55 protein-coding genes and 3 pseudogenes (2 of these 58 only partly in view) are annotated in these 56,432 nt (G+C 68.2%); 26 read left to right on the top strand and 32 right to left on the bottom strand.

Features of this window, described 5'->3' with window-relative positions; genetic code table 11:
- From DIZ27_RS12550 to DIZ27_RS12535, 4 genes are all read left to right on the top strand, one after another.
- Positions 1–592: the 3' portion of an acyl-CoA dehydrogenase family protein gene (locus DIZ27_RS12550; protein ID WP_219933611.1), read on the top strand. It extends 572 nt beyond the left edge of the window; the window shows 592 of its 1,164 coding nt (coding positions 573–1,164); its start codon lies beyond the left edge, outside the window; the stop codon is at positions 590–592.
- Positions 585–1,349 carry an enoyl-CoA hydratase/isomerase family protein gene (locus DIZ27_RS12545; protein ID WP_109378441.1) on the top strand — a complete coding sequence of 255 codons (765 nt, stop codon included), beginning with the start codon at positions 585–587 and terminating at the stop codon, positions 1,347–1,349. Before DIZ27_RS12550 ends, DIZ27_RS12545 begins: the two co-directional genes overlap by 8 nt.
- Positions 1,350–1,649: 300 nt before the next feature.
- Positions 1,650–2,402, top strand: coding sequence for an SDR family NAD(P)-dependent oxidoreductase (locus DIZ27_RS12540; RefSeq protein ID WP_109378440.1), 753 nt, complete (start codon positions 1,650–1,652; stop codon positions 2,400–2,402).
- Positions 2,403–2,429: 27 nt separating this feature from the next.
- On the top strand, positions 2,430–3,734 hold the full coding sequence (locus tag DIZ27_RS12535) for a cytochrome P450 (RefSeq protein WP_219933610.1): 1,305 nt from the start codon (positions 2,430–2,432) through the stop codon (positions 3,732–3,734).
- Positions 3,735–3,947: 213 nt separating this feature from the next.
- Here the strand turns inward: DIZ27_RS12535 and DIZ27_RS12530 are convergent, their stop codons facing one another.
- The 6 genes from DIZ27_RS12530 to DIZ27_RS12505 all read right to left on the bottom strand — a co-directional run bounded on the left by DIZ27_RS12530 (position 3,948) and on the right by DIZ27_RS12505 (position 7,878).
- A complete protein-coding gene (locus tag DIZ27_RS12530) occupies positions 3,948–4,418 on the bottom strand; it encodes a VOC family protein (protein ID WP_109378439.1) in 471 nt (156 codons plus the stop codon).
- Positions 4,419–4,454: 36 nt separating this feature from the next.
- Positions 4,455–5,087, bottom strand: coding sequence for a cytochrome P450 (locus DIZ27_RS12525; protein ID WP_109378438.1), 633 nt, complete (start codon positions 5,085–5,087; stop codon positions 4,455–4,457).
- A 28-nt stretch (positions 5,088–5,115) separates the two neighbouring features.
- Positions 5,116–5,628 carry a nuclear transport factor 2 family protein gene (locus DIZ27_RS12520; protein ID WP_109378467.1) on the bottom strand — a complete coding sequence of 171 codons (513 nt, stop codon included), beginning with the start codon at positions 5,626–5,628 and terminating at the stop codon, positions 5,116–5,118.
- A gap of 23 nt (positions 5,629–5,651) precedes the next feature.
- The gene (locus tag DIZ27_RS12515; RefSeq protein WP_109378437.1) at positions 5,652–6,191 is read right to left on the bottom strand and encodes an SDR family NAD(P)-dependent oxidoreductase; all 540 of its coding nucleotides are present in this window, start codon (positions 6,189–6,191) and stop codon (positions 5,652–5,654) included.
- Positions 6,192–6,316: 125 nt separating this feature from the next.
- Entirely contained in the window at positions 6,317–6,529 is a 213-nt protein-coding gene (locus tag DIZ27_RS12510) for a hypothetical protein (RefSeq protein WP_109378436.1), read from the bottom strand.
- A gap of 2 nt (positions 6,530–6,531) precedes the next feature.
- On the bottom strand, positions 6,532–7,878 hold the full coding sequence (locus DIZ27_RS12505; RefSeq protein ID WP_109378435.1) for an SRPBCC family protein: 1,347 nt from the start codon (positions 7,876–7,878) through the stop codon (positions 6,532–6,534).
- Positions 7,879–8,003: 125 nt separating this feature from the next.
- Between DIZ27_RS12505 and DIZ27_RS12500 the strand changes: the two genes are divergently transcribed.
- Entirely contained in the window at positions 8,004–8,783 is a 780-nt protein-coding gene (locus DIZ27_RS12500; RefSeq protein WP_109378434.1) for a tyrosine-protein phosphatase, read from the top strand.
- Between the two features lie 297 nt (positions 8,784–9,080).
- On the opposite strand, the gene DIZ27_RS45145 is transcribed toward DIZ27_RS12500, so the two are convergent.
- On the bottom strand, positions 9,081–9,293 hold the full coding sequence (locus tag DIZ27_RS45145; protein ID WP_146228939.1) for a hypothetical protein: 213 nt from the start codon (positions 9,291–9,293) through the stop codon (positions 9,081–9,083).
- A gap of 62 nt (positions 9,294–9,355) precedes the next feature.
- On the opposite strand from DIZ27_RS45145, the gene DIZ27_RS12495 reads away from it, so the two are divergent.
- From DIZ27_RS12495 to DIZ27_RS46995, 3 genes are all read left to right on the top strand, one after another.
- Positions 9,356–10,255, top strand: coding sequence for a TIGR03619 family F420-dependent LLM class oxidoreductase (locus DIZ27_RS12495; RefSeq protein WP_109378433.1), 900 nt, complete (start codon positions 9,356–9,358; stop codon positions 10,253–10,255).
- A gap of 139 nt (positions 10,256–10,394) precedes the next feature.
- Positions 10,395–10,700, top strand: a complete 306-nt coding sequence (locus DIZ27_RS12490) for a hypothetical protein (protein ID WP_109378432.1) — start codon at positions 10,395–10,397, stop codon at positions 10,698–10,700.
- Positions 10,701–11,025: 325 nt separating this feature from the next.
- Positions 11,026–11,403 carry a transposase gene (locus DIZ27_RS46995; RefSeq protein WP_375231961.1) on the top strand — a complete coding sequence of 126 codons (378 nt, stop codon included), beginning with the start codon at positions 11,026–11,028 and terminating at the stop codon, positions 11,401–11,403.
- 215 nt (positions 11,404–11,618) lie between these two features.
- On the opposite strand, the gene DIZ27_RS12475 is transcribed toward DIZ27_RS46995, so the two are convergent.
- Entirely contained in the window at positions 11,619–11,957 is a 339-nt protein-coding gene (locus DIZ27_RS12475; RefSeq protein ID WP_109378431.1) for a hypothetical protein, read from the bottom strand.
- Between the two features lie 336 nt (positions 11,958–12,293).
- Between DIZ27_RS12475 and DIZ27_RS12470 the strand changes: the two genes are divergently transcribed.
- Complete coding sequence (locus DIZ27_RS12470; RefSeq protein ID WP_109378430.1) at positions 12,294–13,487, top strand: serpin family protein; 1,194 nt, start codon at positions 12,294–12,296, stop codon at positions 13,485–13,487.
- A 61-nt stretch (positions 13,488–13,548) separates the two neighbouring features.
- On the opposite strand, the gene DIZ27_RS48720 is transcribed toward DIZ27_RS12470, so the two are convergent.
- The 3 genes from DIZ27_RS48720 to DIZ27_RS12455 form a co-directional block, all read right to left on the bottom strand.
- Positions 13,549–13,698, bottom strand: a complete 150-nt coding sequence (locus DIZ27_RS48720) for a hypothetical protein (protein WP_375231960.1) — start codon at positions 13,696–13,698, stop codon at positions 13,549–13,551.
- The gene (locus DIZ27_RS12465; RefSeq protein ID WP_375231959.1) at positions 13,692–14,069 is read right to left on the bottom strand and encodes a hypothetical protein; all 378 of its coding nucleotides are present in this window, start codon (positions 14,067–14,069) and stop codon (positions 13,692–13,694) included. The genes DIZ27_RS48720 and DIZ27_RS12465 overlap by 7 nt, the downstream gene beginning before the upstream one ends.
- A 630-nt stretch (positions 14,070–14,699) precedes the next feature.
- A complete protein-coding gene (locus DIZ27_RS12455) occupies positions 14,700–16,064 on the bottom strand; it encodes an FAD-dependent oxidoreductase (RefSeq protein WP_109378466.1) in 1,365 nt (454 codons plus the stop codon).
- Positions 16,065–16,264: 200 nt separating this feature from the next.
- On the opposite strand from DIZ27_RS12455, the gene DIZ27_RS46490 reads away from it, so the two are divergent.
- Positions 16,265–16,699 carry a DUF6214 family protein gene (locus tag DIZ27_RS46490; RefSeq protein WP_219933609.1) on the top strand — a complete coding sequence of 145 codons (435 nt, stop codon included), beginning with the start codon at positions 16,265–16,267 and terminating at the stop codon, positions 16,697–16,699.
- Between the two features lie 175 nt (positions 16,700–16,874).
- On the opposite strand, the gene DIZ27_RS12445 is transcribed toward DIZ27_RS46490, so the two are convergent.
- The 4 genes from DIZ27_RS12445 to DIZ27_RS12430 form a co-directional block, all read right to left on the bottom strand.
- Positions 16,875–18,164, bottom strand: a complete 1,290-nt coding sequence (locus tag DIZ27_RS12445; protein WP_109378429.1) for an IS256 family transposase — start codon at positions 18,162–18,164, stop codon at positions 16,875–16,877.
- Between the two features lie 76 nt (positions 18,165–18,240).
- Positions 18,241–19,782, bottom strand: coding sequence for an ISL3 family transposase (locus DIZ27_RS12440; protein WP_109378465.1), 1,542 nt, complete (start codon positions 19,780–19,782; stop codon positions 18,241–18,243).
- A 113-nt stretch (positions 19,783–19,895) separates the two neighbouring features.
- Positions 19,896–20,798, bottom strand: a complete 903-nt coding sequence (locus DIZ27_RS12435; protein ID WP_109378428.1) for a TIGR03619 family F420-dependent LLM class oxidoreductase — start codon at positions 20,796–20,798, stop codon at positions 19,896–19,898.
- 11 nt (positions 20,799–20,809) lie between these two features.
- The gene (locus DIZ27_RS12430; protein WP_146228938.1) at positions 20,810–21,271 is read right to left on the bottom strand and encodes a VOC family protein; all 462 of its coding nucleotides are present in this window, start codon (positions 21,269–21,271) and stop codon (positions 20,810–20,812) included.
- A 37-nt stretch (positions 21,272–21,308) separates the two neighbouring features.
- Between DIZ27_RS12430 and DIZ27_RS12425 the strand changes: the two genes are divergently transcribed.
- The 3 genes from DIZ27_RS12425 (at position 21,309) to DIZ27_RS12415 (ending at position 23,925) form a co-directional block, all read left to right on the top strand.
- Positions 21,309–22,073, top strand: coding sequence for an SDR family NAD(P)-dependent oxidoreductase (locus DIZ27_RS12425; protein ID WP_109378426.1), 765 nt, complete (start codon positions 21,309–21,311; stop codon positions 22,071–22,073).
- A gap of 216 nt (positions 22,074–22,289) precedes the next feature.
- Positions 22,290–23,084, top strand: coding sequence for a ThuA domain-containing protein (locus tag DIZ27_RS12420; protein ID WP_109378425.1), 795 nt, complete (start codon positions 22,290–22,292; stop codon positions 23,082–23,084).
- On the top strand, positions 23,077–23,925 hold the full coding sequence (locus DIZ27_RS12415) for an SDR family NAD(P)-dependent oxidoreductase (protein ID WP_181383500.1): 849 nt from the start codon (positions 23,077–23,079) through the stop codon (positions 23,923–23,925). The genes DIZ27_RS12420 and DIZ27_RS12415 overlap by 8 nt, the downstream gene beginning before the upstream one ends.
- Positions 23,926–24,060: 135 nt before the next feature.
- On the opposite strand, the gene DIZ27_RS48425 is transcribed toward DIZ27_RS12415, so the two are convergent.
- The 6 genes from DIZ27_RS48425 to DIZ27_RS12385 form a co-directional block, all read right to left on the bottom strand.
- Positions 24,061–25,797: a PEP-utilizing enzyme gene (locus tag DIZ27_RS48425; protein ID WP_109378424.1), complete on the bottom strand. Its 1,737-nt coding sequence runs from the start codon at positions 25,795–25,797 to the stop codon at positions 24,061–24,063.
- 433 nt (positions 25,798–26,230) lie between these two features.
- Positions 26,231–26,680, bottom strand: a complete 450-nt coding sequence (locus tag DIZ27_RS12405) for a nuclear transport factor 2 family protein (protein WP_109378423.1) — start codon at positions 26,678–26,680, stop codon at positions 26,231–26,233.
- Between the two features lie 112 nt (positions 26,681–26,792).
- Positions 26,793–27,356 carry a nuclear transport factor 2 family protein gene (locus tag DIZ27_RS12400; protein ID WP_109378422.1) on the bottom strand — a complete coding sequence of 188 codons (564 nt, stop codon included), beginning with the start codon at positions 27,354–27,356 and terminating at the stop codon, positions 26,793–26,795.
- A gap of 734 nt (positions 27,357–28,090) precedes the next feature.
- Positions 28,091–29,299, bottom strand: a complete 1,209-nt coding sequence (locus tag DIZ27_RS12395; protein WP_109378421.1) for an NAD(P)/FAD-dependent oxidoreductase — start codon at positions 29,297–29,299, stop codon at positions 28,091–28,093.
- Positions 29,292–29,480 carry a ferredoxin gene (locus tag DIZ27_RS12390; RefSeq protein ID WP_109378420.1) on the bottom strand — a complete coding sequence of 63 codons (189 nt, stop codon included), beginning with the start codon at positions 29,478–29,480 and terminating at the stop codon, positions 29,292–29,294. Before DIZ27_RS12390 ends, DIZ27_RS12395 begins: the two co-directional genes overlap by 8 nt.
- A 116-nt stretch (positions 29,481–29,596) precedes the next feature.
- Complete coding sequence (locus DIZ27_RS12385; RefSeq protein WP_181383499.1) at positions 29,597–30,469, bottom strand: TIGR03620 family F420-dependent LLM class oxidoreductase; 873 nt, start codon at positions 30,467–30,469, stop codon at positions 29,597–29,599.
- Positions 30,470–30,593: 124 nt separating this feature from the next.
- Between DIZ27_RS12385 and DIZ27_RS12380 the strand changes: the two genes are divergently transcribed.
- The 3 genes from DIZ27_RS12380 (at position 30,594) to DIZ27_RS12370 (ending at position 33,971) form a co-directional block, all read left to right on the top strand.
- Positions 30,594–32,330 (top strand): PEP-utilizing enzyme, encoded by a 1,737-nt coding sequence (locus DIZ27_RS12380; RefSeq protein ID WP_109378418.1) that lies wholly within the window; start codon positions 30,594–30,596, stop codon positions 32,328–32,330.
- A gap of 16 nt (positions 32,331–32,346) precedes the next feature.
- Positions 32,347–33,513, top strand: coding sequence for a hypothetical protein (locus DIZ27_RS12375; protein WP_109378417.1), 1,167 nt, complete (start codon positions 32,347–32,349; stop codon positions 33,511–33,513).
- A 158-nt stretch (positions 33,514–33,671) separates the two neighbouring features.
- Positions 33,672–33,971: a hypothetical protein gene (locus tag DIZ27_RS12370; RefSeq protein ID WP_181383498.1), complete on the top strand. Its 300-nt coding sequence runs from the start codon at positions 33,672–33,674 to the stop codon at positions 33,969–33,971.
- Here the strand turns inward: DIZ27_RS12370 and DIZ27_RS12365 are convergent.
- Positions 33,960–35,051, bottom strand: a complete 1,092-nt coding sequence (locus tag DIZ27_RS12365) for an IS630 family transposase (RefSeq protein WP_109378415.1) — start codon at positions 35,049–35,051, stop codon at positions 33,960–33,962. The genes DIZ27_RS12370 and DIZ27_RS12365 overlap by 12 nt on opposite strands.
- Positions 35,052–35,132: 81 nt before the next feature.
- Here DIZ27_RS12365 and DIZ27_RS12360 point away from each other — a divergent pair, with 81 nt between their 5' ends.
- Together DIZ27_RS12360 and DIZ27_RS12355 are read left to right on the top strand one after the other, a co-directional pair.
- On the top strand, positions 35,133–35,723 hold the full coding sequence (locus tag DIZ27_RS12360; protein WP_109378414.1) for an ATP-binding cassette domain-containing protein: 591 nt from the start codon (positions 35,133–35,135) through the stop codon (positions 35,721–35,723).
- 220 nt (positions 35,724–35,943) lie between these two features.
- On the top strand, positions 35,944–37,098 hold the full coding sequence (locus DIZ27_RS12355; RefSeq protein ID WP_109378413.1) for a DegT/DnrJ/EryC1/StrS aminotransferase family protein: 1,155 nt from the start codon (positions 35,944–35,946) through the stop codon (positions 37,096–37,098).
- Positions 37,099–37,932: 834 nt separating this feature from the next.
- Here DIZ27_RS12355 and DIZ27_RS12350 read toward each other — a convergent pair.
- A pseudogene (locus tag DIZ27_RS12350) lies at positions 37,933–38,169 on the bottom strand (transposase family protein); the annotation flags it as partial.
- A gap of 103 nt (positions 38,170–38,272) precedes the next feature.
- Positions 38,273–38,617 carry a helix-turn-helix transcriptional regulator gene (locus tag DIZ27_RS12345; RefSeq protein ID WP_109378412.1) on the bottom strand — a complete coding sequence of 115 codons (345 nt, stop codon included), beginning with the start codon at positions 38,615–38,617 and terminating at the stop codon, positions 38,273–38,275.
- A gap of 91 nt (positions 38,618–38,708) precedes the next feature.
- On the opposite strand from DIZ27_RS12345, the gene DIZ27_RS12340 reads away from it, so the two are divergent.
- The 5 genes from DIZ27_RS12340 (at position 38,709) to DIZ27_RS12320 (ending at position 43,600) form a co-directional block, all read left to right on the top strand.
- Entirely contained in the window at positions 38,709–39,686 is a 978-nt protein-coding gene (locus DIZ27_RS12340; RefSeq protein ID WP_109378411.1) for a zinc-binding dehydrogenase, read from the top strand.
- A gap of 387 nt (positions 39,687–40,073) precedes the next feature.
- Entirely contained in the window at positions 40,074–40,502 is a 429-nt protein-coding gene (locus DIZ27_RS12335; protein WP_109378410.1) for a VOC family protein, read from the top strand.
- 50 nt (positions 40,503–40,552) lie between these two features.
- Positions 40,553–41,317, top strand: coding sequence for a transposase family protein (locus DIZ27_RS12330; protein ID WP_109378409.1), 765 nt, complete (start codon positions 40,553–40,555; stop codon positions 41,315–41,317).
- Positions 41,318–41,410: 93 nt separating this feature from the next.
- Positions 41,411–41,704, top strand: a complete 294-nt coding sequence (locus tag DIZ27_RS12325) for a pyridoxamine 5'-phosphate oxidase family protein (RefSeq protein WP_146228936.1) — start codon at positions 41,411–41,413, stop codon at positions 41,702–41,704.
- Between the two features lie 189 nt (positions 41,705–41,893).
- Complete coding sequence (locus tag DIZ27_RS12320) at positions 41,894–43,600, top strand: IS1182 family transposase (protein ID WP_258308339.1); 1,707 nt, start codon at positions 41,894–41,896, stop codon at positions 43,598–43,600.
- 232 nt (positions 43,601–43,832) lie between these two features.
- Here DIZ27_RS12320 and DIZ27_RS12315 read toward each other — a convergent pair whose 3' ends face one another.
- The 6 genes and pseudogenes from DIZ27_RS12315 to DIZ27_RS12290 all read right to left on the bottom strand — a co-directional run bounded on the left by DIZ27_RS12315 (position 43,833) and on the right by DIZ27_RS12290 (position 51,632).
- On the bottom strand, positions 43,833–45,284 hold the full coding sequence (locus tag DIZ27_RS12315; RefSeq protein ID WP_109378407.1) for an FAD-dependent monooxygenase: 1,452 nt from the start codon (positions 45,282–45,284) through the stop codon (positions 43,833–43,835).
- A 241-nt stretch (positions 45,285–45,525) separates the two neighbouring features.
- A complete protein-coding gene (locus DIZ27_RS12310; protein ID WP_181383497.1) occupies positions 45,526–46,497 on the bottom strand; it encodes an alpha/beta fold hydrolase in 972 nt (323 codons plus the stop codon).
- A gap of 193 nt (positions 46,498–46,690) precedes the next feature.
- A complete protein-coding gene (locus DIZ27_RS12305; RefSeq protein ID WP_109378405.1) occupies positions 46,691–48,085 on the bottom strand; it encodes an NDP-hexose 2,3-dehydratase family protein in 1,395 nt (464 codons plus the stop codon).
- 465 nt (positions 48,086–48,550) lie between these two features.
- A pseudogene (locus DIZ27_RS12300) lies at positions 48,551–49,219 on the bottom strand (transposase family protein); the annotation flags it as partial.
- Positions 49,210–50,094: pseudogene (locus DIZ27_RS12295) on the bottom strand (IS3 family transposase); the annotation flags it as partial. The pseudogenes DIZ27_RS12295 and DIZ27_RS12300, both read right to left, overlap by 10 nt.
- A 296-nt stretch (positions 50,095–50,390) precedes the next feature.
- Positions 50,391–51,632, bottom strand: a complete 1,242-nt coding sequence (locus DIZ27_RS12290; RefSeq protein WP_109378404.1) for an IS256 family transposase — start codon at positions 51,630–51,632, stop codon at positions 50,391–50,393.
- Positions 51,633–51,713: 81 nt separating this feature from the next.
- On the opposite strand from DIZ27_RS12290, the gene DIZ27_RS12285 reads away from it, so the two are divergent.
- Positions 51,714–52,025 (top strand): carboxylesterase family protein, encoded by a 312-nt coding sequence (locus DIZ27_RS12285; protein ID WP_375231958.1) that lies wholly within the window; start codon positions 51,714–51,716, stop codon positions 52,023–52,025.
- Between the two features lie 467 nt (positions 52,026–52,492).
- Positions 52,493–52,837: a hypothetical protein gene (locus tag DIZ27_RS45140; protein ID WP_146228935.1), complete on the top strand. Its 345-nt coding sequence runs from the start codon at positions 52,493–52,495 to the stop codon at positions 52,835–52,837.
- Positions 52,838–53,173: 336 nt separating this feature from the next.
- On the opposite strand, the gene DIZ27_RS12280 is transcribed toward DIZ27_RS45140, so the two are convergent.
- Both DIZ27_RS12280 and DIZ27_RS12275 read right to left on the bottom strand, forming a co-directional pair.
- Positions 53,174–54,301, bottom strand: a complete 1,128-nt coding sequence (locus DIZ27_RS12280) for a helix-turn-helix transcriptional regulator (protein ID WP_109378403.1) — start codon at positions 54,299–54,301, stop codon at positions 53,174–53,176.
- A gap of 222 nt (positions 54,302–54,523) precedes the next feature.
- The gene (locus DIZ27_RS12275; protein ID WP_109378402.1) at positions 54,524–54,964 is read right to left on the bottom strand and encodes an MmpS family transport accessory protein; all 441 of its coding nucleotides are present in this window, start codon (positions 54,962–54,964) and stop codon (positions 54,524–54,526) included.
- 487 nt (positions 54,965–55,451) lie between these two features.
- Between DIZ27_RS12275 and DIZ27_RS12270 the strand changes: the two genes are divergently transcribed.
- Positions 55,452–56,432, top strand: partial view of a sel1 repeat family protein gene (locus tag DIZ27_RS12270; RefSeq protein ID WP_146228934.1) — the 5' portion only. Its footprint extends 114 nt past the window's final position; only the first 981 of its 1,095 coding nucleotides appear in the window; its start codon is at positions 55,452–55,454; its stop codon lies off the right edge, out of view.

Here is a 56,432-nt window from a genome sequence, read left to right as displayed (position 1 = left end):
TCAGCAGGATGCGTCGACGGTGCTGGACCTGACCCGCCGCCTCGGCACCGTCACCCTGAACGCGACGCCCGCCCGGCTCATCGGCTCCGACGAGGATGCCGGGACGAGCCTGCGGACCGCGCTGGACCTCGCCCTGGTGCTGCTCGCCGTCGAGCAGGTCGGCAGCGCCCAGCACTGCCTGGACAACGCGGTCGAGTACGCCAAGCAGCGGGTCCAGTTCGCCCGTCCGATCGGCAGTTTCCAGGCCATCAAGCACACTCTGGTGGATGTGCTGCTGAAAGTGGAGATGGCGCGCTCCGCCGCGTATGCCGCAGTCGCCGTCGCCGACGAGTACCTGGCCGGCCCGAACGCGGACACGGCCCACCGCCTGGCCACGGCCGCAAGTCTCGCCAAGGCCATGTGCGCGGACGCGTTCATGCATACGGCGGAGGAGACACTGCACGTCTACGGCGGTATCGGGTTCACCTGGGAGCACGACGCCCACCTGTACTACCGGCGGGCGAAGTCCTCGGAGTTGTTCCTCGGCACACCGGACCAGCACCGGGACCGGTTCGCCGCCTGCGCGGGACTTGGAAAGGGCCGCTGTGGCTGATGTGCTGGTGGACCGCGCCGACGCGGTGGTCACGATCACGCTCAACCGTCCGCACCGGCGCAACGCCATCACCGGGTCGTTGGTCGAGGAGCTGATCCGGGCCCTTGAGGACGTCGCCCGCACGCCCGACGACCGGGCGATCGTCCTCACCGGTGCCGAGGGCTCATTCTGTTCCGGCATGGACCTGTCCGAGCCGCTGCTGCCCGACGTCCTGACCTTCATGAACCGGGTGGGGCAGCTCTGCACGCTGCTGCACGACATCCCGCGGCCGACCATCGCCAAGGTGGCGGGGCCCGCGATGGGCTTCGGCTGCAACCTCGCGTTCTGCTGCGACCTGGTGGTGGCGGGGGAGGATGCCGTGTTCGGGGAGATCTTCGCGCAGCGCGGCATCGCCCTCGACGGCGGCGCGTCCTGGTCGCTGCCCCGGCTCGTGGGCATCGCCAAGGCCAAGGAGCTGGTGTTCTTCGGCGAGCAGGTGCCCGCTGTCGAGGCCGAGCGGATCGGCCTGGTCAACCGGGTGCTGCCCAACGCCGAGTTGGACGCCTTCGTCGCGCAGTGGGCGCAGCGGCTCGCGGACGGTCCCACGCTCGCACTGTCGATGATGAAGTCCGCGCTGAACGCGTCCTTCGAGACCGCGTTCCGACGGGCAGTCGACGCCGAGGCCCTCAACCAGACGGTCGCGTTCGGCACCGCAGAGGCGAAGGAGGCAGGCCGGGCGTTCCGGGAGCGCAGGCCACCCCGCTTCCGCGACGGATGAGGAAAGGGCCGGTGACGGGCTCCGGCACAGCCGGGCCCCGCCAGCGGCAGGAGGCGTGACGTCCCGAACAGCAGTACCGCATTCCCCACGACGCCGAGACCGACGCCGTGCTCCCGGCAACCGGGGCCGTCCCGTCACCGCCACAGGGCCGGCCGGAGGGATGCCGGCCCCGGCGACCGCCGGCCGCGCTCGTCGTTCCGTTCGGGAGGTCGCCGTCCAGGGAGCTGGACCGGCCAGCAGCGGATCCCGCACGACCACCCCGCGCCCATGCACGTCGGCGCCCGACGCAGAAGGACAAGGATGTCTGACTCACGCCCCACCGCCCTCATCACCGGAGCCGGCCGAGGCATCGGCCGCGCGATCGCGGTGCGGCTCGCCCGCGAGGGCTACACCGCAGTCGTGGTCGACCGGGATGGCGCGGCTGCCGAGCAAGTCGCTGCGGAGATCGGTGGTATCGCCGCTCAGTGCGACGTGACCGACGTTGAGGCTGTGCGCCGGTTGGCCGCCTCCCTTCCCGAACTGACCGCACTGGTCAACAACGCCGGCATCTTCCCGCCGTCGCCGATCGCCACCGTCGACCCCGAGGAGTTCCGCAGGGTCATGGACGTCAACGTGCTCGGACCCCTCCTTTTGACCCAGGCTTTCCTGCCCCAGCTCAGCGCGGCACGGGGAGCGGTGGTCAACATAGTGTCGATGGCCGCGAAGATTCCCGTCCCGGGTACGGCGGCCTATTCGCCGTCCAAGGCCGCCCTGCTGTCGCTCACCAAGCTGTGCGCGGTGGAGCTCGCCTCGAGCGGTGTCCGGTTCAACGCGATCGGTCCGGGCGGGGTGGAGACGGAAGGCACGGCGTCCGTCAGTGCGGACCCGCAGCGCGAGTCCCGCTTCAACGACCTCGTGCCGCTCGGCCGCCGCGCCCGGCCCGATGACATCGCGGACGTGGTGCCGTTCCTCATCGGTGACGCCGCACGCTACGTCACCGGTCAGGTCATCTACGTCGATGGCGGGCTCACCGAGGCCACCATCCCCTTCCTCCAGGCGGCCCAGCGGGGCTAGTACCCGCCGATACAGATGGGACTGAGTATGGACTCCGCGACACGTGACACCGTGATGCCGGACTTTCCGATCAATGCCGTCCTCCGTCGTGACGACGAGGCGATCCGCTGTCCGTTCGCCGCGTTCGCACACCTGCGACAAGACCACCCGGTGGTGTGGAGCGACGCACTCGGCGCCTGGATGGTCAGCCGGTACGACGACATCCGGGAGGTTCTCAAGGACCCCGTCACCTTCTCGAGCCGCTTTGCGAGCGGTCGCAGCTCGGTCACCGGGCTCGCGGAGAAGATCGCCGACGACCCGGACTTCCCGGAGGAGACTCGCCGGCAGGCGGCGCGACGGGTGGAACTCAGTAAGTCGAGCGTACTGCTCACCGCTGATCCTCCCCTGCACAAGAGGCAGCGGGGCCTGGTCGCCATGGCCTTCACCCCTCGACGGGTCAAGGAGATGGAACCGGAGTTCCAGGCCATCGTCGACTCCTTGATCGACGCCTTCCCCGAGGGCGGTCCCGTCGACATCATGCGGGACTTCGCCATGCCGCTGCCGATGACGGTCATCGCCCGCATCCTCGGGGTCCCGCATGAGCTGATGCCGACCTTCAAGAAGTGGACGATCGCCTTCACCAAGGGCGTCGGCGCGCTCGATCTTCCCCGGGAGGAGCTGATCGAGCTCTTCGCGGACGTGGACGAGTTCTACGACTACTTCACTGCCGAGCTCGGCAAGCGCCGCCGCGAGCCGCAGGACGACCTGCTCACCGATCTCCTCCAGGCCCGTATGAGTGGCGAGGAGTCGCTCAGCGAGCACGAGATCCTGCAGATGCTGGTTCAGTTCCTCGTCGCAGGAAACGAGACCACCACGAACCTGATCGGGAGCACGGTCAAGCGTCTCGTCGACTCCCCGGACCTGATGGCCTCGGTCCGGTCCGACCTGTCGCGGGTACCCGTCGTGGTGGAGGAGACGCTCCGGCTCGAGGCGCCCGCCCAGGGGCTCTTCCGGCTCGCGATGGCCGACGTGGAACTGGGGGGCCAGCAGATCCGGGACGGGGACATGCTGTATCTGATGTACTCCTCCGGCAACCGGGACGAAGCCGCCTTCCCCGAGCCGGAAGAGATCCGGCTGGACGGTTCCCGGAGCCACCACCTCGCCTTCGGGCGGGGGGAGCACGTCTGCCTCGGCTCGAACCTCGCCCGCCGGGAGTCCGCCATCGCGATCACCACGTTGCTCCAACGCGTCGAGGGACTGGCCCACGCGGGCCCGGGGCCCACGCCGTACATGCGGAGCTTCGCCCTGCGAGGGCCGCTTGCCCTGCCCGTGACCTTCACCCGGCGGAGCTGACGCCGGCCGGCACCGGGATCGTCACGGGCCCGAGGGACTCGGCTCCGCCGCTTGGACGCGGGATGCGCCCCGGCGGAGCCGTGCCACGCCGCCGGCCTTGGGCCCGCAGCAAGGTCTGTCGGATCCGGCCGGGACGTCACAACCCCCGGGCCGGCCGGGCGGTGGCCGGACACGGTGCCGGGTCCGGCGCCGGAACACAGCGCCGGACGGCAGCTACCGCGGCATGATCCCCGTGGCGAACCACTCTTCGAGTTGGGGGCGCCGGTCGTCGTTCACATACTCGATGCGGGTGCCGCCGAGACGTGGAGCGCTCGCGTAGAAGGCGGAGATCGTGCCGTCCGCTCTGCGGATGACGGCATCGACCTGTTCACCGTCTGCCTCCAGCTGCCTCAAGCGGGCTTCGGGATCGCTTTCCCAGACTCCCAGGTGGTGCAGCCCCGAAAGCCGGGCGGAGTAGACGCCCTCGCCCTGGCCCTGGATGACCTCGAGCCGGAAGGGTCCCTCCCGGGAGTAGGTGGCGACCAGTTCGACCGCACCGGTGGAGCCGGCGACACGGTCCTCGACCTTTGGTATCACGATCGTGGTCGGTGCGTTGAACGTGTACCCCAGCCTCGTGCTCAGGTCGTCGATGGCCCGGGAGATGTCGCGGACGATGATCCCGGCGTGGTACGGCTGCAGCAGCATGGGTGCCTTTCGTCGGTGCGTGGAGGGAGCGGCCGGTCAGTCGGTGACCGGTGTGATGGTGAAGTGGACCGGGAGGGAGCGCGGTCCGCGGAGAATGAAGCTCGAGTTGTAGTCCGGCTCCGTCCCCGGGGCAGCCGACGACAGGGTGTCCAGCCGCCGCAGCAGCGTCTCCACCGCGATCGTGGCCTCGCGCCGGGCGAGATGGGCGCCCAGGCAGACGTGTTCCCCGCGCCCGAACGCCAGATGGTGTGCCACCGGCTTGTCGGGCACGATGTCGTCGCTGTGCGTGAACACCTCTGCGTCACGGTTCGCGGATCCGTAGATCAGATAGATCATGGATCCGGCCGTGATGGCCTGGCCGCCGATCGTGCAGTCGCGGGTGGCCGTACGGAACATCCCCTGGGTCGGTGCCTCCAGACGCAGTACCTCTTCCACGAAGGTGGGAACCCGCGAGACGGCCCGGCGCAGTTCGGACAAGAGATCCGGCTCCTGGAGCAGCCGCAGGACGCTGCTGCCGATGAGGTTCGTCGTGGTCTCGTTCCCCGCGACCAGGAACTGCACGAGCATCTGGAGGATCTCGTCGTCGGTCAGGGGGTGCTCGCCTTCGAGGTCGGCCTCGACGAGATCCGTCAGAGGGTCGTCCGCGGGATGAACGCGCCGCTTCTCCATCTTGTCGGTGAAGCAGTCGTAGAACTCGTCACGGTTCGGCGAACTTTCGGCGGCCGTTCACCTGGGCCCCGTCGATCACGTTGCCGTCGACCGAGCGCCTGAGCCGGGTCAACCGCAGGCGCGCGATGCGCCATTGGCCGTCGACCTTGCGGTAGTCCTCGGTGTAGTGGCCGTAGCCGGTCAGTACCGGGTAGCCACTGCTCGGGGACGGCTCGACGACATCGAACATCGACCAGATCCCGTGGGCCGTCCCGGCGTCGACGATCTCGATCTCGGGCATGTGTCCGTGGTGCACACTCATCGCCTCACCGAGGTGGCGGCCGACCGATGTGACGAACTCCTCCGTCGTCCTCGGGGCCGAGGACGACTCGCCGATCTCGAACACGGCGTCGTCGGTGAACAGGCTCCGCAGCTCGGGCCACCAGTGCAGGTCGACGTACCGGAAGTAGCGTGCCTTGAGTCGCTTGATCTCCTCGACGTCCTTCAACCACTGCACGTCGCGGCGCAGGGCGTCCAGGGACGTCTCGTGGGCAGTGTCCATCGCCTTCATTCCTTCTCCTGGGGTCAGTCCCGGTAGCGGCAGGCCGCCGTCGGCGACGAACTCGCCACCGGCGCAGCGGCCTTGGTCAGCCCGGTGACCGCGAACTTCGAGGCCACATACGTGATCGCGTGCGGGAAGGCGGTGAGGCCGGCGTTCGACGAGATGTCGACGATGGATCCGCGTCCCGCTTCCCGCATGGTGCCGGACACCGCCCGGATCCCGTGGAACACACCGGTCTGGTTGACGGAGACAACCGCGTCCCAGTCCTCATCGGTGGTCTCCCAGACCATGCCGCGCCGCGCGATACCGGCTACGTCGACCAGACCGTCGACACGGCTGTGACGGTCGAGCGCAGCACCCACCGCCCGGGACCATGAGCCGGGACTTGTCACGTCGTGTGCCAGGCACACCGTCGACCCGTGCGCACGGTCGGGTGCTTCCAAGTCCGTCGCCACCACCAGCCAGCCGTTCGGTTCGAGGACGGTACACACGGCTGAGCCGATTCCGCCGGCCGCACCGGTCACGAGGGCGACCGGTGGTTGTTCTTCGGTTTCGAGAGCCACGTACTCCGTCCTCCTGCAGGGCCAGGCGGAGCCTTCGTCACCGCCGGTGGTGCGTCACCTCGGTGTGCGCCGGATCTTTGGTGGCACTTGGGCGGGTGTGAGGTGCGCGCTCACCCGCCCGAGTGTCAGCGGGACGCGGCACTGATGCGGTGCTGTTTGCGCGGCGCGCTCACCCAGCCGCACAAGTGCGGGTCGGCGTCGAACTTGTCGCCCGCCAGCCACCGGCCGTCGGACGAGAAGTAGCCCAGGTGGTCGCCGTCCGTGCTGGTGACTCGAACCCGACCCTGGTCATCGAGCTCGTAGAGGTCCTTGGTGTAGGGATGTCTGACGCCGTGCATGGTCACTCAGCCTCCACGTAACGACGCAGCAGCTGCTGCATCCATTTGAGGTTGTCCTCCTGGTAGGAGGCGAAGGTCACCGTCTTCTTGCTCGTCGTCTCGAGGCCGAACTGCACTTTCTCCATGTTGAAGCAGTCCTGATCGAGGATGTTCCCGACGATGCCGAGCGCGGGGACACTGTTGAACGGGTCGTCGAAACCGAGCCTCACCTCCTCGGCCGGCGCCGGACGTTCGCCGGTGAACGGGGAGATGTAGAAGACGTCCATGATGCAGGTGCGGTGGTCGTCACCGTTGGGCCGGAAGCGGTAGCAGATCTTGTGCACCCCGCCCCACGGCATGAGGTTGGGGAAGACGGTGTAGGTGAAGTTGTCGACGAGCTCGCAGTCCGCCCACTCGTCGATCTTGTCCCCGAGGAAGGCACGCCACTTCTCGCGGGTGTTCCGGATGATGAACGAGCGTGCGCTCTCTCCCGGTTCCAGGGTGACCGGGAGTTGCTCGCCCTCGCGGACGTCCAGGGTCGCCCGCAGCATCTCTTCGGCGCTGGGCTCCCAGGGCGTCATCGGACCCGCCACCTCGGACGGGGTGATGAAGCGGGCGAAATTGTCGTAGCAGTCCACCTGGCACACGCCGAAGGCGGCGTACGGAACCGTCTGGGGGTGGGTGGCCGCAGCGTGCCAGCACTCCATGAAGGCCTCCTGCGCCACCTTCCAGTTACAGCGCAGGAGCTTGGAGACGTGGACCTCGAGGTAACGGTTCTCGAGGTCCCATTGGGCGAAGTGCTGCGGCAGGTCACCGAGGAAGGACTCGAGCGGCTCGGCGTCCGGATCGGGGTTGATGAAGACGAAACCGGCCCAGGTCCCGACCTTCACGGCGGGAAGCTTGAACTGCTCGGGATCGATGTGCTCGAACTCCCAGGGGGCCGGGATCCGCTTGAGATCGCCGTTGAGGTCCCAGGTCATGGCGTGGAAAGAGCAGCGGATCTCCGCACAGCGTCCGGCGTAGTCCTTCAGCTGCCGACCGCGGTGCAGGCAGGCGTTGGGGTAGGCGCGGATCTCGTCCGGAGCGCTGCGGATGACGAGGTAGGAGAGGCCGGCGATCTCGTAGACGATGTGGTCACCGACCTCGGGGATCTGCTCCTCTCGGCAGGCGACTTGCCAGACTTTCTTCCAGAGCTTCTCCCTCTCGCGTTCGTGCCACTCCCGCGAGATGTAGATGTCGATCGGAGCCTCGTCGAAGTCGAAGTTCCCGCGTGATTCCTGGCTGATGTGCGCGGGTACCTCCTTGGTGTCCAGGCTCAGCACGTCCTGGTAGGAGATCCGGCGCCCTCCCACATCGTGGCTCTCGCCCATTACGCCCCTCCACTTGCTCACCCTGTACCGGATCCGGCACAGATACTCTATGCCTAGAGTTACTGCACCGGAAGCGTGTTCGTCGCAGACTAGACTATTTGCTCTGAGATCAATAGCCTCTGAGGGTGGACGACACCCCGACACTGACGACCGCCCGAGGGCGCGCTGAGCGCGCGATCCCTTTCGCGCAGATGTTCAATGTGCGCGACCTCGGGGGATTGCGTACTTCTGGCGGCCAGCGACTCCGCCCCGGTCGGATTTACCGGTCCGACGACCCGTACTTCGCCACTGACGCGGACGCGGCCGCGCTCGGCACCCTCGGCATCAAGACAGTCATCGACCTGCGCACATCGGCTGAGATCGAGCAGCGCGGGACGCGGCGCTGGGACGAGCTCGGCGCACGACGGCTCTCCCGGCCGCTGTGGAGGAAAGTGCCGTCGATCGAGCATGCCCACCGCTACCTCGACCCGAAGAACACCGCTGAGCTGTACGGCGAGATGCACGAGGAGAACCTCGCCACACACGCGGAGTTGTGGCGCTCCGTCGCGGACGCCGCAACGGAGCGCACGGTCGTCCACTGCGCCTCGGGCCGGGACCGGACCGGCATCGTGGTGGCACTTCTGCTGAGCCTTCTCGGGGTGCGGCGCGAGGAAATCCTGGAAGACTACGCGATGAGTGCCGAGGGCATGCGGCGGATGCTCGCCCACCTGGAAGACACGTACCCTCCCGAAACCCTGAAGGACTGGCACTTGGACAAGGAGACCATTGTGCTCACCCCGCCCGAGGCGATCGGCCACTACCTCGACTGGGTGCAGCACAGGCACGGCGGCATCGAGGGCTACGCGGAGCAGGTCCAGATCACCGACGTGGTCCCGGTGCTACGGCAGAACCTGCTGGAAGACTGAGTCCGGCTGAGCGCCGCCTGCCCCGTACGGGCGGGGGAACGGTCAGATCTGAAGTTTCGCCGTCACGCGGCGGTACCGGCGCTGGTCGGTGGGGCGTAGTGGAACAGGGCGGGGCGAGGCTGAGCTGCGGTGGCAGCGGTAATCCGGGCCCGCCGGAACGCGGTGATCATGTATTCGAGGGAGACGTGCTGCTTGTGCCGGTGCCGAGCAGGCCATGCGTCCTTGACACTTGTTCGATAGACCATTGGCTAGCGTGGCGCTCGGCGATCTCTTGCGGGGACGCGGTGGTGCCGGTGCTCACCAGCGCCCAGTCCACCGCCCGGGACGAGCCGGCGAAGCGCGGCAGGACGACCCGCACCGGGGGTGGTTGAGGCTGCCCAACCACAGGCACTTCAGGTCGAAGATCTGCACGGTCTTGATCTCGCTGTAGACGGCGATGGCGGTGGTGCACCAGGCCGCGGCCGGTCCCGTCCCGCCTACGCGCGGAGCCGTGGTGCTGCCACGCGGCATCGTGCACCTTCTTCAGCGATGCAGAAGTCAACTGTTTGGAGTGTTCCGGAAGGAATGTGCCCATGCTGATCACAGTCGAGTACCCCGTCGACGGCGCTGCTCCCGAACTGCTCACGCCTGAGGGGATCTCGCGAGTTGCGCGCCGCGCCGACGACCTGGGGTATGACGCGATCGCGTTCACCGAGCACCCGGCGCCTACCAAGGAGTGGCTGGAAAGCCGGGCGGGGCACGAGACACTCGACGTCACCACCGCGCTCGCATTCTGTGCCGCGGTGACCCAGCGCATCCGGCTGATGACCTACCTGCTGGTGCTGCCTTACCACAATGCGTTCTTGGCCGCCAAGGCGCTTGGCACGGTCGACCGGCTTTCCGGCGGGAGGCTGACAGTCGTGGCGGGCACAGGTTACCTGCCGGAGGAGTTCGAGGCTCTCGGTGTCGACTTCGACACCCGTAACGAGCGGTTCGACGAGGCGCTGGAAGTATTGCGCGGTGCCTGGTCCGGATCACCCGTCGACCATGCCGGAGTCCATTTCCGCGGGCATGGCATCGTGCAGCGTCCCGCTCCGGTGCAGGCCGGTGGTATTCCGATCCTGATCGGCGGCAACAGTGCGCTCGCGCGTCGCCGTGCCGCTCGCAACGCGGGCTGGAGCCCCATCCTGGTGACCGAACAAGAGGTCGCCAGGCAGATCCGGATGCCGGTCATGACCGTAGAGGGCCTGAGTGAGATGATCGCGGAGATCCGCGACCAGGCCGCCGGTTCTGGCACGTCCCTACTCGTGCAGGTGCAGTCCGCGCACGCCTACGTGCTCAGGCGCCGGCTCCCAACTGCGGATCACCGCGAGCACCTTGCGCAGTTGCGCGGCGCGGGCGTCGACTCGTTCGTGCTCAAGCTCCCCGCTGAAAGTCTCGATGCCGCCGTCCAGGGGCTGGAGGAGTACGCCGCCACGTATCGGCGTTACTGATTTCGGCGTTTTGGCCTCAGCCCAGGTCCTGCGCCGGGCCTGGTGTCGAGCAGTACCACCGCGACGGCAAGGAGGCGCGCCGACTGTCCTCGCTCTACTACCCGGGCGCCCGCCACGGCCTCAAGCGCGGCTCGGGCTGGTGCGGTTACAAGACCACCTGAGCGAGACTTGGGAGCCCGACGCCCCGCACCTGAGCACCCACGTCGTCACCACGGACGCGACCGTCGCCGGCACGGAGGTGATCGAGACAGTCCACCAGGGCCTGACCGCACGGGAGTTACTTCCCGACGAGCACGACGTGGACGCTGGTTACATCACCGCCGCGCACATCGTCACGGTCCGGGACGATTACGGCGTCGAACTGGTGGGGCCAGGCGGGCTGGACACCTGCCACGAGAACCACAAGGGCGAGCACTTCACACAGAGCGCGTTCACGATCGACTGACAGACCCGCAAGGTCACCTGTCCCCAGCACAAGATCAACGCCAGCTGGTCCGACCAGCGCAAGATCAGCGGCACCCCCGTCACGTGGGTGCACTTCACTGCCCAGGACCGCGGAAGCTGCCCCATGTGCGAGAAGCGCACCAGGGCGGCGAACGGCAAGTGAGGCCGCAGCCTGACCCCGCTTCCCCAGGACCAGCAGGAAGCTCTGGGAGGAGATCATCCCGCTCGGCTACCAGGGCAGTCACGGCATTGTCAGCGCCTACATCAGGAAGAAGCGCACGTCCCCCCCCCGTCCGGTCACCGCACAGCCGTCGGCACCGCGGGTGGTGACCAGGTGGATCCTCAGCCGCCCGGAATCCCTCACCGAGAGCGAACAACTCCGGCTCAAAGCTGTCCTGGCCGACTGCCCCGAACTCGACGCCCTCACCGGACAGGTCCGGTCCTTCGCCCGGATGCTCGCCGAACGCCGGGGCGAACGGTTGCCCGAGTGGCTCGATGCCGTCCGCAAAGACGACCTGCCCAGCCTCCACACGCTCGCCGCGGGCATCGACCGCGACCGTGACGCCGTCATCGCCGGCCTCACCCTGCCCTGGAACTCCGGCATCGTCGAAGGACACGTGAACCGCATCAAAATGATCAAGTGGCAGATGTACGGACGTGCTGGCTTCAGGCTCCTCCGCAAGCGAGTACTGCTTGCCTCCTGACCTCGCTGTCGGTGGCCAGTTCATGGGGGTCAAGTACTGGTACCGGTAGTGGCATAGCTGGACGCACGAAGGCGCCCGCCTCCGGAGGAGATCCGGAGGCGGGCGCCTTCGCGTTGCGGTGAGCCCGTCTCGCGGAGGTGATCAGAAATCATCCGCAAAATCGGAGGCGGTCCTTGGTGCTGATTCTCTCGACGCCATTCGAGCGACAGCGCCCATCAGGGGTAGATCTTGAGGCACACCGGGGGCTCGTTCGGGGCCTTTTCTTCTGCGGCAGCCCGCGCGCAGATGTCCGTGTACGGGACCATCCTCTTGTTCAGCACGAACTCGACGGACGTCGAGAGGTTGTTACAGGTGGCGTTCCGTCCGTTCCGACTCCACGGGTTCTGGCCCTCCTCGTTCCCCCATGCCTCTGCCTTGACGTCGCAGACAGTCGCTGGCCACGGCGGGAACCACTTCCATGACCGGACATAGACCACCACTTTCTCGACGTACAACCCGCTGCCATAAACGTTGATGCAGGCGTAGTTGGAGTCCCCCGAGTCAGCGGTCTTCACACAGTTGACTCCGGATGCCGCTGCTGGTGAGGCCTGCAAACCGAGGAGTGCTACACAGGCCGCGGTCATCACCACGGCTGCACGGCTGCCCGGCCGCTTCATGGCGGCGAGGGAAAAGCTCCGCTTCCTTGTGGTTTTGTCGTCTGGCGGTTTCGTTGAGCTGCCGCGCACCGCATGTTTCACATCATCCCCCGATCTTCGATGTATACCGTGTGCAGGCAATGACGCTAGGGACTGTCAGTGAGGTTTTCTCAGTGACCGCGACGTTCAATTCGCTCGCCGGTCGGCACTTCCGGCTCTACTCTCCCGAGGAGCGGGAGCAACGGAAGGGCAGGCATGGCCAGTCACGGCACAGTCAAAGCCATCAACGAACTGGCCACGCGTTGGGCCGCGGCCCTGCCCCACGACGGCACGGTCCTCGCCGCAGCCGGGGTGTGGCCGCTACTCGGCCTTCTCGCCGACGGTGCTGCAGGTCCCGCCCGGCAGGAACTCTCGGACGCGCTCGGCATCCCGGCGGACGGTGCCGCAACGGCAGCACGAGACCTGTTCTCCACGCTCGGGGCGACGCCTGGCCTGGGCACAGCCCTGGGACTGTGGACTCGCGGCACCCTGCCCGTCGAACCGGCCTGGCTGGACCAACTGCCCGCCGGCGTGCACGGGCAGCTCACCGGCGACCCCGTCAGCGACCGGTTGCGCCTCGACACATGGGCAGCCAAGTGCACCCAAGGACAGATCGACGCGATGCCGGTCACCGTGAACGACGAGACTCTGCTGGTGCTGGCCGGCGCCCTGACCCTCCGCACCGACTGGATCCGGCCCTTCACCCCAGGCGGAATGGAAGCCGAAACAGGGCCCTGGCGCGGCATGAACCTGGCCGGCCTGCACCGAACCACCAGTCTCCTGAACCGGGTGGGCGTCGCGGACACGGCAGCCGGCCCCCTCACCGAACTTCAGATCATCGGCACCCATGGCATCGACGTCCACCTGTACCTCGGAACACCTGAAGCAACCGCGGGCCAGGTGCTGACTGCCGCCCTGGGCGCACTCCACAACCGCCGGGCAATGGTGCCCGGCGGTCATCTCCCTTACGGCACTCCAGGCCCCGGGCTGTCCGTGACTCGCGTCCCCAGTGTCGACGGCGAACCCACGCTCCACGTATCCACCGTGCCGTTCACTGTCAAAGCCCACCACGACCTGCTCGACCACCCGGACCTGTTCGGCCTGCGCACGGCGACGGACGCCTCGCAAGGCCACTTTCCCGGCATCAGTGCCAAGCCACTTGCCGTCCAGGCCGCCGCACAGGCAATGACGGCGACGTTCGGCGCCCGCGGCTTCCGCTCCGCGGCCGTCACCGCCTTCGCCATGATGGCCGGCGGCATCCCGCGCCACCCCTTCCGAGCCCGCGAGATCAGCGCCCGCTTCGACCGTCCCTTCGGGTTTCTCGCTCTGCACCGCACCTCCCGACTCGTCCTCAACGCAGGCTGGGTCGCCAACCCCGACACCTTCGAGGAAGCCTCCTGGGACTGGTGAGCGCCCGATGAGGCGCAGGGCCGCAGGGAACTCGGCAGGCACTGAGGTTTTTCAGCAAAGATCATTTCCAGTGGCCGTTGAGGACGAGGGCGGCGCGGGCGATGTCGCTGATCCGGCTCGGGCCGAGCGTGCCGTGCTTGAGCGCGCGCCGGCGTTCCTTCAGTTCGGCGGTGGTCCGCTCGCCGAGTGCGCGCAGGTCTCTGATCAGCATGTTCGTGGTGCGGGTGTCGGCGTGCAGGGCCTGCTCGCACTGGCCTTTCGGGCGGCGGGCACGTGCGCCATGCCCTGCGCCTGACAGCCCTTCAGGAACTCGTGCAGGTCGGGGGCCTGCTCGGCGAGGACGTCGATGCCTTCGTGCAGGTAGCGGTAGCCGGTGGCCTGGGAGACGCCGGCATCACAAGCCAGGCAGTGCACGCAGCCACGCTCGCGGAACCAGCGCAGCACCGGCACCGCCTGGCGGAACGGACCCAGCGCCCGCGAGCCGCGCGGCGTGCGCAGTTGCCGCCGGTGGGTGGCGAGCAGGCGGGCAAGAAACTCAACGATGTGGCGCGGGACGTCGAGCGTGGCAGCATAGGTGACCAACGCGAAGCCTCTGGTTGTCGCGGACGATCTTGTGGTGAGAACCGTCCTACCAAGGGCTTCACGTCTGTCCGCCACCGGGCACTGCCCGCCCGATGCATCCGGAATCACCCGGATCACACCGCTTCGCAAAAATTATTTCGCTGAGAAAACCTCAGTGGCCTATGGCGACCTCGCCGTAGATGCCTCAAAACGGTTATGTGGGCTACCTGTTGCCAATTAGGCGCAACTGGAAGGTAGGGCTTCAACTGGATCTTGCGTCGGGGGCGTGGCGGACAGTCCGGGGGACGCGGGTTAGTACTCAGCCGTAGATCGTGATCTTCATGGCTGGTAGACGGCTTGGCGCTGGTAGTGGCAGGTGCGGGACCGGGCCTGATGACGGCGTCGCCAGTCGGACCAGCGGAGTCGGTGTGCAGCTGTGTGGGTGGGCTGGATGACGAGTGTGGTGAACAGGTGCTGGATCTCGTTGCAGGTCAGTGGGATCAGGTCGTCGGCGGCGGATGCGTGAGTGCGTTCGTGGGCGGTACCTGAGACGGCGGCTTGTCGCTGTCCCGGACAATCGGGATGTTCCGCGGGGGCCGCGAGCCCTGGCCGTCGTTGGGGGTCGGCCAGGGGGCGGCGCCCGCCGAGCCGCTACGCTCCCGTCCTCCGCGCCGCATCGAGCAGCGAGGCCCAGTCGGGCAGCTTGACCACGTTCCGGCCCAGCGAGACGCCGAGTTCCGCCTCGGCCCGTTCGATCGCCCGCCACCCGGCCCACTCGACCGGCTCGATCCCCTCGGTACGCAGCGCCACCAGCGGATCCCCGGGCACGTCACGGCGGACCAGCGCGGCCGTGTCCGCCAGCAGGGAGGCCACCGTCTCCTTGGCGCACGGCCGGTTCGTACCGATGACACCCGTCGGGCCCCGCTTGATCCAGCCCGCCACGTACTCGCCCGGCGCCACGGCACCCTCCCGCAGCACCCGCCCGGCCAGATGAGGCACGGTGCCGCCCGAGGCGTCGAACGGCAGACCCTCCAGCGCCACTCCGCGGTACCCCACCGAACGCAGCACCAGTTGCGCCTTGATGTCCTCGTACGCACCCGTGCCCGTCACGCCACCGTGCCCGTCCGGCACCGTCCGCTCGAAGCGCACCGCGCCCACGCGGCCGTCCCGGGCGAGCAGTTCGACCGGGCGGAGGAAGAAACGCAGCCGGATCCGCCGCCGGGCACTCGGTGCGGGGGTCTCGGCCCAGCCACGCAGCACCTCCACGTTGCGGCGCTGCGGGGCGGGCAGCCCGGAGGAATCGGCGTAGGCCGGATCCTGCGCCAACTCGGCCCGGTCCACGGCGATCCCGGTGTCCGGCAGGGTGCCCAGCTCGCGCAGTTCCTTGGTGGTGAAGCGGGCCTGGGACGGACCGCGCCGGCCCACCATGGCGATGTCCGTCACCCGGCTCGCCCCGAGCGCGGTCAGGGCGGCGTGCGGCACATCGGTCGGGCTCAGCTCCGGCACCCCCCGGGCCAGCATCCGTGTGACGTCCACGGCGACGTTCCCCACACCGATGACCACGGCCGACCCGACCCCGCGCAGGAACCCGTCGTCGGTGGGGGTGCCTCCCTGCCCGGGGGAGTCCGGGTGGGCGCTGTACCAGGACACGAACTCGGTCGCCGACCAGCTCCCCGGCAGGTCCTCACCGGGGATGCCCAGCCGCCGGTCGGTGGCGGCGCCCACGCAGTACACCACCGCGTGGTACAACTCCCGCAGCCGGGCGACCGACACCCCTGAGGGGCCGACCGCCACCCCGCCGAGGAAGCGCACCCGCTCGTGCTCCAGGACCGCGCGGAGGTTGTTCTGCAGCGACTTGATCTTCTCGTGGTCCGGTGCCACGCCGTAGCGGACCAGCCCGTACGGGCACGGCAGCCGGTCCAGGACGTCGACGCGCACCTGGGCGTCCTGCTGGACCAGACTCTGTGCGGTGTAGCACCCGCTCGGTCCGGAACCTACGACGGCGACACGCAGCACGGCGGAACTCCTCACCCCACGGACCGACAGGAGATCGCTGATGTCTCCAGCATCGCACCACCGGTGCTCCGCTGACAGGGTGCCGTCCGCCACGAGGGGTGCGTGTTCGCTCGCCTGGAAAGTGACCACACGCTTACGTTGCGTGTGCGCTTGAGGCATCCTTCCTTCATCTTTCCGATCGTTCTCCGGCGGACGGCGCGGTGTCCGTGTGGCCCGCGTGGGAGATGCGGGAGGGCGAGCGCGTGACGCGCTGGTTGCATGTGCGGCTGGCCTTCGCCGACGGGGCGTCGGTCGAGGCGCTCGCGACGGTGTCCGAGCAGTGCGTCTGTGTCGAGGACGTGCGGGCCCGCCCCGCGCTGTCCCTGGACGACCTGGCGCTGTTCGCCGACTGGATCGAGGGACCGCTGGCGCGGGCGTGCGGTGCCGGCGCCGAGCCCGGCCCCGAGGACCGGGCCACGGCGGCGGGGCGCGGTCGACGGGCGGCTCGCCCTCGCCCGCATACGGGTCGGGCATCCGGTACAGAGGCCGCGGGCCGGTCTCACGCACCGCACGCCACCAGCCCAGCTCGGGTCTGTCAAACGAGCGGACCTGCCTCACATGCGGTGGTGACGGTAAGTAGTTGCCGTGGCTGGTAGTGACACTCCCAGCCCAGCACGGGTGACGCGACCGTCAGCGCCGTGCTCGCCCTGCTCGATGGCACGTCTGCGGCTGCTCTCCATGAAGCTCGGACCAGGCACATCAGTGATGACACGCTGTCACCACCGAATGTGAGACAGGGCCAAACGAGCGGTGTAACCAGGGTGGTCGGGGTTACCGACGGGCTGCGGAGAGGCGGCCGTCGAAGGTGATGTCGAAGGCGTTCAGCGCGGTCTTCCAGCGCATGGTCCAGCGGGCCTGGCCCTTGCCGGTGGGGTCCAGGCTCATGATGGCCATGTAGACGCACTGCAAGGCGGCGGTCTCGTTCGGGAAGTGCCCGCGTGCCTCGACCGCCCGCCGGATCCTGGCGTTCACCGACCCGATCGCGTTGATGGTGCCGACGATGCGGCGGATCTCGGTGTCGAAGCGGAGGAACGGGGTGAACTCTTCCCCCGCGTTCTCCCAGAGCCGGACGATCGCCGGGTACTTCTGGCCCCAGGTGCCGGCGAACTCGGCGAACCGCTCCAGGGCGGCCTCTTCGGTCGGCGCGGTGCAGACGGGCTGGAGGACACGAGCGATCTTGTCCCAGTCCTGGCGGGCGGCACAGCGGAAGGAGTTCCGCAGCAGGTGGACCACACAGCTCTGCACGATCGTCCTGGGCCAGAGGGTCTCGACCGCGTCGGGCAGACCCTGGAGACCGTCGCAGACGAGCATGAGGACGTCGTTCACGCCGCGGTTCTTGATCTCGGTGAGGATGTGCATCCCGTGCTTGGCGCCCTCGCCGCCGTCGCCGGCCCACAGGCCCAGGATGTCCCGTCGGCCCTCCGCGGTGACGGCCAGGGCCACGTGGATTGGCCGGTTGGCCACCGCACCGTGGATCTTCACGTGGATCGCGTCGATGAAGACGACCGGGCAGACGACGTCGAGGGGCCGGTTCTGCCACTCGGCCATGGCGTCCATGACCTTGTCGGTGATGGTGGAGATGGCCTGCCGGGAGACGTCGGCCCCGTGGACCTCGGCGAGGCGGGCCCGGACCTCGCCGGTCGTCGGCCCCTTCGCGGCGAGCGAGATGACCATCTCGTCGACGCCGGCCAGGCGTTTTTGCCGCTTGCGCACGGTCTTCGGCCCGAAGGTTCCGTCCCGGTCGCGGGGCGCGGATATCTCGACCGGTCCGACCTCGGTGAGCGCGGTCTTGCCGCGGGTGCCGTTGCGGGAGTTGCCGCCGTTCTTGCCGGCCGGGTCGTGCCTGGCATGGCCGAGGTGGTCGGTGATCTCGCCCTCGAGGGCGGACTCCAGTAATCGCTTGGTCGGCTGCTGCAACGGCCCGCCTTCTCCGGTCAGCTGCAGGCCCTCGGCCTGGGGCCGGCCCGCCAGTTCGTCGATGAGCTGGTCGTCCACCGCCTTCGACGGCTGCGGCTCAGGCATCTCGACGGACTGGGTCGCGGACGCGTTCTCACTGGTCATCGGGGCATCTTCCTTGATCAGGAGTTACACCGAACGATTGGCCCTGTCTCACTTTCGGTGGTGACGGAGCGTGTCGTTATCCGAGGAGGATGCGGTGGCGAAGAAGGGTGAAGCCTGCTCGTCCGTGCATCTGGCGCGCGATCCGCTTGGTCTTGGTGTTGACGCCCTCGGTGGGGCCGTTGCTGTACGGAAGCGTGAGTGCGGCGATCACGGCGTCGCGGTCCCGTTCCAGGCCCCGGGTGAAGGCGTGCAGGTGGGGCAGATCGACTGCGCGGGCCTGTGCGATCCAGTCCGAGAGCCTGTCGGCATTTTCTGGGCAGGGCGTCAGGAGTTCGGCGAAGTCCCTGATGCTGGTGGTCAGTTGGGTCATCTCGGGGCAGGCGCCAGTGAGCCGGTCCAGGAGGTCGTGATGTTCGTTTTTGAGGTTGCTGGGCCGGGTGAGCAGCATCCGGGCGAGCCGACGTGGGGAGATGTGGCTGCGGTCGGCGTCTGCGCGGCCTTGGTTGATGTACTTGTGCAGGAGGTTCAAGCAGCCCGTGAAGCCGAGGGCCTTGATCTCTTCGAAGAGGTGCTGGACGGGGACGGCGGGGTGCTCCGCCCGTCGTTTACGCAGGTGCTCACGGTAGGGGTCGACAAGGCTGGCGCGGTACTTGGGGACGCGAAGCATCCGTTCGGGCCGGTCGGCTCGGGCGTAGCGTTTGACGGTGTTCAGGGCCAGTTGAAGCCGGCGGGCGCACTCGAGCAGGCCCACGCCCTGGTCGAGTAGGTCGTGGACCTGGTGCCAGCGCTCGAGGGTGGTTCGCGCGCGGGGCCCGTCGTACAGGGGCGCGTCCAGCACGGCGGCCCAGCAGGTGCTGTGTGCCTTCACCTCGCTGAGGGCGGCTTCGCACAGGTTGTGCCATACATGCCAGCGGTCAGCGACCTGGACCGCGTGGGGCAGGGCACGGCGGATGGCCTCGGCGTAGGTCGCCGAGCCGTCACGGCACACGACCTCGATGCCCGGATGCTCGCGCAGCCACGCTTCCAGCGTGCCGGCGGTACGGTCGGGCAGCACGTCGATCCGCTCGTGCGTTTCGGCGTCGATCACCACGGTGGCATAACGGTGCCGCCGGCGCAGAGCGAAGTCATCGACGCCGATCACGCGGGGCACCCGCCCGGTGGGCAACGGGATGCGCAACAGGGCGCGCAGAGCCGTGTGACGCGACAGGCCCACCTGGAGTATCGCCAGCAGACGTGCCCCGGCCCGGCCCGCTAACTCCTTGACCACGGCCTTGACCTGCCCGGTCAGGCGGGCCGTGCGTCGCTGGTAGCGCTCCAGCACCCCGGGCACCTGCTCGCGGAAGGTGTGCCGGCAGCCGGGCGTGGGACACACCAGACGCCGCACCCGCACACGGACCACCACCCGGCGGTCATCAACCGGCACGTCGGCCACCGTCCGCAGCTGATAGCCGTGGACCCGTCCCGACAGCGCCCCGCACGCCGGGCAGAACGCGGCGTCCTGCGCAGTCCGTGCCCGCACCGCGATCCGCTCGCCCTCGTCGGTCACATCCTCGATGACCAGCGGGGACAGACCCGAAAATACCGTCTGCACAAGCTCGTTGACATTCTTCACACGAATGTCAACGACCCTCACGACTCTCCGTCACCACCGAAAGTGAGACAGGGCCGAACGATTTACAGTCCCCCTAGAGATCACCAACAGCATCCAGAAATTGAGCCAGAACCCATGTCTCAGGCGTGGGCTGCGTCCAGCACGGGCTGCAGGTCGGCGACCTTGTCGAGCCAGTCCTGCCGCGAGGTGATGTCGGAGCAGAAGTTCGTCTCGATGATGACCGCCTCGAAGCCTTGCTCGGCCGCCTCCACCGTGCGCTCGGCGACTTGCTCCACGGTCAGTGTCTTGCCCGCGGTGGACTGCAGGGCCGCGCGGTAGATCACGTTCAGGGGCTCGAGGCCGTCGGGACGCATGTCGTTCATCCCGGCCAGGGTCTCCGCGGCCTGAGCGATGGGCATCGAGCCCGGGTTCCAGAGGTCGTAGTGGAGCGCCGTGCGGCGCAGGCCCTTCTCCGACCACATGCCCGACATCAGTCTTGGGCGCGGCTTCTGGTAGGGCTTCGGCCGGATGACCGACCGCGGAACGTCGAAGAACTCGCCGTGGTGCTTGACCGGATCCTCCGCCCAGCACTTCTTGAGCACCTCGACGAACTCGTCGATCCGGCGGCCCCGTGTCCTGGGGTCGACCCCGACCGCCCGGTGTTCCTCGTGGGACCAGCCGACACCGAGGCCGACCGCTGTGAGCCGGCCTCCACTGAGCTGGTCGATGGTGGCCAATTCGTTGGCGAACTGCACCGGCCAGTGGTTGCCGGCGACCAGGATGCTGCTGCCGATGCCGATCCTCTCGGTCCAGGCGGCGACCGCCGCCAAGACCTCGAGCGGGGCATAGACGGACTTGTACACCTCGGGCTGTGCCGAGGCGCTGCCGCCGTACTCGCCCTCCTGATCCAGGGCGTACATGAAGTGGTCCTGCACCCACAGGTGCGCGAATCCCATGTCCTCCGCGGCCTGAGCGACGTCCTTGATCACGTGTCGATCGGTGACCGGGCCGAGTTGGGGGAGGACGAGTCCGACGTCTGTCATGGGAGTTCCGTTCAGGAGGCGGGCCGGTTGACGAACTCGAGGAGGTTGCCGTCGGGGTCGGCCACCAAGGAGATGCTCACGCCGGGCCGGACCTCGGTGGGCCCGTCGACGACCCTGTGGCCGGCGGCTCGGACCGCGCTGAGGACCTCCTCCAGGTTCGAGACCGACACCGTCCAGTAGCGCAATCCGGTGGAGTCTCCAAGGCCTCCCGCCACGGCGCGGCCGGTGGGCTCCTTGTCGAACTCCACGATCTTGAGCACGCAGTCGCCCACTTGGAAGCGCTTGACGAGGAAGCCGTCCATTGGGACGTCGGACAGAGCCGGGAACCCGAGAACGTTTCCGTAGAAGTCCACCATCGCCTTCTGGTTCGTGGTCACGATGCCGATGTCGATGGTGGACTTCACCAGCAGGGCGGGCATGGCGGCTCCCAGGGGTTGTCCGGCGTCCGGTTCGCTGCCACCATAGTCGCTCAATCAATCATTGTGAATAAGACTTTTAGGGGGTGGGCACATGGACTTGGGGCTCAAGGGGCGACGAGCGCTCATCACGGGTGCCAGCCGGGGAATCGGGCGCGTGATCGCCGACGTGCTCGCCGACGAGGGGTGCGCGTTGGCGTTGTGCGCCCGGAACGAGGGAGCCTTGTCCGCAGCGCGTGACGAGCTCGAGGAACGGGGTGTCCAGGTGTTCGCCGACGTCGTCGACGTCGCCGACCCCGACGCGCTGCGCGGCTTCGTCGCCTCGAGCGCGGCAGCCCTGGGAGGTCTGGACGTCGTCGTGTCGAACGCCTCGCCCGGCAGCCTGAAGGGGGACGACTCCTGGGTCGAGAGCGCACGGGGGGACCTGCAGGCGTTCGCCATCCTCGCGGAGGCCGCCAAGCCGCACCTCGTGGCGTCGGGCCAGGGAGCCGTTGTGGCCATCAGTTCCACCAGCGCCCTGGATGTCGACATGCCGTCAGGGCCTGCCTCCTTCGGCGCGATCAAAGCGGCCGTACTTCATCACGCCTCCGCCTTGGCGCGGGCCTATGCGCCCGCCGGTGTCCGGGTCAACACGGTTTCTCCCGGGCCGATCGAGTTCGAGGGCGGAGCCTGGGACCAGGTGCGTCGGGGGCGCCCGGAGGCCTATGACATGGTCAAGGCCAAGCTCCCTCTCGGGCGGTACGGCGATCCCGTCGACATCGCGAACGCGGTGGCCTTCCTCGCCAGTCCCCGGGCGTCGTTCATCACCGGGGCCAATCTCGTGGCCGACGGCGGCTTGCTCAGCCGCGTTCAGCACTGACTTCGGCGTGCCTTCCCCGGCTGCTGCTGCCTGGCGTGAGCTTCCACGGACCGCATGGCCGCAGAAGCGGCCGGATCCAGGGAGACCGGCCCGACCGCCTGTGCGCCCGTCCGGCAGCGGCGAGGCGGAACGGACGCCGCTGTCTGGAAGCCCGGTGCTGCGTCAGATGCATTCGCATGATCAATAATTGATAACTAGACTTAGTAAGGGGAAGCGATGGGGAGCCCACGCCAGATCCTGGCCGTGACCAAGGGCCATGGCTATGACCGCAACTCCTTCTCGGAACTGCTGGACGTGCTTCCCGGCATCGCCTGCACACAGGTCGAGCAACCAGCGGCTCAGCTCCACTTCTCGGGTGCGGAGCCCGACCGCTGGGATGCCTATTTGCTGTACGACATGCCCGGCTTCGCGTTCAAGCCCGATCGCTCGCACCCGGATCTCTTCGATCCGCCGCGGGCCTTTCGCGACGACTTCACCTCCCTGATCGAGCGGGGACATGGGTTCGTGTTCGTACACCACGCCCTCGCGGCCTGGCCGACGTGGGAGGAGTACGCCTCGATCATGGGGGGCCGCTTCAGGTTCGTCCGCGACGACCGGCATCCGGACTCCGGTTACCGTCACGCTGTGGAGCAGCGGATCACGCCCGCCGGCGGGGCAGTCGGGCATCCGGTGCTCGACGGGCTCCAAGACGGGTTCACCATCACCGACGAGCTCTACCTCAGCGAGATCCATCACGCCGACATCACGCCGTTGCTGGTCACCGACGCCGAGCTCACCGACCGCACGCTGTGGTCGACCTGGAACGCGGTCATCGGGCGACGCGACACCAACGACGGCTGGGAACACCCCCGCGGATCGGGCGTGGTGGCCTGGGTGCGGAACCACCCGCGGAGCCGGATCGTGTACCTGCAGTTCGGTGATGGAGCTGCCGCGTTCGGTAACCCGGCGTTCCGTCGTCTCCTCGCCAACGCCTTGCACTGGGTATCAGACAGAAGGAGCGAGAATGAGTGAGCGCAGCATCCGGGACCCCTTCCGTCTCGACGGCGAGGTGGCCGTGGTGACCGGGGGCTCTCGCGGAATCGGTCGGGCGATCGCGGAGGTGTACGCCGCCCGGGGCGCCCGCGTGGTCATCTGCGGGCGTGACGAGAAGGCCGGAGTACGGGCCGCGGAGGAGATCGGGGGGTCGGTGCGGTTCGTCCGCGCCGATGTCACCGACGAGAGCGAGGTGCGCGCACTGGTACGCACCGTGGTGGACGGCTTCGGTGCTCCCTCCATCCTGGTCAACAACGCCGGTCCGACAGACCTCCTGCACACCCGCGACACCGACGGGCCGATCGGCCACATCTCGTTGGAGAACTGGCGCAAGCTGCTGGATCGGACGTTGACCAGTGCTTTCCTGCCCTCCCGGTACATGCTGCCGGTGATGATGGACCGGCGGCACGGCGCGATCATCAACATCTCGTCGCTCGCGGCCGCTCAGGCGATGCCCGGTTTCGACGCGTACTCCGCCGGCAAGGGCGGCCTCGAGGCGCTGACCCGGTCCATCGCGAGCGGGTACGGGCACCTGGGCATCCGCTGCAACGCGATCCGGGTCGGGAGCATCGCGGTGGACCATGGCGACGGCAGCCGGCGCCGCTATGCGGCCGAGGACGACGCCCCTGACGCCTGGCGTCGCGCCGTGCCGCCCGAGGAGGGGGAGCCGGAGGACATTGCCCACGCCGCGCTGTTCCTGGCAGCGCCGGCATCCTCCTACATCACGGGCACGGTCCTGCCCGTCGACGGTGGGCTGGGATCCCGTTCACTGATGCCCTGGCAGACGCCGCGTCCGGAGATGCTCGCGGACGGCGCGTGACGGGTCGTCGCGGCCGGAAACAGCAACGTGCGAGGGGACGTTCCGGTCATGCCCGGAGCGCGGCGTGCGAAGGGGCGGCGTGCGGAACGAACGAGGACCACACCCGGACGGGGTGTGGTCCTCGTTCGCGTCGGCTCAGTGAATGGTGACCGTGCCTGCCGCTCCATCGACAGTGAGCACGGTGCCGTTCTTGATCTTCTTGGTGGCACCGCGAACCCCGAGTACACACGGGATGCCGAGCTCGCGGCTCACGATCGCGGCGTGGCTCATCGGTGACCCGACGTTGACGACGACGGCTTCGGCAGAGGTGAAGATCGGTGTCCAGCCGGGGTCGGTGATCGGGGCGACGAGGATCTCTCCGGGCTCGAGATCGGGAGCGTCCTCCGGATCGGTGATGATCCGCGCGATTCCGGTCGCGGTTCCGGCGCAGGCGCCCAGGCCCTGGAGCACCGTTCCGGGGCCGGCGGGCTCGAGGTCGGGGTCCTTCTTCTTCGGCCACGTGGTGACCGGGGGGATCTCGCCGTTGATGAAGAACGGTGGCTCCAGCTCGGAGAGGGATTCGTACCACTCCCACCGCTCCGCGATCACCGGCACGAACGACTGCGGGTCCTTGATGAACTTCTCCAGCTCGTCCTCCAGCAGCATGGTGATGTCCTCGGGTCGGCCGAAGACACCCTTGGCCACATAGCGGCTACCGAGTTCCCACATCGGCAGCCGGGCTTCGTGGAGGCAGCGGATGGTGTTCGTCTTGCTCTGCTCGCGGGAGCGGGAGTAGAGCTCGGCCGACCGCAGCACGGCCTCGAGCTGACCCAGCGCGGCAGCGTCGTCCTTCAACTGCTCGCGGACGTGGGCCGTCAGTTCCTCGCGCTGCCTGCGGAGGCGGGCGGCTTGCGCCGACGGAGACTTGCTCTCGTCCTGCAGGCGCATCCGGTCGATCATTCCCAACGGGATCTGGCGATGGGTCTCCCACGTCTTCGGAGCGGCGGACCACTCCTCGGTCGACCGCGATCCGTAGTCCCGGGTGAACTGGTCGAACTCGGCGATGAACTGCCGTGCCGCCGGACTCGTGCTCGCCCGGAGCCGCTCCTCGAGGCCGCCGACGCCCTTGTCGAACTCGGCGGTGAGCTCGGGGACGCCCTTGACGCGGCGGCTGAGGCCCCACATGGCCTGGTTGGGAGCGGCCGAGGCGATGTCGCCGAGACCACCCATCAGCTTGATGGCCAGGCTCGGGTCGCCGAGCGCGGCCACCGCCTGGTCGAGCGCGCCCGTGACGACGGATCCCTCGTAGACCATGCGCAGGTGGGTGCGGAGCATCGGTGCGTACGGACCCGCCATGATCTGCCGCTGCCGGGCGACGAGCTCGGCGTCGGTCATCGTGCTGAGGTCGGGACGCTCTGCCCGCAGCTTGGCGGCGACTTGCTTGTGCTCCTCGACGTCGGGTCGCGAGGTCTCGCTCAGCACACGCTGCACGGTGGCGAGGATGCGCTCGGTGTACTCCGGTTTGTCGTCGTCAGGGTGGGGAGTGTAGGGCGGAGCCTCGATCTCCCCGAGGTAGGTGCGGTCCATCAGCTCTGGGCTGGCTCCCGGCATCCTGGCGCCGAAGGTCCGCGCGTTGGAGAGGTTCAGATAGATGTAGCCGTGGACCATCCCCTGGATGTCGATGAGGTCCTCACGGAACTCGTTGATGTCGAACGCCCCGAACTCGACGAGGGCCTGCTTCCACTCACGCTCGGCGGGCGGGCCGCCGATCATGCTCCACATCAATGGGGTGGTCGCGGAATGGGACACCTCTCCCACGTTCGCCCGCGTGTAGACCGGCCACCGCCCGCTCAGCGGCGAGTCAACGATCCATGGACGCGTGATGTCTGCCATCGCTCCTCCTCGGGGTGTGATGCACGTCTCACATTAAAGTCCATTAACCAATTATTTGGCAATGGACCATTTCGGGTTTTCCGCTTTGTGATCCAGCTCTTGAGCGGGTGGTGCTGTGGAGGTGAGGAAGTCGCGCCATGGGACGGAGCCGGCAGGGGCGGCGGGTCGGCGTCGGCACGTGTCAGTGGCTCGTTCCTCGGAGCCCGCGAGAGCGCCGGCGCGGCCGCATCCCGGGCAAGCGCGCGGACGTGTTCGCTGCCCGGTGTCTCACCGACCCGCGAGGGGCCGCGGATCGAAGCGTGTTCTGCGAAGGCCTACGAGTTCGCCCGGGCCGTCGGCCGGGGCCCGCTCCGGCTCCCGGCAGGCCGGGAGCCGGTCGATGCCCGATTGTTCTCAGCGGACTCGGGGCAGCCGTTCCTGGCCCAGCCGTCGCTCAGTCGTCGAGGACGACTCGCTTGAGGCGGGTGAGCCTGGTGCGGCAGCACAGCCAGTGACCGCCTTCCTTGCGGTACTCCTCGGTGTAGTGGCCCCACCCGGTGTGCGAGACGTACTCGCTGTCTTCGGAGGTCTTCTCGACAAGGTCGTACATCGGCCAGATCGCATGCGCGCGGGTGTCGTCCACGATCTCGACCTCGCCCAGATGCACCTGGTGGATCGAAAGGTTCTTGGCGAAGTGCCGTGCTGCCGAGGCGACGAACTCGTCGCGGGTCTGCGGGTTGGATGTGGACTCGCCGAAGTCGATGACGAGGTCTTCGGTGAAGAGACTGGCGAACCCCTCCCAGTCCTTGGTGTCCACGTAGCGGCAGTAGCGTGCCTTGACCTGTTTGATCTCCTCGATCGCCTCGAGGCGGGCGATGCGCTGCTCCAGCGTGAGCTCCGGCATGGTGATCCTTCCGTGGATGGCCCGGTGGGTGCGGTCAGGGGAAGACAGGCCTTACCTCGCAGGTGGCCGGTCGGCGGAGGGTCGCCGCCGAGCCGCCGCGGCGCCTTCCCCCTCACGCCGGTTCCTGGCTTCGGCGGCCGAGCTCAGGACGCTCACCGGCGTTGAGGACGCGCACGACTCGGTGCCGTTCACCGGCGTAGATGTGCTCTCCCTCGATGAGTCCCCCAGCACTGATGGGCCAGAGGACGACGGCTCGGTGCACCACGAGATACCGTCCGTCGGGAGTGATCACCTCTCCCCGTTCGGTGTGCCCGTCGGCCCCCAGTTCGTCGCCCTGGAAGGCGTAGTGGAAGTCCCCCTCGGTGACCACCGTGTTCTCGTCGACGACGACACGGTGGAGGACGTAGTCGAGGCGGTTTCGGCCGCTTCCCACCAGGGCTTGGTACCAGGCGAGCACCTCGTCATGGCCATGGGGGCCCACGCTGTCGGACGCACCCCACACGGAGTAGACGGGCTCCGCAACCAGGGTCTCCATCAGCTTCGGCAGATTGCCCGCGACCTCCTCCACCACGTGCCGGCCGACCACGTCGAGATTGCGGCGCCGGACGGGATCCGTCTCCGAGGCCATCCGGTCGAGCAGGAGCTGCCATCCTGGAGCGGTCATCTTGTGCTGCATGAGTGGGACATCCATTCCTGGTGGGCCGTCAGCCTCGTCGGGACCGTGCCGCCGGACGGGCCGGTCTTGTCCTTGCGCCCCTGCATGCGGCAGTGAGGCGTTCTTTGGTCCAGGTCCCGCAGGGTGGCATGGTGCTCGTCATCGGGGTGGGGTGGTGAAGCGAGCCTGATCTGGTGGATCCGGCCCGAGCCGGTGCCTCGGCCCGACTCTCGAAGCCGGACGTGCACAAGCCGTGCGGCAGTGGCGAGTTTGTGCTCGCCCTTCGTGTGTACACCGGACCGGAGTGCGGCGGATGGCCGTTCGCCGGCACCCGATGGAGCAGCGCCCGGTTCTCCGCGTCCGGTGGCCGATGGTCTTGCCGGGGTACCCGCGGAATCCGGAAGGGGCGGGGTCCGGTAGGCGAGGGCAGGGGCGCCCGCGTTCGGCGCCGAACGCGGAGACCCGGCCGCCGCCTGTTCCGGCCGACGGGATTCGGCCAGGACGACGCTCCGATTGCACCGGGATCCGTCAGTATTGTCAATACTCCGGTTATTGGTAATGCGACTATCCGGCACTGGTGTTCGCCTTCGGGAAACGGGCCTGACCGTGCCCGCTCCCGATGCCTGGCCGGAGGGATCGCAGGAGCGCTTCCCGGAGCGGCGATGCCAAGCCCCTGTCGGCGCCTCGAGGACAGGGCCGCACCAGAGGGAGGTGGCCCCCGGGCTCCCTGAGTGTTCGCCCTGCGCAGCCGCTCCTCAGGGGCGGCTGCGCGAGAACTCCACCGCCTCGCGCCAGGAGGCCCGTGCGTTGAGCAGACGTCGCAGCTTGTTGGTGTCGCCGGGGCGGCCCACGGTCAGCGCCCCCCACAGCTCGTCGCCGTTGCGGTAGAGCGCGATGAACCGTCCGTCCTCGGGCGTGCCGATGACGAGGGCCTCGTCGCCATCGGTGCGGCCCACCAGCTGGACCTTGATCCCGTACCACTCCGACCAGAAATACGGTGTCGAGGAATAGGGGGATGAGCCTGCCGGGTCGAGTACGGTGCGTGCCGCGTGCGCACCCTGCTCGGAGGCGTTCGTCCAGTGCTCCAGGCGCGAGCGGCGTCCCCAGCGGGGATCCACCCAGCTGCACACGTCGCCGGCCGCCGCGACGCCCGCGAGCCCGACCCCCAGGTCGGGCTCGCAGACGATTCCGTCTCCCAGGACGAGTCCCGACCCCGCGAGCCATGCGACGTTCGGGTGCACACCGATACCGGCCACAACGACGTCGGCAGTCACGGTACTTCCGTTGTCCAGGGTGAGGACGGTGCTCGTGCCGTCGGACGCTACGTGTGTCACCCCCACACCGGTGCGCAAGTCCGTGCCGTGGAGCCGGTGCACGTGGCCGAGGAGAGGCGCGACGTCGGCCCCGACGGAGCGGAGCAGTGGCGTGGGGGCGGCCTCCACGAGCGTTGTCGTGAGCCCCCGGGCGCGTGCGGCGGAGGCCACCTCGGAGCCGATGAATCCCGCGCCGACGACAGCGACCGAGGAGGCTCCGTCGAGAGCCTTGCGCAAGGCGAGCGCGTCACGGTCGGTGCGCAGGACGTGCAGGACCGAGTCGTCCGAGGCGCAGGGGAGATGACGTACCCGGCTGCCGGTCGCGATGACGAGGGCTTCGTACCCGATGTCGCCGGCGGTGGTCGCCAGGGTGCGGCTGCCGGTGTCCAGTCCGGTGGCGCGTACTCCCAGGCGCAGGTCGACACCCTGTTCGCTCGCCAGCGAGGACGCGGACCGGAACGGGGGCACTTCGACGGGGCCGTCAGTGGCCAGAACCGCCTTGGACAGCGGAGGGCGGTCATACGGCAACCGGCTCTCCTCGCCGACCAGCACGATCTCACCGGTGAACCCGGCGCGACGGGCGCCTTCGACTGCCCGCAGTCCCGCGAGTGAGGCGCCCACCACCACCAGGCGCCGGATGTCCTCACTCACTGATCTCGATGGCCTCGGTCGGGCACTCGTGTGCCGCGTTCCGCACCGCTTGTTCGAGTTCCAGCGGCACCACCTGCACCAGCACCTTCACCGATCCGTCGTCCTGGATCTCGAATACCTCGGGCGCTGTGGCCTCGCAGACGCCGCACCCCTGGCAGCCGTCGTTCACGGTGACTCGCACCTCAGACCTCTTTCGATGTGAGGGTCGTCCATCAGGACTGATGAAGTCGTGCCCTAAATAATTTGCGTCACGATTATCATCGATCGCGGCGAAGGAGTCCAGGGTGAGGGCTCCCGTCATTGCGCCTCCGGTCCCCGTGCGCACACGGCCGGGGCGAGGCGGCGCCACTGGTCCAGGGGGAGCGTGCCGCCCGTGCTGAGGACTTGCAGGCAGACGTGGTCGGCCCCGGCGTCGCGATGCTCGGCGATGCGCCGCGCCACGTCCTCGATGCCGGGGCCGACGACCAGGGTGTCGACGAGCCGGTCGCTGCCGCCGTCGGCGAAGTCCTCGGCGGTGAAGCCCATGCGCTCGAGATTGCCGAGGTAGTTGGGCAGGGTGAGGTAGACGGCGAGGTGCTCTCGCGCGAGCTCTCGCGCGCCCCGGCGGTCGGCGGCGAGGGCCACCTTCACCTCGGGAGCGAGCAGGCTGCCGGGCCCGAGCTCCCTGCGCTGGGCGGCGGTGCGCTCGGGGGTGACCAGATAGGTCAGCGCCCCGGCGGTGCGCTCCCCGGCGAGCTGCAGCATTTTCGGCCCGTTGGCGCCGATCAGCCGCTGGTTGTGTGGAATTCCGGTGCCCATGGCGTCGAGCTCGTCGAGGTAGCCGCGCAGCCGGGTGAGCGGCTTGTCGTAGACGTGGTGCGCGCGCTCGGCGATCGCCGCGTGACTCACCCCGATGCCGGCGAAGGCACGTCCGGGGCCGGCCGCGTCCACCGCCGCCCAGGCCGCCGCCGCGGCGGACGGCTCGAGGTCCCACATGCTGAGGATGGCGCTGCCCGCCCGGATGCGCTCCGTCGCGGCGAGCAGCTCACCGAGGACCGTGAGGTCGCCGCGCACGTCGGCGACCCAGACGGCGTCGTAGCCGAGTTCCTCGGCGATGCGCCCGACCTCCTCGGCCCGGCCTTTGATCTTGCGGGCGCTGGTGAACACTCCGACACCGCTGAGCACGGTCACTGCGACTCCTGAGGGTTGGTGGATCGTCGCCGCTCAATCCAAGAACCACGACACTCGACTACCCAATAGTATAGTTATAGAGTGACGCGGGACTCGTCATCGGAGCCTTCCTGGAGGGAATGCAGTGGTCGACATCTCCCGCCCCTGGGTCGTGGACTCGCCCCTGAGCACACGGTTCCCCGTCTACACCCGGGCCAACGTCGGCGAGGTGTCGCCGGAAGTCGCCACACCGCTGTTCTGGAGCATGATCGGCGGCCCGCCGACCGAGCGGCAGTGGAAGCGAGCGCTGGCCGACTTCGGCGCCTTCGATCTCGAGGAGTTCCGCGAGGACGAGATCGACATCCAGGGGATGATCCACGGATACGTCTATCTCAACCTCTCCAACCTGCGGGTCTTCGGCGTCCGTATGCCCAGCGCCAGTGCCGAACTGATGGACCGCACCTACCTCGGCGAGCGTGAGGCCCCGACTTACGTTCCCCATCCGGACGACGCCAGGGCACAGTTCCAGGAGCGGATCCTCGCCACGGTGGCCCGAGTGTTCGCGGACGAGAACCGCGACGACTTCCAGGAGGACGCCAGGAAGGCGGCGGCGCTCCGGGCCGCGCGCCCCGACCTCGGCGAGTTGTCGGACGCAGATCTCCTCGCCCGTCAGCGCAGGATCATGGCTGAGGACTATGCGCCGATACTGCGCAAGCACCTGACGATGGTGTATGAGTCCTCCCTGGTCACCGGTGCACTCGCGGAGGTGCTGGCGCCGTTCGGTGACGCGACCATGGCGGTCAGGCTGATGGGGGGCTTCGGTGAGGTCGCTTCGGCGGCGCCGAGCCAGGCCACCTGGGAACTCGGCCGTCAGGTCGTCGCGTCCACCACGCTGACCGAGATGTTCGAGCAGGGGCTGCACGGGCTGGAAGAACGTCTGCGGTCGAGTGACGAGCCCTCCGTGGTGACGTTCGTCGAGGGGTTCGACGCGTTTCTCTACGAGTACGGTTCCCGTTCCGCCAACGAGTGGGAGGCCGCTCCCAAGACGTGGGAGACCCACCCGGGCCTGCCGCTCGGAATGATCGACCGGATGCGGCTGCAAGCACCGGAGCGCGAGCCCCGGCTGCAGACGCTTCGGCTTCGGGAAGAGCGCGAAGAGCTCACGGAGCAGCTTCGGACCAAGCTGGCCGGGGACGGCGGGGCCCAGGCGAAGTTCGACTCGACCCTGCGGTCGATCGCGGTCTACATGCCTGCCCGGGAGCTCAGCAAGACGAACGCCATCCGGGTGCTCCACGAGGCGCGACTGCCGATGTGGGAACTGGGCATGCGCTACACCCTCCGTGGCTTCTTCGGCCGCCCCGAGGACATCACCATGCTGCGCGAGGGTGAGCTCGACGCCCTCATCGAGGACCCGGCTGCCATGCGTCCGGTGATCCAGGAACGCTGGGAGTGGTACGAAGCGCTCTCGGATCTCGAGCCCCCCTTCATCATCGACGGCGAGATCCCCGACGTACGGACCTGGCCCCGGAAGACGGAGCCCGACGTGACGCCCGCCGAGCCCGGTGAGGTCCTCCAGGGCATCGGCGCCTGCTTCGGAGTGGTCACCGGCAGGGCCCGCATCATCGAGGACCCGGAGGACGCCCCGGACCTCGAGCCCGGTGAGATCCTGGTGGCTCCCCTCACCGACCCCGGGTGGACGCCGCTGTTCAGCTCAGCCGGTGCCGTGGTGGTCAATGTGGGCTCCACCTTGTCCCATGCCGCGATCGTCGCCCGCGAACTCGGGATCCCGGCAGTACTCGGCGTCAGGCACGCCACGAAGAAGATCACCGACGGGACCATCCTGACCGTCGACGGCGCCCACGGCACCGTCCTGGTCCACTGACGAGAGGAACGCGGACGTGCTGAGCCCCTACGACGAGCTTCCGGTGCATCAGACGCCGTACCCGTTGAGCATGGTCGCCACGACGGACAACGGCTTCGACGACGGCTACTTCTTCGGGGCGTTCAGCGCCGAGGACCGGATGTTCTGCTTCTCCGGCCTGAGGATCAACCCCAACACCGACATGATCGGGGGCTACCTCGGGGTCATGCGGGACGGGATCCAGCGCACCGTGCGCTTCAGCCGGACCTGGCGCGAGCTCTGCGAGACCACGGTCGGGCCGTTCCGGTTCGAGGTGGTCGAGCCCTACCGGCACCTGCGCCTGACTCTTGCCGAGAACGACTCGAACATGACCTGTGAGCTCAACTGGCGTGGTCTGGCACCCGCGTTCCTCGAGGCACACCACCTCGCCACCCATCGCGGCCGCGCGACGACCGACCAGTCGCGCTACGCACAGCCCGGAGTGGTGGACGGCTGGATCGACATCGACGGCGAGCGTACCGTGGTCGACCCGTCGCACTGGTACGGCAGCCGTGACCACTCCTGGGGGGTCTACTTCGACCGTCCACCCCTCGCGGCGGCCCCGAAGTGGCTGCCGCCGAGTGATCCCGGTGGCATTCCCCGCGCGCTCCGCTTCTGGACCCTGTTCGGGGCCGGTGACCTCGGCGGTTTCTACGCCATCCACGAGGACCCGCAGGGACGGCAGGTCCCCATGAACGACACCTTCGGCACACCCTTCGAAGGACAGTTCCACGTCGGTTGGGACAAGGAGGTTTACCCGCTCGTCGCAGGCCGGCACGAACTGCGGCTGGTGCCGGGGACCCGGCTGCTCGCCGGGGCGACGATCACCCTCACCGATCGTGACGGCGGCACGTGGACCCAGGAGGTCGAGCCGGTCGGGCCGCCGTGGGTGACCTCCACCATCGGTTACCAGGGCGGCAGCTGGAAGGACGGTGGCTCGATGCGCACCTATCACGGGCCGGGCGTCACGGTGGAGTGGGACCAGTTCGACTTCAGCGTCCAGCCGTTCGACCACACGCGGTACGACGGCGCTCTCCAGGCCGGGTTGCACGGCAAGGAGTACCTCTCCCGGGTCACCACCACCGCCCCGGATGGCCGACAGTGGGTCGGGGCAGGTCACACCGAGCTGTTCCTCGACGGTCCGTACGAGCCGTTGGGGCTGTGATGGCGGGCGCTCTTGCTGACCCGGGCTTCGTCGAGTCGTGGTTCCGCGCCCGCATCGAGAAGCTGCTTCCCGGGCCCTGCCGCGGATCGGGCGGGGTCCGTGTGATCGAAGTGGATCGCATGTCGCGGGGAGTTTCGCGGCAGACGTGGACCGTGGACGTGGAGACCGACGATCGGTCGAGACGCCGGTTCGCCGTCCGTCGTGATCACCAGGCCGGCAGCATCATCGCGTCCTCCCTGCGCGACGAGTACGAGGTGTACCGCCGCCTGGACGGCAGCGATGTGCCGATCGCCCGGGTGCTGTGGTTCGAGGAGGACCCGGAGTGGATGCCCGACGGGCGGCCGGCGTATGTGCGGGAACTCGTCGACGGTGACTGGCGGTTGCCGGCGCTCGACGACCACTCGCTTGACGGCGACGCCAAGCGGATCCGGTTGTCGAAGGAGCACCTAGTGTCTTGAGTCTTTGATTCGCTGAAGATATCCGGCGAGGCGTTCGAGGATCTCGTCCGCGGTCTTCACCCAGGCGAACGGCCGCGGATCTTCGTTCCACAGTTTGATCCAGGCGCGGATGTCGCGTTCCAGAGCCTGGACGTTCTTGTGGACGCCGCGGCGTATCTGCCGCTCGGTCAGCAGTCCGAACCACCGCTCGACCTGGTTGAGCCAGGAGGAGTAGGTGGGGGTGAAGTGCATGTGGAAGCGCGGGTGCTCCGCGAGCCAACGCTGTATCGCCGGTGTCTTGTGCGTAGCGTAGTTATCGCAGATCAGGTGYACCTCCAGCCCCTCGGGCACCTCCTTGTCGATGCGGGCGAGGAACTTCTTGAACTCCGTGGCCCGGTGGCGGCGGTGCAGCTGGCCGATCACCTCCCCGGTGGCCACGTTCAACGCGGCGAAGAGKGTGGTGGTGCCGTTGCGRAGGTAGTCGTGGGTGCGGCGCTCGGGCATGCCCGGCATCAYGGGCAGCACCGGTGCCGAGCGGTCCAGCGCCTGGATCTGGGACTTCTCGTCCACGCACARCACCAGGGCGTGCTCGGGCGGGGCGAGGTAGAGGCCCACGATGTCGCGGACCTTGTCGATGAACTGCGGGTCGGTGGACAGCTTGAAGGTGTCGACCATGTGMGGTTTGAGGCCGAATGTGCGCCAGATGCGCGAGACGGTCGACTGCGACAGGCCGGTGGCCTGGGCCATCGACCGGGTCGACCAGTGGGTGGCGCCGGCCGGGGTGGACTCCAGGGTCTGGACGATCACGTCCTCGACCCGCGCGTCGGTCACGGTGCGCGGCGCGCCGGGACGCGGCTCGTCGACCAGCCCCTCCAGGCGATCGGCTGCGAACCGCTTGCGCCACTTGGCCACCGTGACCGGGTGAACCCCAAGATCCTTGCCGATCCGAGTGTTTGATGCCCCGTCTCCGCAAGCCAGCACGATGCGGCAGCGCAGCGCGAGGGCCTGGGAAGAGGTGCGGCGCCTCGCCCAGCGCTGCAGCGTCTCGCGTTCGTTGTCGGTGAGAACCACCTCGACCGTGGGCCGTCCCATTCGCGCCATGACCCCAGCATACTTATGCAATGAATCAAAGACTCAAGACACTAGGGCGTGTCGTCAAATGTCACGCCCACATCAGGAGTGATGCGAGGGCGACGGCCGCTTCGTAGGACTGGGCGGTCTTGTCATAGCGGGTTCAGCTCGGGTAAGACAACGCTGTTGCGCGCAATGCTGGGTCTCTACGAGGGCGCCACAGGAGAGATCTGGTGGAACGGCGAGCGGGTCGACGACCCGGCCGAGTTCCTCGTCCCGCCACTGGTGGCGTACACACTGCAGACTCCGCGGCTGCTCTCGGGCACGCTGCGGGAGAACGTTCTGCTCGGGCTACCTGACGACGGCCGTGCCGAGCGGGCGGTTCGCCAGGCCGTCCTCGACGTCGACCTGGGCCAGATCCCCGGCGGGCTCGACGCCCAGGTCGGGGTTCGCGGAGTGCGCCTCTCCGGTGGGCAGGTGCAGCGCGTCGCCGCCGCTCGGATGTTCGCCCGCTCGGCGCCGCTGATGGTCATGGACGACCTGTCCAGCGCGCTTGACGTAGAGACTGAGCGGGAGCTGTGGCGGGGCGTGCTTTCCACGTCGGCCACTTGCATCGTGGTCTCCCACCGTCCCGCCGTGCTGGAACGCGCGGATCAGGTCGTGCTGATGCAGCAGGGACGGGTGATATCCACTTCCACCTGAAAGTCGGCGCACGGCGGTCCGTCTGGTGAAGGTGGCTGAGCGCGAGGATGGCCTCGACCCCGTGGGCAAGAAGGGGTCGAGGCCATCATGTTCCGTGCTGCAGACGGTCAGGTATCGCTGGGGGAGGTGACGCTTCCGGCTGAGCAGGTTCGGATGAGACCGAGCGGAGAGCAGCCCGCGTTACCGTTGCCCGGCACGACCGACCGACGGGAGGCCTCCTGTGATCAACGTCTTCCAGCCGTCACTCGGCGACCTCGAGCTTGAGGCGATTCGTGAAGTCTTCGCCTCGAACTGGGTCGGCAAGGGCAGCCGGACCGACGACTTCGAGGCCGCTTTCGCCGCGCATCTCGGTGTTCCTGCGGACCGGATCATCTCGACCAACTCGTGCACCGAGGCCACCTTCTTGGCCCTGAGCCTTCTCGGCGTAGGCCCAGGGCACGAGGTGGTGCTGCCCACGGTGAGCTTCGTTGGTGTAGCCAACGCCATCGCCGCGCATGGCGCGACGCCGGTCTTCTGCGACGTCGATCCGCGAACGCTCAACCCCACGGTGGACCACGTCGCGGAGCGCATCGGACCCGCGACGCGGGCCGTGGTGGTCCTGCACTACGGCGGACGACCTGGCGACGTGGAGGCGATCGCCGAGCTGTGCCGGGACCGGCGGATCTACCTGGTGGAGGACGCCGCGAACGCGCAGGCTTCCTGGGTCGGGGACACCGCGTGCGGCACCTTTGGTGACATCGGCGTGTGGAGCTTCGACCACGGGAAGATCGCCGTAGCGGTCGACGGCGGCATGCTGCACGCGCGCGACCCGGATCTCGCCGCCCGAGCGGCCACGTCCGCCTACTTCGGGCTCGAGCAGGTCAGCGGGTACGACCAGGCACAGCGCACGCGCACCCGATGGTGGGACTTCGACGTATCGTCGTTCTCCCGGCGCTCCGTCACCAACGACGTCCTGGCGGCGATCGGGCGGGTCCAACTGGATCGCCTGCCTGGGTTCATCGCACGTCGTGAGGAGATCACGGCGGCCTACGACGAGATGCTCGCCGAGGTTGATGGGCTGGTCCTCCCGCCACCGGTGCCGGCCGGTCACGTCAGCTCCTGCTACCTCTACTGGGTGCAGACCGATCCGGGAGCGCGCGACGGCCTGGCGCGATGGCTGTACGAGCGCGGCATTTACACCACGTACCGGTATCCACTACTGCACCGTGTCGCGGCGTATCGCGCCGGGGACGTAGAGCTGCCGGGTGCCGAGCGAGCGGCAGCCAGGACCCTTTGCCTGCCCCTGCACCAAGCACTCACCGACGACGACGTCGACCAGGTCGTGCAGGGTGTCCGCACCTACCTCGAACCGCGGCGGCGCGACGCCGCATGGTGAGGTCCGGCGCTGGATTGCGCAACCGCGGAGATGCGCACAGGTGGCGGTCGCGGACAAGGTCGGGAGGGCGACAGGAATCACCGCCGTTACCGGCGGGGACGGCGGTGATTTGACGTGATGACGTCCAGCGCCGCGAAAGCCCGTCCAGACCGACTACAAGGTTGACGACCTGTCGCTGAACTCGCTGTTACAGCGTTTGGAGTCACCCTCTGTTCGACCACGAGCAGATGTTCGACGACCTCGTGGACCTGACCACACTTGGCAGCCAGACGTCGCGACCCCTTCAATTGCTCCGGCGCTCGACCTGCGAATGCTCTTCGCCGCTGACACAACCGGTCAGATGCGGCCGCGTGCCACGGCTCCGGTGCGGGGCTACGTCGCAGCACGGGCTATGAGGCCCCCTGCAGGACTCGAGAGCCGATCCTCCATCGGTACGGCCTGAGGTTCGACGAGGAGGTCGTGCTCTGTCGTCGCACCGTGATCGGGTGGCCGTGGCTCGCTTGGCGGCCGCCGACGTGGACCACCTGCCGACGCGTCCGAGGTTGTTTCGTACAACGGGATCGCCCTGCCGCATCTCCTGCGGCCCGGTAGGCGTATGGGGCGGGAGCGCAGCGTGTCGCGGCGCGCGGATCGTGCAAGGACCTCCAATTGTGGTCTGTCGGCGTTGCTCGCCGCAGACCCTGACGTTGCTCGCTGGTCGGACCAGTCCTTGGCATCGGCTCCGGCGGCCGAGAGCACCGACGTGGCCCGGCTGGCACCCCTGCTCGGTCTGTCAGCGGTTTGACAGATTCGGCGGACTGCCGCCGGAAAGGCGTTAACGAGCCTCTTCCAACCTCACGCTGACGCGTGGTGAAGGACGACGACGGCCTTTGCGACGTCGGTGATTCGGTTGGTGCTGCAGCGGAGCTTCCGCAGGAGGCGCCAGCCCTTGAGAGTGGCCATGGCCTGCTTATCGCGGCATCGGATCTTGGCGTGGGTGGTGTTGTGGCGGCGCTTCCACCTTCTGAGGCGACGACCCTGAAACGGCACCCGGACAGGTCCGCCGGCGCTTTGATACGCCTTGTCCGCCCAGCATCAACGGAACGCTCATGGTTGGCGCTCGCATGGCAATGATGGCCGCGGTCGGGCAGGTGGCCGACGGCGCTGCCCGGCCGCGTGGAAGAGTCAGCTGCTGTCACTCGGTCTCGTCGGCGCGGAGGGTGAGGTCGAGGAGACCGGGGAAGCGGGCGTCGAACTCTTCGCAGCGCAGTCGGTTGAGTCGTTTGGGGCCCTGGTCACGCTGTTCGACCAGACCTGCGCTGCGCAGGATCGCGAAGTGGTGGCTCTTTGCGGCCCGGCCGACCGGTACGTCGAAGTTGCTGCAGCTGAGCGCCCAGTCGGGGTGTTTGGCCAGCTCGCGGATCAACTGGATGCGCACGGGATCCGCGAGTGCGGACAGGGCCGTGAGAAGCGGGACCTCGTCAGGGTGCGTATGTACGGGCGCCGGACGGTGACTTGCGCCTTCAGTCTGTTCGGGCATTCTCATGTTTCCTCCAGCCAGTGTTCGACAGTCATCGTACAGTACTAGTGTTCGCTTTCGGTTGAACACTCGTTGAGGGGTGGTCTGACGTATGCGTGCGATCGAGTTCCAGGAGTACGGCGGTCCCGAGGTGCTGCACGTCGTGCAGACCGCGGCACCCGAGCCGGGCCCTGGTCAAGTGACCATCGAGGCCCTGTGGGCGGGGGTGAACTTCGCGGACGTGAAGGCGCGCGCCGAGGGGTACCGGGTGGCGTCGCTGCCCTACCGTCCGGGCCTGGAGGTCTCCGGGCGCATACGGGCGGTCGGGGAGGGCGTCGAGGGTCTGCGGGCGGGGCAGGAGGTCGCCGCGCTCGTCGACGGCGGCGGCTACGCCGAGATCGTGCTCGCGGAGGCCGCGAGGGTCTTCCCGGTGCCCGACGGGCTGGACCTGCGGACCGCGGCCACGTTGCCGACGGTGCTGCCGACCGCGCACGCCCTGGTCCACGAGGTGGGGCGGCTGCGGGCCGGGGAGAGCGTGCTGGTGCACGGCGCGGCGGGAGGCATCGGCACGGCGGTTGGGCAGTTGGCCCGGGCAGCGGGCGCCGGCGCGGTGTACGGAGTGGCCTCCAGCGACGCCAAGGCCGACTACGCACTCAAGCACGGCTACGACGAGGTGTTCCGGCCCGACACCTTCGAGACGGACGTCCGCCGGGCGACCGGCGGCCGGGGCGTCGACCTGGTCCTGGACCCGGTAGGCGGCGACACGCTGCGCCGCGGCCTGGAGGCACTGGCCGTCTTCGGGCGCCTGGTGTCCTTCGGCAACGCCAGCGGCGCCAAGCCCTGGCGGGCCGGGCAGGGCGAACTGTACGCGCAGGGCCGATCCGTCGCTGGCTTCTCCGTGCTCGCCCTCGCCCAGTCCGCGCCCGACGCCCTGCGTGCGCTGACCGAACGCGCCCTGCGCACCGTCTGCGACGGAACGGTCACCCTTCCCGTCACCGCCGAGTTCCCTCTGTCGGACGCGGTCGGCGCGCACCAGCTCATCGGCGAACGCACGTCCACGGGCAAACTGCTGTTGCGCACCACCGACTGACCGTCGACTCCCGCACGCGACGGTCCGTCAGGGCGACTCATCCCGCGGTCATCCACCACGAGCAACTGGCCCAGGAGCGCGTGCAGTGCCCCGGACTCAAGGACACGGACCCATGAATGCAGCAGCACAGCACATCCCGTGGACTGTCTGCCGTCGCGGGAAGGGTGTCGGCGCCGCTCCCTCGTGGGACAGTCAGGATTCCCTACCTGGAAAGCTGACAAAGCCCCACTTCATATCAAATATCCCCCTACCGGGGGAATTGGCGCGATTCGCTCATCGTCTCAGTCGATCTGGCCCTTTGACGCCACTCATGTCACGCGTGACCCAGATCCGCACGGCGATGAAACCGCGCATCCCTGGAATAGGACGCGCCAACATGGAGGACCGATGACATCGATCAAGACGTTCCAAGTCACCTTCGACTGCGCAGAACCTGAGCGCCTCGCTCGCTTCTGGTGCCAGGTGCTCGGGTATGTCGTGCCGCCGCCGCCCGAGGGATTCGCCACCTGGGACGAGTACAAGCGCTCGCAACCATCCGAGCAACGGGACTCATGGTTCGCCTGCATCGATCCCTCAGGCGTGGGCCCGCGGCTGTACTTCCAGTGCGTTCCCGAAGGAAAGGCCGTCAAGAACCGGGTGCATCTTGATGTGCGGGTCGGCACAGGGCTCGTGGGTGAAGAGCGCCTCGCCGCACTCGAGGCCGAATGCGCACGACTGGTCCCGCTCGGCGCAGTACACGTGCGAACACTGTACGACGGCAACGATTCGTGCATCCCGATGCTGGACATCGAGGGCAACGAGTTCTGTATCGACTGACAAAGTCGCGAACGTTTCCTCGCTCTGTCCCGAAACGACAGGAGCTTCGCGTGGTTGTCTACCCGTCCTCGATTGATCTGTCCAGTCGCACCTTGCGGTTCCTGACCGGACAACTGACAGCCAGGCGGCGGGAGATCGGGACGCGGTGGCGGCGCCTTCCCGCCGCGCGACAGGCCCTGCTTGCCCTGGCCCATCTGCGCTGCGGCGACACCTACGCACGGCTCGCTGTCGGGTTCGGCATCGGGATCGCCACCGCCTACCGCTACATCACCGAGGCCGTCGGCCTCCTGGCCGACCTCGCCCCGACACTCGCCGAGGCGGTCTGGATGGCCTCGATGAAGGCGTTCGTTCTGCTCGACGGCACGCTGCTGCCAGTCGACCGGATCGCCGCCGACCGGCCCTTCTACTCCGGCAAGCACAAGAAACACGGAATGAACGTGCAGGTCATCGCCGACCCCTTCGGCCGCCTGCTGTGGGCATCTCCGGCCCTGCCCGGGGCCGTCCACGATGTCCGCGCGGCCCGCGAGCACGGCATCGTTGACGCGCTGGCCCAGGCCGGCGTCCCCTGCTGGGCCGACAAGGGCTACCAGGGCGCGGGGGGCACGGTTCGCGTTCCCTACCGCGGCAGGTGGGAGACGCTTTCCACCGGCCAGCAGGCCGTCAACCGGTCCCACGCGAAGATCCGGGCCCTCGTCGAGCAGGCCGTCGCCACCCTCAAGTCCTGGCGACTCCTCCGCAAGCTCCGGTGCTCGACCACCCGCATCACGAGTCTCGTTCAGGCCGTCCTCTGCCTGCATCTGGCCAGCTCAGACTGAGGATGGAAAGAGCTCAACGTCTCAGCCGCATCGACAAACGTCCCTTTTGTCCGACCTTGAGGAATCTGTCAACCGAAGTGGAGGGTGGTTTTCATGGCCGACGACCTACCCACTGAGGTGGTCGAAGTCTTCAAGCGCACCCTCACCTGCGAGTTCTCGACGATGTCCCGGCCGGACGATTGTCCTATTGCGAGCCCCATGACCCACTTGTGGCGTGACGACCTCGGGGAGTTCGTGCTCAGCAGCAGCGTCATGGTGCCCAGGAAGCTGTACCGGCTCCACGACGATCCGCGCGTCTCGTTGACTTTCACGCACTTCGCGGGCAGCGAACTTGTCGACCCCTTCCCGGTGCTCGTGCAGGGTGACGGCGGCCGTGGCAAAGTCTAGATGTGCGGCCAGCCGAGTCCAGGCTGATGGCCACCGGAATTCCCGGTGGATGGCCGTCTGACCAGTGGTATTCCTGAACGCTTCCTTAACTTGACTCTGTCGGGGATCTTGAAGTTTCCCGGTGCGCCGGCGTGAGCGGCGGGCATGCTCGGGATGTTCCGAGAGCCCATGCAGTTGCCGAGGTGTCCGTTGTCGCTCCGTCCTCGTTCCGGTGAGCAAGTCCCGCCTCTGACCGCGCAGATCGCGCGGGCGAGCAACCCGGCCGGTACGGCGGCGATGTGGGTGAGAGACCGCCTGGACGGGCTGTGGCGTGACGAGGACTTCGCCGACTGGTATCCGCGTGACGGGCGTCCGGGCCTCTCGCCCGCCCAGCTGGCCACCGTGTGCGTGCTGCAGTTCGTGCTCGGCCTGTCGGACCGGCAGGCCGCCGAGGCGGTTCGCTGCCGCATCGACTTCAAGTACGCCCTGGCCATGGAGCTGGACGATCCCGGCTTCCACCACAGCGTGCTGGCCGACTTCCGTGACCGTCTCACCGGGGGCGACCGCGCCGACCGTCTCCTCGACCTCGCCCTGGCCCGCCTCAAGGAGGCCGGTCTGGTGCGCGAGCGCACCACCCAGCGCACCGACTCCACCCATGTCCTGGCCGCGGTCCGCGACCTGACCCGGCTGGAGATGGTCACCGAGGCGGTCCGTGCCGCGCTGGAGGAAGTCGCCGGCGCCGCCCCGCACCTGCTGGATGAGCTGGTCGACGAGGACTGGGGGCGCCGTTACGGCCGTCCGGTCCGCCTGGGCAAGAACCCCACCAAGCCCAAGACCAGGATCCTCGCCACCGGCAACGACGCCGTCCGGCTCCTGGAACACCTCTACCGGCACGGAGCAGACAGCGTGTCCGGCCCTCGCGTCCAGGCCCTGCGGCAGATCATGGTGCAGAACTACCACCGCGACTCCGCAGGACACCTGCGCTGGCGCACCGCCGAGACGGAAGACGGGCCCGGGCTGCCGCCCTCGTCCCGGGCGATCGTCTCCCCGTATGACACCTCGGCCCGCTATGCCCGCCACGGGCACATCATCAGCTGGAAGGGGTTCTCCGCCCATCTGACCGAGACGTGTGCTCCCGACGGCCCCAACGTGATCACGGACGTGGCCACCACCGCATCCACCACCCACGACAGCAAGGTCCTGCCCGGCATCCACACCCGCCTGCACCGCCGCGGCCTGCTGCCCGCCGAGCACCTGGTCGACAGCGGCTACACCTCCCTGCCCCACCTGGAACAAGCCGCACGTGATCACCAGGTCACCATCTCCGGGCCGCTCCGGGGCAACCCCACCCGGCAGCACCGCCGAGGCGAGGGCTTCGCCCGGGACGACTTCCACATCGACTACGACCGCCGGCAGGTCACCTGCCCCCAGGGGCAGGTCAGCCAGGGCTGGCACGGCCCCTACCCGACCTCCTCGCCCACCGCGGCTCCGCTGATCGTGGCACGGTTCACCAAAAGTCAGTGCCACCCCTGCCTGGCCCGCGCCCGGTGCACCACCTCCCGCGAAGGCGCCCGGAACGTGGGCTTTCCTCCGCGAGAACTCCGCGACCTGCAACTCCGCATCCGTGCCGAGCAACAGACACCCGAGTGGAAAACCCGCTACGCGGTCCGCTCCGGAGTGGAGGGAACGGTCAACGAGTTCGCCCACGGCCACGGCATGCGCCGCTGCCGCTACCGAGGGCAGGGCAAGGTCCACCTCCAGCACGTTCTGACTGCCATCGCCATCAACATCGAGCGTCTCAGCGGCCTGCCACCGACCGAGGAAGCACCCCGGCCACGCCGACCGACCGCTTTCCAGACCTACCTCGATCAGCACGAGATCCCCCGGCCGAAGTCCTGGCGGACCCTGGGCACCTGACCTCGGCAACTCCAAGATCCCCGACAGAGTCAAGATCAGAAACTGTCCCCGTTCATCCGTACGTGGCTGGGGACGTTCACGTGTACGCCGACACGGGGCGCCGCACGGGCAACCGACAACGAGCTGTCGACAAGGTCTGGCGCCTGTTGGCGTTGAAGTGCACGCAGGATTTCGAGTCGGCTACCGGCGGAGACGTCACCCCGAGAAGCCCAGGGACCCGAGGTCGACTTGGCTACGCAGAGGGAATGCCGCACCAACGCTGTAGCGCGTTCCGCAGGCCGTCGGGGTCGGTTCCGCTCCACGCGACGTAGCCGTCCGGGCGCACCAGAACGAGCGACGGCCAACGACGATCACCCGCCGCGACCTCGGCGACGACCGCACGATTCGCCCACGCTGCGGCAACGTCTGGGGCAGGGCCTCGGTGCAGGAGCGCGAACCGACCGCCGCGCAGCAGCTCGTGCACGCGCCCGCCGGTGGCGAGAAGACGGTCCGGCATCCGCCGGCCTGCCCACCGCCCATCGGCGGCCGCCGGGTAGCTCAGCGCGAGCCCGGACAAGTGCTCGAGATTCACCCGTTGCAAGGCGCGGAACCGCATCATCTGAATCACGAGCGCGCGGATCAGCCGTGCTCCGAACGAATCCGACGTCTGGAACCGGAACGACATGTCGGTCTTGCGAAGGATCTCGGTCGCCATCGGGTGCCGCTCGGACTCGTAGGTGTCCAGCAACCCCGGCGGCGCCCAGCCGGCCAGCTCGGCGCGCAGTTTCCACTCCAGGTTCATCGCATCCTGGATCCCCGTCTGAAGCCCTTGGCCGCCAGACGGAAGCTGTGTGTGCGCGGCGTCACCGGCGAGCAGGACCCTGCCGACCCGGTATCGCTCGGCCTGGCGCTGAGAGCTGCGGAAACGGGTCATCCACCGCGGATCGTGCGGCTCGATGTCGAAGCCGAGGATCGCGCTGCAGCTGGCCGTGAGCTCCTCAAGAGTCAACGGCAGCTCGGCCGGCACCTGCATCCTCTCCCGGTCGAACACGATGACGCGGTAGATCTCGTCGTCCTGGAACGGGAACACCGCGACCATGCCGCGTCGGGTGATGCGTGCGTACTCAGCGCGGTCGGGCGGTCTGCGCAGCTTCGCGTCGGCCATGATGGACGAAGCGTCGTATTCGCGACTGTCCACCCCGACTCCAAGGGCAGTGCGGATCGTGCTGTCGACCCCGTCGCAGCCGACGACGAAATCCGCACGTTCGACGTACTCCCGATCTTCCGCTCGGAGGGTCAGCTCAACGCCGTACTCGTCCTGGCGCAATGCGACAACTTGTGTGCCGCGCAGGACGGAGGCACCCTCGTTGACCGCAAACTTCTCCAGCACGGTCTCGGTGTCGCACTGCGGGATCGTGAGACTGAACGGGAACGGCGTGTCCAGGAGGCCGTAGTCCAGCCGGACGTGATCGTCGCCCAGCGGTGGGTGTGGGCAGACCCGGCCTCGCGCGAGGAAGTCGTCCATCCACCCTCGCATGTTCAGGAGCTCCATCGTGCGCGGCTCTAGGGTGAAAGCCCGGGACATCGCCGCACGCTCGCGACGCCTCTCGATCACGGCGCAGCGAATTCCTCCTTGCGCCAATGCAGCAGCCAGGGCGAGGCCGGTGGGGCCGGCACCGACGATGAGAACGCGACGCGAATTCAAGGTATCGACGTCCTTTCTTCGGGCCGGCCGTCGTGACCTGCGAGACGTGCGACGGAGGAACGGTACGGATCTATGCTGGCGGGACGTGCTCTCTTGTCTCTCTCACGATGGTGTCTGCGCCCTTGTCGCCTGCCACGAGCATGGGACCACCCGGACGTGTCCGTGCGGCGCCCCGTGCCGGGTAGCTGCGAGGAGACCTCGTAAGCAGGCCAGCGATGTCGTGGGGAAACCTGAGGAGTCGTTACTCAGCCGCCCGTTCGTGTGGGACCTGGATGTGCTGAGGCTTTTGGAATCGCCATGGTGCACCGGGTTTCGATTGCTCATGCAGACCTTGGACCGGAGCTTCGGTGGCATTCAGAACCGACCGCACGGCGTCGACGACGACTTCTGGTTCCTCCAGAGGCACCTGGTGAGTGGCGTGCTCGAGGACGACACGCCTGCCACGCCTGAACCGGCCGGCGAGCGTCTGGTGGGAGGTGTCAAGGCTCGATGCGTACGCCGCCGGCATCCGACCACGCTTGCCGACACTGATGACGACGGCTGGGACGTCCGGCAGAGGTTGTGCTTCGAGTGCGTGCGTCAGCTCAGCGGCGTAGCGCGGTATGAGTTGCTGAACTCGTACTTCCGCGATGATCTCCCGCGGATTCCGCAATAGCTGAAGAATTTCAGCTGATTCCACGGCTGACGATTCCGCGCCGACGAGCTTGTCGGCCGCGCGCGCGCCGAAACGCCCGGAGAAGAGACCGGACCACGAAGCGAGAGCGGCGAGGCGCATGAGCGGTTGGGCGATGACGAGCTGGAGTCGAACTGCGAACGTACGTGGTGGAGGCTCGGTGGGAGTCGGCTCGATGAGCACCAGTCCGGCGACGTGTTCTGGGTATCGGAGCGCATACCCCTCAGCGACGAACGCTCCCGACGACCACCCGGCGACAACGACCGGCTGGCGCACACCGAGCTTGTTCAGAACTTGGTGGAGCTCCTCGGCCAGCTCACTCACGCGCGCGTGCTGCGGACCATCCGAGTGGCCGGACCCCGCCCTGTCGTAAGTCACCACGGGCCCCAGCTCCGCGAGTCGGTTCTCCAACGGGCCCCACGTGCCGTCGACGCCACCTCCGGCGCCCCCGGCCACGAGCACCACCGGTGTCGATTCCTTCGATTGTTCGGATCGCCGCACGCGCGCACACACGGCCTTGCCGTCGATGTCGAGCAGCACCCGTGGGGGATTCGCAGTCGCTGATCCGTCGGAATTCATTCGACACCTTCCAGTCTGAGGTGCTCGGTGGGAGGCGCGGACCACGCTAGGTTCGACCGCTCTCGTTCTGATATCAGGCCGGTCCCGTCGCTTCACCGCAGATGCGCGCGTGCACGAGTTCGGCGTCGATCTCCTGTCCGGCCGGGCGGAGCGGTCAGGTCAAGAAGCCCAAGCAGGCCAGCAGACTGCGGGCCTCGACGTTGACGTGGTTGCCGAACCGGACGAGGCTCGCCAGCTGCCGAGGTGTGATCCACAGGTAGCCGGGTGGCGCTTCGTCAGGCAGAGATTCGTCGATCAGCAGCATGTAGCGGGTCTGCGCCTGGAAGAACCGGCCCCCTTCTTCTGAGTGCACGCAGTCGAACCGGACCTGTTCCGGCCGTGCGTCTCGCACGACGTCGGCGAAGCGGGGCGGCGGACCCACGGCGCTGGGGCCCTTATAGTTGTCGGGGCAGAAGTGAACGGTCGCCGCCAGCTCCAACCGATCGAATGCACCTGCCTCCATCCGGAGGTTCACCAGCACGTGCAGGGTGTCGTCGAGATGTCGCCCGACAAGGGCGGCTATACCGCGGCCCCGTGGCGCGACCATCGGCTGCGACCAGCGGTCCACCTCTCGATTGGAGGCCTCGACCTCGAGGCCCAGGATCGAGAAGTGGAGGCCGTCGTCGTGCGAGATCATGCCGTCGCGCATCTGCCACCGCTCGACCTCGACCAGCGGCTTCAGCCTCCGTCGCATCTCGCTGTTGGCTTTGGCGGCGGTCAGCGCACTGAGCAGGCCCACCGTGCTGTGCAGAGGACGGTAGGCCCGATCCGGCCCAGGAGCCATGCTGGACCGGAACGCGTCTTGCGCTGGCACCTCGTCAGGATCGCCTGGGCGCACGGTGAGCATGCCGGACAGCACGGTCCGGGTGTCCATGTTGACGAGGTTCGGCACGCGGAGCAGATCACCGATGATGGTGAGCGGGATCCAGACGAAGTCCTCGTGTTCCTCCACCTCGACCTCGGTGTGCACCACGATGTTGCGGTTGCGCTTGGCGAAGAACCAGGAGCCCTGCTCTGATTGCAGAGCATCGAAAACGACCCGCCCGCGCGTGCGGTCCTTGAAGTACTCGAGGTAGGGCACGGTTCGTCCGCCGTGCGCTTGGGTGAAGTTGCTTTTCGTGGCTTGCACCGTGGGCGAGAGCTCTAGGAGGTTGACGTTTCCCGGCTCCATCTTGGACTGCAGGAGGCAGTGCGGCTCGCCGTCGATGTCCTTGAGGAGAATCCCGAGGATGCCGACCTCGCTCTGGAGAATGATCGGCTGCTGCCACTGGGCGCGGGACCGGCTGGCGTTCGCGACCTCGAGCCCGGTGACCGTGTAGAAGCGGCCTGACCGGTGTACGAGGTCCCCGGTGCCGAGATCGAGATTCCATTCACTGAGCTGTGCCAAGGGGATGAGACGGGTGTTGTAGGTGTTTGCCTGCCGGCGCCCTTCCAACCAGTCGAGAACGTCAGTGACCGATGAGGCGACGGCTGCCGGTCGGGTCCCAGCGCCGCGGTCGATACTTCGCATCAAATCCGTTCCTCTCGAAACGCCATGTGATGGGCGCGGCTCATCCGAGATCGACCGGCGCTGTCGAGCAGAGCTACGCCGTACTATCAGGCGAGCGCACACCTGCGTAGGTGGAGCGCACTTCCGGAGGCCTTCCGACGCGGCGACCACGTGCGATGAGGGCCGCCAGACCCGCGCTGACCGGGTCCACGACCAAAGCGAGCCCATTCACGGCAGTCGTGCTCGGACACCTGTGTCGTTCTCCCGTTCTCCGACCGTGAAGCCCAATCGTTCTTCGGGCTGCGTGTTCCGCTGAGCGTCAGAGCGGCATTCGGTCTCTGGGTTCGGGGCCAACCCGAGCGTAGGCGCGTTAGATCCCATGCCACTACTCGATCAGTCTCGATCCTCAGGCCGCGTCGGATCAGGCTGGGCCGTACTCAGCCCGGCCTGGCACAGGTGCAGTACACAGAGCCTTTTCCATCTTGATCAGGTGGTGAGTTCGAGGGCGACGACGGCTCGGACGGCGGCTGTGATCCGGGTGGTGCTGCAGCGGAGCTTCCGCAGGAGCCGCCAGGACTTGAGGATCGCCATGACGCGTTCACCGAGGCTGCGGATCTTCGCGTGGTCCCGGTTGTGACGTCGGCGCCAGCCGCGCAGGTGCTTGCCACGGATCGGGACGCGGATCGCGGGGCCGGCGCCCTGATACGCCTTGTCGGCCCAGCACTTGATGTCCTCCGTGGTGAGGGCGGCGGGAATGCCGTGGGCCCGTGCCGCGGTCAGATCGTGCACGGCCCCGGGTAGCGCGTCCGAGACCCAGATCAGGCGTCCGGCGGGGTCGGCGAGGACCTGCACGTTCATCCCGTGGTACTTCTTCTTCCCGGAGTAGTACGGCCGGTCTGCGGCGATGCGGTCGATCGGCAGCACGGTGCCGTCGAGGATCACGTACGCCTTCTTCCGCACGGTCTCCATGGCCTGTTCCAGCGTGGGCGCGAGGGCGGCCAGGAGGTCGACGGCCTCGCGTATGTAGCGGTAGGCCGTGGCGATCCCGATGCGAAAGCCTGCGGCGAGGCGGGCGTAGGTGTCGCCGCAGCGCAGGTGGGCCAGGACGAGCAGTGAGGTTGATCCCCGGGAGCGGACACCGGGTTTCATGCGGCGAGTGACAGATTACGTGATGCGATCAGGCGTTGTTCGAACTCGACCGGTGTGAGGTAGCCGAGTGCGGAGTGCCTGCGGCGTCGGTTGTAGTACGACATCCAGCGGAACAGTTCCAGGCGAGCCTGCGCCTTCGACGTCCAGTGCCGTCCGTGCAGCAGCTCCCGCTTGAGGCCCTGGAAGAACGACTCGGCGAGGGCATTGTCATAGCTGGACCCGACGCGTCCCATGCTGCGGCGGATGCCGTGCCGCCGACAGACATCGGCGAAGGTCCGGCTCACGTATTGGGCGCCCCTGTCCGTGTGGAAGACGACGCCGTCCACCTGGCCGCCGCGGGCGGCCACGGCCATCTCGATGGCGTCGGTAACCAGGGACGCACGCATGTGGTCGGCGATCGACCAGCCCACGACTCGGCGCGAGCAGATGTCGATCACCGTGGCCAGATACAGCCACGTCGAACCGACAGGTATGTAGGTGATGTCACCGCACCACTTCGTGTTCAGCGTGTCGGCGGTGAAGTCGCGCATCATCAGGTCCGGGGCCGGCGGGGCCGTCTTGTCCGTGATCGTCGTTCGCCTGGTACGGCGCAGGTGGCGCCCGATGATGTGGTGGATGCGCATYAGCCGTGTCACACGTTTGCGGTTGATCTTCCGTCCCCGCGCCTTCAGCTCGGCGTGGACGCGCGGGGCGCCGTAAGCACCCCGGTGCTCGGCGTGAATGGCACGGATCTCGGCGACTGCAGCCACCTCGCGGGCCTGGCGTTCGACGCGGTCCTCTTCGGTGGCCTGGTGCCGGTAGTAGCCGGAGCGGGAGACCCCCAGGACCCGGCACAGCCGCTTGACGCCGAAGTCGGCGCGGTGGTCGGAGATGAAGTCCCAGCATGGGGTATCCCCTGCTCGCAGAGCTTGGGGAGGGGTCTTCACTTCGTTGAGTCGGCACGGGGCGCGGTTCCGGCGTTGCCACCGGCCCGTTTCCCCGTGCCGCTCGCCGAACCCGGCGTACCCGTCTCCGAGTACCGGGCTCTCCACGGATGCTGTCGTCAGCAGGCGTCCGGGACCCAGGGGTTGGGAATCTTGTTGCCGCGGTAGCGATACCGGGTGACCGGGATCGTCTGGATGTTCCGCAGCTCGACACCGTTTGCCGAGGATCGTGCCCCTTCTCGTGGTGTAGCCGATCATCCGGCGGTCGTGTTGGTGGTGTTGGGTAGCGCGGGGGCGCTTTCGGGGCGCTCGGCGGGGTAGAGCTGGTCCATGCTTCCCTCGGGCAGGTAGCGGCGGGGGAAGGCGATCCATTCGTCGTGCAGTTCGAAGAGCACGGCGGTGACCAGCCGCAGGAGCGCGGCGTCGTTGGGGAAGACCTGGACGACGTCGGTGCGGCGCTTGACCTCGCGGTTGATCCGCTCCAGCGGGTTGGTGGACTGGATCTTCTTCCAATGTCGCTCGGGGAACGCCGCGAAGGCGGTCAGGTCGTCCTTCGCTTCCAGCAGCATTGCCTTGACCTTGGGGAACTGCTTGCCGAGCATGTCGGCGACGGTGTCGAGCTGGGTGCGGACCGCGTCGGCGGTGGGCTGGGCGAAGATGGTGCGGATCGTCGCGGCGACCATTTCCGCGGCGTCCTTGGGGATCACGCCGAAGACATTGCGCAGGAAATGAACTCGGCAGCGCTGGTAGGCAGCCCCGATCATGACCTTGCGGATCGCCTTGACCAGCCCCGAGTGGTGGTCGCCGATGACAAGCCGGACCCCGTTCAGGCCGCGTTCGCGCAGGTGACGGAGGAACTGGGTCCAGAACACTTCGGTCTCGCTGTCGCCGACCATCACTCCCAGCACCTCCCGACCGCCGTCCTCGGTGATGCCGGTGGCGATCACCACGGCCCGCGAGACGATCTGATGCGCGACCCGCGCCTTGCAGTAGGTCGCATCGAGATAGACGTAGGGGAAGCGGATGTGGTCCAGGGGCCGGGTACGGAACGCGGTCAGCTGCGTGTCCAGGCCCGCGCAGATCCGCGAGACCTCGCTCTTGGAGATCCCGTTGTCCGCGCCCAGTGCCTTGACCAGGTCGTCGACCGAGCGGGTGGACACGCCGTGGACGTAGGCCTCCATGATGACGGCGAACAGGGCCTGGTCGATGCGGCGGCGCCGCTCCAGCAGGCTCGGGAAGAAGCTGCCCGAGCGCAGCTTGGGGATCGCAAGGTCCAGGTCGCCGGCCTGCGTGGTCAGCGTCTTGTCGCGGTGCCCGTTGCGCAACGCGGTACGTGTCTCGGTGTGTTCGTTCCACTCCGCGCCGATCCTCGCCGTCGCTTCGGCCTCGATCAGCTCCTGCAGCATCCGCTCGGCCACGGAACGGACGAGTTCGAGCCCGTCTGCCGAACGCAGTGACTCCAGCAGCCGGAGTAAGTCATGCTGGGACAGGGCCACCCTGCACCTCCTGGTTGAACTGGCCGTTTACCAGGGAGAGTTGCATGGTGGCCCACCTGTCGGGCAGGGAGCGAAATCCAGGTGACCGCACGCCCCGGCGTACGCCCCAACGTTGATCGCCTACACCACGTCGCGGGACGCCATCCGCTCGCGGGGCCGCGGAGGCCCGTGGAAGGCTGCTGGCGCGTGAGTGGCACATCGTGGGCGGGGTCGGATTTCCGGACGACGAGCGGCCCCGTGCGCGGCCGGCGGCCGGTCGACGGTGTGGTGGCCGTCCTCGGCGTGCCGTACGCCGCCGCGCCCTTCGGCCCTGACTGTTTCCGCGAGCCCCAGCCCGGCCACGGCTGGAGCGGGCCGCGGGACTGCACGGTTTTCGGGCCCGTCGCACCGTAGTCGGCGGAGTTGCCCGGTTCGCCGAGGTGGCGCGCGCGGGGGACGAGGAGGTTCTCACCGTCAACGTGTGGGGGTGGCGGCAGCGGAGCGGACAGCGGCCTCACGGCCCGGGCGTGTGGTAGCCGAAGCGCGCACTCGGCCCGAGTTCGGTCACTGCTCCCATCGTCATGCCCGCCCCACCCTTCCGATGCCGCCGCAGTACATGCGTACACCTCGCCCCGGCGGCCGGGGCGGCCCGCCGCGGGTCGCGGTGATCACCGCAGGGGCTCTGCCGCAGTGGATCCGGCATTCACTGCGGCAGACCTGTCCCGGACGCTTCTCGGACAGGGCCCTGGCCAGGCCGGACAGTCCATGCCCTGTCCGGGACAGCTTTCTCCGCTTTCCTCCTTCTTCGTCCTTGCCATTCTTGAGGCCGTCAGTTGGGGACGCCCCAGCTGAATCCGTAAGCAGCTGAGAAGGAGTACATCGTGCGTATTCGTTCCGCTCTTGGTGTCGGACTCGGGGGAGCTGTCCTCGCTCTCGGTGCCGTAGCCGCTCCCGCACAGGCCGTCGGGGCAGCACCGCAGGGCGCGCTGGCCCTTCCTTCGTGGTGCACCAACGGTGAGGCGTGGGATGTGGACGGCAGGACGTACGGGGTTCGCTGTGACGTGACCTTCGCCTACTACGCGAAGGTCACCTGCACGAACGGCAAGAGCACGAAGATCGCCAGGGGGGTCCAGACGAACGACAACCGCTGGTCGTACGCCTACTGCACTTCCCACGGGAGCAACTGGCGGGTCGTTCCGGGCACGGGAGGACCCGTCAGGGCTTGATGCCTCCCGGAGCTCCCCGCCTCCGGAGTGGGCCGGACGCGCAGGCAGGCGGCACGGCGGCTTGTCGTCACTCCGGTGACGGCCTCGCCCGCACCCCCGAGGTGCAGGCCTGGCGTGGGTCTCCTTGATGAGGGAGCGTTTGCAGGAGGGGCGCCCGAAGGCACAGAAGGTGGCTTCGGGCACCCCTTTCGACTGCACGTCTCACGCTCGTACGCCGACGGGAGGGCCCCGGGAAGTCGGTGATGTACGGGTGACCCCTCATGGGCGGGGTCGGATTTCCGGACGACGAGGGGTGGGGCCGGGTTCGGTGGTGGGTGCACGGCCGGTGACGGTGTGTCACTCCGGCTCGATGATGAACACCTGGCCGTTGGCGTCCTGCACGGTGCACCGCTGGGCCACGGCCACCGCGCCCGCCTTGTCGGAGCCCTGGGAGCCGTCGGGGTCCTCGGCGCTCTCGCGGATGCCGACGCACAGGGGTACCGCGTCCTGGGCCGGCCTGAACCGCCAGTGGTCCGTGCCGCCGCCGGGGGCGGGCTCGATACGGAACCGTTGGGCGGTGCTGCCGCCCTGGCAGGCCTTCCAGGGCCAGGGTTCGAGCATCCCGTGGAACGGTCCCCCGTCGAGGACGGTGAGGCAGCCGGGGCCGTGGTCCGGGTGGTCCCACTTGATGATGTACAGACCGTCGGACTCCCGTTGGAGATACGTGCGCGGCGGCACCGCCTCCGTGCAGGGCCGCTGCACCGCGACCGTCTTGGTGTCGCCGTCCACCCGGGCCTCCCCGTCGGTCAGGCACAACGTCGGCGACCCGACCGGCCGTAACCGCGACCACCCGGGAGTCGGCCCGGCCGCCACGGGGGTGGCTGCCGGGCTCATGGCGGCTTCCGGGCCACCGCCCTTGGAGTCTCCCGTCCGTTCGTCGTCCGGCAGCAGAACCACTGCGGCGATGACGAGCAGGACGACCGTCCCGAGCGAGGCCAGCGCGACGAGCGGGGTGAGCGGGGTGAGCAGGGCATTACGCGTACGACCGCCACCGGCGGCCTCGCTCTCGGTGGCCTCGCCCTCGGCGGTCTCGCTCTCCGGGGCGCGGCCCGTCCCCGGAACGCGGTCGGCGTCCAGGGCGCGATCGGACTCCGGCGCATCGCCGGCTCCGGAGGCCCCCGGCCTCTCCGCATCCGCGGGGTGCTCGTACTCCGCGAGCCGTTCCCGGGCGGCGAGCCACTCGGCCACGTCCTCCCCGGGGCCGCAGGCCCGTACCAGCGCCGCGACGAGCTCGGCCCGCGGCAGTGAGTCCCGGCGCAGGACGTCCGCCAGGGTGCTGCGCGCGAGCACGTCGCCGCGTTCGGCGGCCCGCTCCTCCAACTGCCGGTAGGTCAGCCCGCTGTGCTCCTTGAGCCGCCGCAGCAGTCCGACGTACTCGGCCGGAGTCCGCGCCTCACCGGGCTCCATGCCACCTGAGATCGCCATTCCGTCATTGTCGTCAGGCGCCTCACACCCGGCAATCCCCGACCCGGCCACGTCGGGTGTCCCGCCTCCGCCGTTCCGGACAGCCTTCCGACCGGCCCGGACAGCCCGGCCTTTGTCCCGGACAGCGCACACCGTTGCCGGACAAGATCCCACGGTTCAGGATCGGTTGACGTCGCCGCAGGCCGGACCCACGGGGGTGGACCGGCCTCGGCGGCCACCGGCTCAGCCGACGATCGGGGAGACGGCGACGCAGCCGGTCACGGAGACCGTGCCCGCGTCGGACTCCTCGGCCAGGGTCTTGCCCTTGTGAAGGATCTTGCAGGAGAGGTCGCCCGAGCCGTCGGCGTCCACGGTCACCGGTATGACGACGGGTGCCTCGATGCCACGCAGCTTCACCGTCTTCTTCCACGGCAGCGTGGGGTTGTCCACCGTCTCGAACTTCGGGTCGGCCGCGTCCCCGCCCCCTGCGTTGAACTCGATGGAGTCGACCTTCTCACCGGTCACCTCATAGGTGACCTCGTACTCTTCGTCGAGCTGCTTGTCGACTTCCTCGACCAGCTCGTCCTCGACCTTCTTGGCGGCGTCGTCGGAGCAAGCGCTCAGGCCAAGCACGAGGCCGCCCGCGACGAGCGCGGACATGAGGGAACGACGGATGCGGTTCATACGGATTGCCCCCGGTCATGCCAACTGTGTTGGGGGTACAAAGTAGTCAAAGGGAAAGCAAAGTCAACCAGTTATCAACTGCGCGGAGCAGTTGGTCAGTACCGGCTGCGGCACTTTCGCCGAGCTCCGGTGCATCACGGAGACAGTCTGCAACTGACGCGGAGCCAGAGCGGCACCGAGGCCACCCTACGGTTCTTTCTGGCCGGCGACCTGCCCGGCGCGGCCTTCGCCGCCATGAGCACCGACGCCCAGATCCGCTCCATCGGCAGCAACCCCCGCCGTTACGGCGAATGGTCAACCGCCTACCACACCTCGCGCCAACTCCCTTTTCCCGACGGCACAGGCTCGGGCCCCCCATGTCCTCGCGGAACATGTTCAGCACAAGTCACCTTTATAAAGGGATACTTGGAACGTCAGGACATGGTGAGAGGCAGCGAAGGCCGGCCACCGTGGAGGCACGTGGCGGGACGCCGGAAGAGGGGGACAGGTGGCAGCGTCGAGGATGGTGTGGGGGAAGCCGGACCCGAACCTCGAACTGGCCGCGGAGGCGGGTGACGTCGGGGCGATGAAGACTCTCGGCAAGCACCTCCACGAGTCCCCTGGCGGCCTGGAGCACGCCGAGCGGTGGCTGCTCGCCGCGGCCGAGGCCGGGGATCACGAGGCGATGTACCACCTGAGCGAGGTCTACTGGGACTTCGCCATCAGCAGGCGATCGAACGGCGATGCGGACAAGGCCAGGTCGGTCGACTGGTGCAGGCGCGCGGCGCGGGCGGGATGGCCCGAGGCGGTGCGGGCCATGGGCCGGAAGAGCGGCATCAGCGGCAACGAGCGTGAGTTCTGGCTTCGGCACGCAGGGGAGGACGGGGACCCGTGGGCGATCACCTCCCTGGCAGAGCTGGCCGAGAAGCGGAAGCGGCCTGAGGACGCTGAGCACTGGTATCGGATGGCCATCGCCCACGGCTTGTCCTCCGTGCGCACCGATCTGGCGTACCTGCTCATGAGGCAGGGGCGGTTGAGCGAGGCGGAGGAGTGCGTGAGGCCGGAGGCCGAGGCGGGCTCGGTGAGAGGCGCCTGGCAGCTGGCCGATGTACTGGAGCAGCTCGGTCGGCAGCAGGAAGCCTCCGCATGGCGGGAGACATACGAGGCTCTGCGCGCCCGGGAGATCGAGGAGAGCGGCCGCCAGCTGTCGCGCGCCGCACCGGAGTTCGCCACGGTCGCCGTCACCGCGCTGGTCACGACCGCCGTTGTGCCCTTCGTCCAGGCACTTGTCGCCAAGGCTGCCGAGGACGCCTACGGGCAGGCCAGGAGCCTCGTCCGCCGGATGCTGCGCGGGAACGGGGAGCCGGGACCGGCCGCCGAGGCCGTCGAGGAGTCCACGGGTGAGGAGGAACCCCGCCTCCTCATCGCCGACGACGCGGAGGCGGGGATCACCCTCTTCGTGTGGTCGAACGCCTCTGACGAGGCACTG

This window comes from Streptomyces sp. NWU339 (assembly GCF_003143855.1).
GTDB lineage: Bacteria > Actinomycetota > Actinomycetes > Streptomycetales > Streptomycetaceae > Streptomyces.
Note: the sequence above shows the minus strand (reverse complement) of the source record. Positions and strands in the feature narration are given on the sequence as shown.

Excerpts from the sequence above, each read along its gene's own strand:
- DIZ27_RS12540 (WP_109378440.1), top strand. The coding sequence starts at position 1,650 with ATGTCTGACTCACGCCCCACCGCCCTCATCACCGGAGCCGGCCGAGGC.
- DIZ27_RS12535 (WP_219933610.1), top strand. The coding sequence starts at position 2,430 with ATGGACTCCGCGACACGTGACACCGTGATGCCGGACTTTCCGATCAAT.
- DIZ27_RS12530 (WP_109378439.1), bottom strand. The coding sequence starts at position 4,418 with ATGCTGCTGCAGCCGTACCACGCCGGGATCATCGTCCGCGACATCTCC.
- DIZ27_RS12525 (WP_109378438.1), bottom strand. The coding sequence starts at position 5,087 with ATGGAGAAGCGGCGCGTTCATCCCGCGGACGACCCTCTGACGGATCTC.
- DIZ27_RS12520 (WP_109378467.1), bottom strand. The coding sequence starts at position 5,628 with ATGGACACTGCCCACGAGACGTCCCTGGACGCCCTGCGCCGCGACGTG.
- DIZ27_RS12510 (WP_109378436.1), bottom strand. The coding sequence starts at position 6,529 with ATGCACGGCGTCAGACATCCCTACACCAAGGACCTCTACGAGCTCGAT.
- DIZ27_RS12505 (WP_109378435.1), bottom strand. The coding sequence starts at position 7,878 with ATGGGCGAGAGCCACGATGTGGGAGGGCGCCGGATCTCCTACCAGGAC.
- DIZ27_RS45145 (WP_146228939.1), bottom strand. The coding sequence starts at position 9,293 with ATGCCGCGTGGCAGCACCACGGCTCCGCGCGTAGGCGGGACGGGACCG.
- DIZ27_RS12495 (WP_109378433.1), top strand. The coding sequence starts at position 9,356 with ATGCTGATCACAGTCGAGTACCCCGTCGACGGCGCTGCTCCCGAACTG.
- DIZ27_RS12470 (WP_109378430.1), top strand. The coding sequence starts at position 12,294 with ATGGCCAGTCACGGCACAGTCAAAGCCATCAACGAACTGGCCACGCGT.
- DIZ27_RS48720 (WP_375231960.1), bottom strand. The coding sequence starts at position 13,698 with ATGCTGATCAGAGACCTGCGCGCACTCGGCGAGCGGACCACCGCCGAA.
- DIZ27_RS12445 (WP_109378429.1), bottom strand. The coding sequence starts at position 18,164 with ATGACCAGTGAGAACGCGTCCGCGACCCAGTCCGTCGAGATGCCTGAG.
- DIZ27_RS12435 (WP_109378428.1), bottom strand. The coding sequence starts at position 20,798 with ATGACAGACGTCGGACTCGTCCTCCCCCAACTCGGCCCGGTCACCGAT.
- DIZ27_RS12425 (WP_109378426.1), top strand. The coding sequence starts at position 21,309 with ATGGACTTGGGGCTCAAGGGGCGACGAGCGCTCATCACGGGTGCCAGC.
- DIZ27_RS12420 (WP_109378425.1), top strand. The coding sequence starts at position 22,290 with ATGGGGAGCCCACGCCAGATCCTGGCCGTGACCAAGGGCCATGGCTAT.
- DIZ27_RS12415 (WP_181383500.1), top strand. The coding sequence starts at position 23,077 with ATGAGTGAGCGCAGCATCCGGGACCCCTTCCGTCTCGACGGCGAGGTG.
- DIZ27_RS48425 (WP_109378424.1), bottom strand. The coding sequence starts at position 25,797 with ATGGCAGACATCACGCGTCCATGGATCGTTGACTCGCCGCTGAGCGGG.
- DIZ27_RS12405 (WP_109378423.1), bottom strand. The coding sequence starts at position 26,680 with ATGCCGGAGCTCACGCTGGAGCAGCGCATCGCCCGCCTCGAGGCGATC.
- DIZ27_RS12400 (WP_109378422.1), bottom strand. The coding sequence starts at position 27,356 with ATGCAGCACAAGATGACCGCTCCAGGATGGCAGCTCCTGCTCGACCGG.
- DIZ27_RS12360 (WP_109378414.1), top strand. The coding sequence starts at position 35,133 with ATGCGAGGGCGACGGCCGCTTCGTAGGACTGGGCGGTCTTGTCATAGC.
- DIZ27_RS12345 (WP_109378412.1), bottom strand. The coding sequence starts at position 38,617 with ATGCCCGAACAGACTGAAGGCGCAAGTCACCGTCCGGCGCCCGTACAT.
- DIZ27_RS12340 (WP_109378411.1), top strand. The coding sequence starts at position 38,709 with ATGCGTGCGATCGAGTTCCAGGAGTACGGCGGTCCCGAGGTGCTGCAC.
- DIZ27_RS12335 (WP_109378410.1), top strand. The coding sequence starts at position 40,074 with ATGACATCGATCAAGACGTTCCAAGTCACCTTCGACTGCGCAGAACCT.
- DIZ27_RS12325 (WP_146228936.1), top strand. The coding sequence starts at position 41,411 with ATGGCCGACGACCTACCCACTGAGGTGGTCGAAGTCTTCAAGCGCACC.
- DIZ27_RS12305 (WP_109378405.1), bottom strand. The coding sequence starts at position 48,085 with ATGCGAAGTATCGACCGCGGCGCTGGGACCCGACCGGCAGCCGTCGCC.
- DIZ27_RS12280 (WP_109378403.1), bottom strand. The coding sequence starts at position 54,301 with ATGGCGATCTCAGGTGGCATGGAGCCCGGTGAGGCGCGGACTCCGGCC.
- DIZ27_RS12275 (WP_109378402.1), bottom strand. The coding sequence starts at position 54,964 with ATGAACCGCATCCGTCGTTCCCTCATGTCCGCGCTCGTCGCGGGCGGC.